This is a genomic window from Halobaculum sp. EA56 (assembly GCF_051195075.1).
Classification (GTDB): Archaea; Halobacteriota; Halobacteria; order Halobacteriales; family Haloferacaceae; genus Halobaculum.
Window position 1 is genome coordinate 379,346 of record NZ_JBNTJX010000001.1, and the last position, 55,297, is coordinate 434,642.

At 72.3% G+C, this 55,297-nt stretch carries 54 protein-coding genes, 1 tRNA gene and 1 pseudogene (2 of these 56 cut by a window edge); 26 read left to right on the top strand and 30 right to left on the bottom strand.

Annotated features, from left to right (window positions below; genetic code table 11):
• From tmk to ACQUQ1_RS02030, 3 genes are all read right to left on the bottom strand, one after another.
• Nucleotides 1-528, bottom strand: the 5' portion of a protein-coding gene (tmk, locus tag ACQUQ1_RS02020; RefSeq protein WP_435062581.1) for a dTMP kinase. The gene continues 72 nt to the left of window position 1, outside the view; 528 of the gene's 600 nt are visible here — the first part of the coding sequence; the start codon lies at nucleotides 526-528; its stop codon lies off the left edge, out of view.
• Nucleotides 529-662: 134 nt separating this feature from the next.
• Entirely contained in the window at nucleotides 663-2,258 is a 1,596-nt protein-coding gene (locus tag ACQUQ1_RS02025; RefSeq protein ID WP_435062582.1) for a GAF domain-containing sensor histidine kinase, read from the bottom strand.
• A gap of 91 nt (nucleotides 2,259-2,349) precedes the next feature.
• The gene (locus ACQUQ1_RS02030) at nucleotides 2,350-2,565 is read right to left on the bottom strand and encodes a hypothetical protein (RefSeq protein ID WP_435062583.1); all 216 of its coding nucleotides are present in this window, start codon (nucleotides 2,563-2,565) and stop codon (nucleotides 2,350-2,352) included.
• A 439-nt stretch (nucleotides 2,566-3,004) separates the two neighbouring features.
• On the opposite strand from ACQUQ1_RS02030, the gene ACQUQ1_RS02035 reads away from it, so the two are divergent.
• From ACQUQ1_RS02035 to ACQUQ1_RS02050, 4 genes are all read left to right on the top strand, one after another.
• Nucleotides 3,005-6,160, top strand: a complete 3,156-nt coding sequence (locus tag ACQUQ1_RS02035) for an adenosylcobalamin-dependent ribonucleoside-diphosphate reductase (RefSeq protein ID WP_435062584.1) — start codon at nucleotides 3,005-3,007, stop codon at nucleotides 6,158-6,160.
• Nucleotides 6,161-6,271: 111 nt separating this feature from the next.
• A complete protein-coding gene (locus ACQUQ1_RS02040; protein WP_435062585.1) occupies nucleotides 6,272-7,171 on the top strand; it encodes an alpha/beta fold hydrolase in 900 nt (299 codons plus the stop codon).
• A gap of 199 nt (nucleotides 7,172-7,370) precedes the next feature.
• On the top strand, nucleotides 7,371-9,155 hold the full coding sequence (gene ilvD / locus ACQUQ1_RS02045; protein ID WP_435062586.1) for a dihydroxy-acid dehydratase: 1,785 nt from the start codon (nucleotides 7,371-7,373) through the stop codon (nucleotides 9,153-9,155).
• 109 nt (nucleotides 9,156-9,264) lie between these two features.
• Complete coding sequence (locus ACQUQ1_RS02050) at nucleotides 9,265-10,125, top strand: class I SAM-dependent methyltransferase (RefSeq protein ID WP_435062587.1); 861 nt, start codon at nucleotides 9,265-9,267, stop codon at nucleotides 10,123-10,125.
• A gap of 44 nt (nucleotides 10,126-10,169) precedes the next feature.
• On the opposite strand, the gene ACQUQ1_RS02055 is transcribed toward ACQUQ1_RS02050, so the two are convergent.
• The 13 genes from ACQUQ1_RS02055 to ACQUQ1_RS02115 form a co-directional block, all read right to left on the bottom strand.
• On the bottom strand, nucleotides 10,170-11,441 hold the full coding sequence (locus ACQUQ1_RS02055; RefSeq protein ID WP_435062588.1) for a lycopene cyclase domain-containing protein: 1,272 nt from the start codon (nucleotides 11,439-11,441) through the stop codon (nucleotides 10,170-10,172).
• A 62-nt stretch (nucleotides 11,442-11,503) separates the two neighbouring features.
• Entirely contained in the window at nucleotides 11,504-11,878 is a 375-nt protein-coding gene (locus ACQUQ1_RS02060; RefSeq protein ID WP_435062589.1) for a CBS domain-containing protein, read from the bottom strand.
• A gap of 159 nt (nucleotides 11,879-12,037) precedes the next feature.
• A tRNA-Pro gene (locus ACQUQ1_RS02065) sits at nucleotides 12,038-12,108 on the bottom strand.
• Nucleotides 12,109-12,185: 77 nt separating this feature from the next.
• Nucleotides 12,186-12,530 carry a hypothetical protein gene (locus ACQUQ1_RS02070; RefSeq protein ID WP_435062590.1) on the bottom strand — a complete coding sequence of 115 codons (345 nt, stop codon included), beginning with the start codon at nucleotides 12,528-12,530 and terminating at the stop codon, nucleotides 12,186-12,188.
• A gap of 68 nt (nucleotides 12,531-12,598) precedes the next feature.
• Nucleotides 12,599-13,735, bottom strand: a complete 1,137-nt coding sequence (locus ACQUQ1_RS02075; protein ID WP_435062591.1) for a succinylglutamate desuccinylase/aspartoacylase family protein — start codon at nucleotides 13,733-13,735, stop codon at nucleotides 12,599-12,601.
• Between the two features lie 100 nt (nucleotides 13,736-13,835).
• On the bottom strand, nucleotides 13,836-14,735 hold the full coding sequence (locus ACQUQ1_RS02080) for an RNA-guided pseudouridylation complex pseudouridine synthase subunit Cbf5 (RefSeq protein ID WP_435062592.1): 900 nt from the start codon (nucleotides 14,733-14,735) through the stop codon (nucleotides 13,836-13,838).
• Between the two features lie 8 nt (nucleotides 14,736-14,743).
• Nucleotides 14,744-15,322, bottom strand: a complete 579-nt coding sequence (cmk, locus tag ACQUQ1_RS02085; protein WP_435062593.1) for a (d)CMP kinase — start codon at nucleotides 15,320-15,322, stop codon at nucleotides 14,744-14,746.
• A 140-nt stretch (nucleotides 15,323-15,462) separates the two neighbouring features.
• Complete coding sequence (locus tag ACQUQ1_RS02090) at nucleotides 15,463-16,365, bottom strand: helix-turn-helix transcriptional regulator (RefSeq protein ID WP_435062594.1); 903 nt, start codon at nucleotides 16,363-16,365, stop codon at nucleotides 15,463-15,465.
• A gap of 540 nt (nucleotides 16,366-16,905) precedes the next feature.
• Nucleotides 16,906-17,529: a MogA/MoaB family molybdenum cofactor biosynthesis protein gene (locus tag ACQUQ1_RS02095; protein WP_435062595.1), complete on the bottom strand. Its 624-nt coding sequence runs from the start codon at nucleotides 17,527-17,529 to the stop codon at nucleotides 16,906-16,908.
• A 26-nt stretch (nucleotides 17,530-17,555) separates the two neighbouring features.
• Nucleotides 17,556-18,032 (bottom strand): hypothetical protein, encoded by a 477-nt coding sequence (locus tag ACQUQ1_RS02100; protein ID WP_435062596.1) that lies wholly within the window; start codon nucleotides 18,030-18,032, stop codon nucleotides 17,556-17,558.
• A gap of 89 nt (nucleotides 18,033-18,121) precedes the next feature.
• Entirely contained in the window at nucleotides 18,122-18,322 is a 201-nt protein-coding gene (locus ACQUQ1_RS02105) for a helix-turn-helix transcriptional regulator (RefSeq protein ID WP_435062597.1), read from the bottom strand.
• The gene (locus ACQUQ1_RS02110) at nucleotides 18,319-18,735 is read right to left on the bottom strand and encodes a DUF2178 domain-containing protein (RefSeq protein ID WP_435062598.1); all 417 of its coding nucleotides are present in this window, start codon (nucleotides 18,733-18,735) and stop codon (nucleotides 18,319-18,321) included. The genes ACQUQ1_RS02105 and ACQUQ1_RS02110 overlap by 4 nt, the downstream gene beginning before the upstream one ends.
• Complete coding sequence (locus ACQUQ1_RS02115; RefSeq protein ID WP_435062599.1) at nucleotides 18,732-19,133, bottom strand: hypothetical protein; 402 nt, start codon at nucleotides 19,131-19,133, stop codon at nucleotides 18,732-18,734. Before ACQUQ1_RS02115 ends, ACQUQ1_RS02110 begins: the two co-directional genes overlap by 4 nt.
• Before the next feature lie 144 nt (nucleotides 19,134-19,277).
• On the opposite strand from ACQUQ1_RS02115, the gene ACQUQ1_RS02120 reads away from it, so the two are divergent.
• From ACQUQ1_RS02120 to ACQUQ1_RS02135, 4 genes are all read left to right on the top strand, one after another.
• Nucleotides 19,278-20,318, top strand: coding sequence for a zinc-binding dehydrogenase (locus ACQUQ1_RS02120; RefSeq protein WP_435062600.1), 1,041 nt, complete (start codon nucleotides 19,278-19,280; stop codon nucleotides 20,316-20,318).
• Nucleotides 20,308-20,685: a hypothetical protein gene (locus ACQUQ1_RS02125; RefSeq protein WP_435062601.1), complete on the top strand. Its 378-nt coding sequence runs from the start codon at nucleotides 20,308-20,310 to the stop codon at nucleotides 20,683-20,685. Before ACQUQ1_RS02120 ends, ACQUQ1_RS02125 begins: the two co-directional genes overlap by 11 nt.
• 81 nt (nucleotides 20,686-20,766) lie before the next feature.
• On the top strand, nucleotides 20,767-21,129 hold the full coding sequence (locus tag ACQUQ1_RS02130) for a DUF7522 family protein (RefSeq protein ID WP_435062602.1): 363 nt from the start codon (nucleotides 20,767-20,769) through the stop codon (nucleotides 21,127-21,129).
• Nucleotides 21,130-21,178: 49 nt separating this feature from the next.
• Complete coding sequence (locus ACQUQ1_RS02135) at nucleotides 21,179-22,081, top strand: alpha/beta fold hydrolase (RefSeq protein ID WP_435062603.1); 903 nt, start codon at nucleotides 21,179-21,181, stop codon at nucleotides 22,079-22,081.
• Nucleotides 22,082-22,319: 238 nt separating this feature from the next.
• Here the strand turns inward: ACQUQ1_RS02135 and ACQUQ1_RS02140 are convergent.
• Nucleotides 22,320-23,996, bottom strand: a pseudogene (locus ACQUQ1_RS02140) (ABC1 kinase family protein); the annotation flags it as partial.
• 6 nt (nucleotides 23,997-24,002) lie between these two features.
• Nucleotides 24,003-24,359 carry an Hsp20/alpha crystallin family protein gene (locus tag ACQUQ1_RS02145; RefSeq protein ID WP_435062604.1) on the bottom strand — a complete coding sequence of 119 codons (357 nt, stop codon included), beginning with the start codon at nucleotides 24,357-24,359 and terminating at the stop codon, nucleotides 24,003-24,005.
• A 106-nt stretch (nucleotides 24,360-24,465) separates the two neighbouring features.
• Between ACQUQ1_RS02145 and ACQUQ1_RS02150 the strand changes: the two genes are divergently transcribed.
• From ACQUQ1_RS02150 to ACQUQ1_RS02165, 4 genes are all read left to right on the top strand, one after another.
• Nucleotides 24,466-24,750: a hypothetical protein gene (locus ACQUQ1_RS02150; protein ID WP_435062605.1), complete on the top strand. Its 285-nt coding sequence runs from the start codon at nucleotides 24,466-24,468 to the stop codon at nucleotides 24,748-24,750.
• A gap of 127 nt (nucleotides 24,751-24,877) precedes the next feature.
• On the top strand, nucleotides 24,878-26,134 hold the full coding sequence (locus tag ACQUQ1_RS02155; RefSeq protein ID WP_435062606.1) for a molybdopterin molybdotransferase MoeA: 1,257 nt from the start codon (nucleotides 24,878-24,880) through the stop codon (nucleotides 26,132-26,134).
• Nucleotides 26,131-28,071: a molybdopterin biosynthesis protein gene (locus tag ACQUQ1_RS02160; protein WP_435062607.1), complete on the top strand. Its 1,941-nt coding sequence runs from the start codon at nucleotides 26,131-26,133 to the stop codon at nucleotides 28,069-28,071. The genes ACQUQ1_RS02155 and ACQUQ1_RS02160 overlap by 4 nt, the downstream gene beginning before the upstream one ends.
• Before the next feature lie 79 nt (nucleotides 28,072-28,150).
• Complete coding sequence (locus ACQUQ1_RS02165) at nucleotides 28,151-28,795, top strand: hypothetical protein (protein ID WP_435062608.1); 645 nt, start codon at nucleotides 28,151-28,153, stop codon at nucleotides 28,793-28,795.
• A 68-nt stretch (nucleotides 28,796-28,863) separates the two neighbouring features.
• Here ACQUQ1_RS02165 and ACQUQ1_RS02170 read toward each other — a convergent pair whose 3' ends face one another.
• Nucleotides 28,864-29,916: a PhoU domain-containing protein gene (locus tag ACQUQ1_RS02170; protein WP_435062609.1), complete on the bottom strand. Its 1,053-nt coding sequence runs from the start codon at nucleotides 29,914-29,916 to the stop codon at nucleotides 28,864-28,866.
• Between the two features lie 284 nt (nucleotides 29,917-30,200).
• Between ACQUQ1_RS02170 and ACQUQ1_RS02175 the strand changes: the two genes are divergently transcribed.
• From ACQUQ1_RS02175 to pstB, 4 genes are all read left to right on the top strand, one after another.
• Nucleotides 30,201-31,244, top strand: a complete 1,044-nt coding sequence (locus tag ACQUQ1_RS02175; RefSeq protein ID WP_435062610.1) for a PstS family phosphate ABC transporter substrate-binding protein — start codon at nucleotides 30,201-30,203, stop codon at nucleotides 31,242-31,244.
• Between the two features lie 82 nt (nucleotides 31,245-31,326).
• Entirely contained in the window at nucleotides 31,327-32,286 is a 960-nt protein-coding gene (gene pstC / locus ACQUQ1_RS02180; protein WP_435062611.1) for a phosphate ABC transporter permease subunit PstC, read from the top strand.
• Between the two features lies 1 nt (nucleotide 32,287).
• Nucleotides 32,288-33,943 (top strand): phosphate ABC transporter permease PstA, encoded by a 1,656-nt coding sequence (gene pstA, locus ACQUQ1_RS02185; protein WP_435062612.1) that lies wholly within the window; start codon nucleotides 32,288-32,290, stop codon nucleotides 33,941-33,943.
• 9 nt (nucleotides 33,944-33,952) lie between these two features.
• Entirely contained in the window at nucleotides 33,953-34,843 is an 891-nt protein-coding gene (gene pstB / locus ACQUQ1_RS02190; protein ID WP_435062613.1) for a phosphate ABC transporter ATP-binding protein PstB, read from the top strand.
• A 149-nt stretch (nucleotides 34,844-34,992) separates the two neighbouring features.
• Here the strand turns inward: pstB and ACQUQ1_RS02195 are convergent, their stop codons facing one another.
• Nucleotides 34,993-36,126: a hypothetical protein gene (locus tag ACQUQ1_RS02195; RefSeq protein ID WP_435062614.1), complete on the bottom strand. Its 1,134-nt coding sequence runs from the start codon at nucleotides 36,124-36,126 to the stop codon at nucleotides 34,993-34,995.
• A gap of 54 nt (nucleotides 36,127-36,180) precedes the next feature.
• Nucleotides 36,181-36,342: a hypothetical protein gene (locus ACQUQ1_RS02200; protein WP_435062615.1), complete on the bottom strand. Its 162-nt coding sequence runs from the start codon at nucleotides 36,340-36,342 to the stop codon at nucleotides 36,181-36,183.
• 253 nt (nucleotides 36,343-36,595) lie between these two features.
• Between ACQUQ1_RS02200 and ACQUQ1_RS02205 the strand changes: the two genes are divergently transcribed.
• The 3 genes from ACQUQ1_RS02205 to ACQUQ1_RS02215 all read left to right on the top strand — a co-directional run bounded on the left by ACQUQ1_RS02205 (nucleotide 36,596) and on the right by ACQUQ1_RS02215 (nucleotide 39,915).
• Nucleotides 36,596-37,183, top strand: coding sequence for a hypothetical protein (locus ACQUQ1_RS02205; RefSeq protein ID WP_435062616.1), 588 nt, complete (start codon nucleotides 36,596-36,598; stop codon nucleotides 37,181-37,183).
• 138 nt (nucleotides 37,184-37,321) lie between these two features.
• Nucleotides 37,322-39,139 carry an ABC transporter ATP-binding protein gene (locus tag ACQUQ1_RS02210; protein ID WP_435062617.1) on the top strand — a complete coding sequence of 606 codons (1,818 nt, stop codon included), beginning with the start codon at nucleotides 37,322-37,324 and terminating at the stop codon, nucleotides 39,137-39,139.
• Nucleotides 39,136-39,915, top strand: coding sequence for an energy-coupling factor transporter transmembrane component T family protein (locus tag ACQUQ1_RS02215; RefSeq protein ID WP_435062618.1), 780 nt, complete (start codon nucleotides 39,136-39,138; stop codon nucleotides 39,913-39,915). Before ACQUQ1_RS02210 ends, ACQUQ1_RS02215 begins: the two co-directional genes overlap by 4 nt.
• Nucleotides 39,916-39,988: 73 nt before the next feature.
• Here the strand turns inward: ACQUQ1_RS02215 and ACQUQ1_RS02220 are convergent, their stop codons facing one another.
• Nucleotides 39,989-40,423 (bottom strand): hypothetical protein, encoded by a 435-nt coding sequence (locus ACQUQ1_RS02220; RefSeq protein ID WP_435062619.1) that lies wholly within the window; start codon nucleotides 40,421-40,423, stop codon nucleotides 39,989-39,991.
• A gap of 118 nt (nucleotides 40,424-40,541) precedes the next feature.
• Between ACQUQ1_RS02220 and ACQUQ1_RS02225 the strand changes: the two genes are divergently transcribed.
• Nucleotides 40,542-40,697, top strand: coding sequence for a hypothetical protein (locus ACQUQ1_RS02225; protein WP_435062620.1), 156 nt, complete (start codon nucleotides 40,542-40,544; stop codon nucleotides 40,695-40,697).
• A gap of 41 nt (nucleotides 40,698-40,738) precedes the next feature.
• A complete protein-coding gene (gene phoU, locus ACQUQ1_RS02230) occupies nucleotides 40,739-41,410 on the top strand; it encodes a phosphate signaling complex protein PhoU (protein WP_435062621.1) in 672 nt (223 codons plus the stop codon).
• A gap of 408 nt (nucleotides 41,411-41,818) precedes the next feature.
• Here the strand turns inward: phoU and ACQUQ1_RS02235 are convergent, their stop codons facing one another.
• Nucleotides 41,819-41,986: a hypothetical protein gene (locus tag ACQUQ1_RS02235; protein WP_435062622.1), complete on the bottom strand. Its 168-nt coding sequence runs from the start codon at nucleotides 41,984-41,986 to the stop codon at nucleotides 41,819-41,821.
• A 391-nt stretch (nucleotides 41,987-42,377) separates the two neighbouring features.
• Nucleotides 42,378-44,603 carry a CDC48 family AAA ATPase gene (locus ACQUQ1_RS02240; protein ID WP_435062623.1) on the bottom strand — a complete coding sequence of 742 codons (2,226 nt, stop codon included), beginning with the start codon at nucleotides 44,601-44,603 and terminating at the stop codon, nucleotides 42,378-42,380.
• A 335-nt stretch (nucleotides 44,604-44,938) separates the two neighbouring features.
• On the opposite strand from ACQUQ1_RS02240, the gene larC reads away from it, so the two are divergent.
• Complete coding sequence (gene larC, locus ACQUQ1_RS02245) at nucleotides 44,939-46,312, top strand: nickel pincer cofactor biosynthesis protein LarC (RefSeq protein WP_435062624.1); 1,374 nt, start codon at nucleotides 44,939-44,941, stop codon at nucleotides 46,310-46,312.
• Nucleotides 46,309-46,554, top strand: a complete 246-nt coding sequence (locus ACQUQ1_RS02250) for a hypothetical protein (RefSeq protein ID WP_435062625.1) — start codon at nucleotides 46,309-46,311, stop codon at nucleotides 46,552-46,554. Before larC ends, ACQUQ1_RS02250 begins: the two co-directional genes overlap by 4 nt.
• Nucleotides 46,555-46,605: 51 nt before the next feature.
• Here ACQUQ1_RS02250 and ACQUQ1_RS02255 read toward each other — a convergent pair whose 3' ends face one another.
• On the bottom strand, nucleotides 46,606-47,346 hold the full coding sequence (locus ACQUQ1_RS02255; RefSeq protein WP_435062626.1) for a hypothetical protein: 741 nt from the start codon (nucleotides 47,344-47,346) through the stop codon (nucleotides 46,606-46,608).
• Between the two features lie 179 nt (nucleotides 47,347-47,525).
• Here ACQUQ1_RS02255 and ACQUQ1_RS02260 point away from each other — a divergent pair, with 179 nt between their 5' ends.
• The 3 genes from ACQUQ1_RS02260 to ACQUQ1_RS02270 all read left to right on the top strand — a co-directional run bounded on the left by ACQUQ1_RS02260 (nucleotide 47,526) and on the right by ACQUQ1_RS02270 (nucleotide 51,243).
• Entirely contained in the window at nucleotides 47,526-49,919 is a 2,394-nt protein-coding gene (locus ACQUQ1_RS02260; protein WP_435062627.1) for a methyl-accepting chemotaxis protein, read from the top strand.
• Between the two features lie 128 nt (nucleotides 49,920-50,047).
• A complete protein-coding gene (radB, locus tag ACQUQ1_RS02265; RefSeq protein ID WP_435062628.1) occupies nucleotides 50,048-50,740 on the top strand; it encodes a DNA repair and recombination protein RadB in 693 nt (230 codons plus the stop codon).
• 125 nt (nucleotides 50,741-50,865) lie between these two features.
• Complete coding sequence (locus ACQUQ1_RS02270; protein ID WP_435062629.1) at nucleotides 50,866-51,243, top strand: 30S ribosomal protein S8e; 378 nt, start codon at nucleotides 50,866-50,868, stop codon at nucleotides 51,241-51,243.
• A 68-nt stretch (nucleotides 51,244-51,311) separates the two neighbouring features.
• On the opposite strand, the gene ACQUQ1_RS02275 is transcribed toward ACQUQ1_RS02270, so the two are convergent.
• The 5 genes from ACQUQ1_RS02275 to ACQUQ1_RS02295 form a co-directional block, all read right to left on the bottom strand.
• Entirely contained in the window at nucleotides 51,312-51,647 is a 336-nt protein-coding gene (locus ACQUQ1_RS02275) for a cupin domain-containing protein (RefSeq protein WP_435062630.1), read from the bottom strand.
• Nucleotides 51,648-52,021: 374 nt separating this feature from the next.
• On the bottom strand, nucleotides 52,022-52,894 hold the full coding sequence (locus ACQUQ1_RS02280) for a hypothetical protein (RefSeq protein WP_435062631.1): 873 nt from the start codon (nucleotides 52,892-52,894) through the stop codon (nucleotides 52,022-52,024).
• 177 nt (nucleotides 52,895-53,071) lie between these two features.
• On the bottom strand, nucleotides 53,072-53,407 hold the full coding sequence (locus tag ACQUQ1_RS02285) for a DUF7126 family protein (RefSeq protein ID WP_435062632.1): 336 nt from the start codon (nucleotides 53,405-53,407) through the stop codon (nucleotides 53,072-53,074).
• Nucleotides 53,408-53,765: 358 nt separating this feature from the next.
• Entirely contained in the window at nucleotides 53,766-54,683 is a 918-nt protein-coding gene (gene guaA / locus ACQUQ1_RS02290) for a glutamine-hydrolyzing GMP synthase (protein WP_435062633.1), read from the bottom strand.
• On the bottom strand, nucleotides 54,683-55,297 hold the 3' portion of the coding sequence (locus tag ACQUQ1_RS02295; protein ID WP_435062634.1) for a CTP synthase. 1,098 nt of this gene lie beyond the right edge of the window; the window shows 615 of its 1,713 coding nt (coding positions 1,099-1,713); its start codon lies off the right edge, out of view; the stop codon is at nucleotides 54,683-54,685. Before ACQUQ1_RS02295 ends, guaA begins: the two co-directional genes overlap by 1 nt.

A 55,297-nucleotide genomic window follows, 5' to 3' on the forward strand; every position in this document is an offset into this window, starting at 1 on the left:
GCGGGAGGCGTCGACGCGGACGAACCGCTCGGGCTCGGCGTCGATGAGGCGCTCGTAGTTCGACCGGACCTCCGCGAGGAACTCCGCGCGCTCGAACTTGTCGCTCGCGCCGGCCCGGGCGGCCGCCGTCTCGGGGTCCACGTCGAGGTAGACGGTCGCGTCCGGCTCGCGGGTGAACGCGCCGTGAACGCCGCGGATGTACTCCAGCGGGCGCTGGATGTCCGTGTCGGCGAGGCTGGCGGCCTGGTAGGCGTACCGCGAGTCCGTGTAGCGGTCGGAGACGACCAGGTCGCCGTCCGCGAGCGCGGGGCGCACCACCCGCGAGAGGTGGTCGGCGTGGTCGGCGGTGTAGAGGAACAGCTCCGCGAGCGGGTCGGCGTCGTCGGCGCCCCGCGACCGACGGGCGGCGTCGCCGTACCACGAGTCGGTCGGCTCGCGGGTGAACGTCGCGTCCGGGTAGGCGTGCCGGAGCGCCTCCCAGGCGGTGGTCTTCCCGCTCCCGTCGAGGCCTTCGAGCGTGAGGAGCATCGTTCTCGCTTCGACGTGTCGGGCCGGGGGCTTACGGCTTGCGTGTCGCCCGCGCGGGCCCCGCGGCGGGGGCCGTCGCCGGCGACGCGCCCGCACCGCCGGCGGCTCCCCGTCCCCCTCCCCCGCCCGCCCGCTCACGTCTCGACGACGAACCGGGCGCCGCCCAGGCGCTCGCCGTCCTCGATGCGGACGGACCAGCCGTGCGCCTCGGCGACGCGGGCGACGATGCCGAGGCCGAGGCCGGTGCCGTCGGCGCCCGAGTAGCCGACCCGGAACACCGCCCCGCGCTCGTCGGCGGGGACGCCCGGGCCGTCGTCCTCGACGGCGAAGCCGTCCGCGGTCCCGACCACGAGCACGCGCGGCGCGTCGCCGGCGTGCTCGACGGCGTTGCGGAAGAGGTTCTCCAGCAGCCGGGCGAGCAGCCCGCGGTCGGCCGTCACGTCGCCGTCGGCCTCCACGGTCAGCTCCGCCCCGCCCGTCTCGACGCCGCCCCACGCGGCCGTCGCGACCGCCTCGAGCGACACCGGCTCGGCGTCGTCGACGCGCTCGCCGACGGCGAGCGCGCGGGCGTCCTCGACGACGTCGGCGACGCGCCCGAGCGCCTCGCTCGCCGTCGCGAGGTCCGACGCCACGTCGGGGTCGTCGACCTTCTCGGCCGCGAGGTCGACCCGGCCCGCCGCGACGTTGAGCGGGTTCCGCAGGTCGTGAGAGACCACCTCCGCGAACTCCTCGAGGCGTTCGTCGCGGGCGGCGATGGTCGAGGCCTGCTCGCGAAGCCGTGTCGTCCGCTCGGCGCGGTCGAGCGCCGCGGCGGCGTTGTCCGCGAGGACGCGGGCGAGTTCCCGGCGCCGCCCGTCGAGGGTCATCCCCTCGGGGAGCGCGACCGAGAGCACGCCGTGGTCGCCCAGCGGGTAGCCCGAGCGCACCCCGAACGGCGGCGCGGACGGCCTCGTCCCGCTGTCGTCGATGTCCGTCTCGACGACCGGCTCGCCGCGGTCGAGCACCTCGCGGGCCAGCCGCTCGCCGGCCTCGCCGCCGCCCGTTCCGATGTCCTCGGCGGCGGCGTCGGAGACCGCGACCATCGGGATCCGGTCCCCGTCCGCGTCCTCGCGGAGCCGCGCGCCGCTGTACGGGATGTCGAGCACGTCGTCGGTCGCGTCGACGGCGGCGGCGGCGATCGCCTCGGGATCGTCGGCCGCCTGCATCGTCCGGGTCGCCTCGTGGAGGCCGCGGAGCCGCCGCCGGTCCGCGACGGCGTCGAGCGCGGCGGTCGTGTCGGACGCCAGCGTCCCCAGCAGGTAGCGGGTCCGGTCGTCGAAGCCGTCCGGGTCGAGCGTCGCCAGCGCCGCGACCCCGTGGACGCCCAGCGGGAGGTACAGCGCGTACGCGACCGACTCGGCGCCGGTCCCCGACTCCGGCTCCGCGACGTACTCGGGGTCGCCGGTCTCGAACGCGCGCCAGGCGGGGCTGCGGTCGTCGCCGCGGCGGTGGTCGTCCCAGTCGTCGAGGTGCGGCTCGGCGGCGTCCGTGGCGGCGACGACGCCGAGCGCGTCGCGCCGGGGGTCGTAGCCGCGGACGGCGGCCAGCTCGACCCCGAGCGTCCCCGCGCAGGTGTCGACGAACTCGGCGACGACGCCGTCGGTGTCGTCCGCGCGCGCCATCCGCCGGCTGGCCTCGCGGATCGCGAGGAGGGCCTCGTCCCGTGATCCGGCGGCCGGCGGACGAGCCATTGTGGTGTTCAGGGCGGTGAGGCGAATAAACTGCACTGTTCCCGACCGACGGGCGCCGTCGGGGACCGTGCGGCCCGGCGTCCGTCCCGGGTCACAGGAGGAACGTCGTGACGAACAGGAACACGCCGGCCCCGAGGGCGGCGATCAGCGCGACCTTCCAGGCGATGCTGAGCACGACCCGGCCGACCGTCAGGACGATCAGGAAGGCGACGAGCGCGAGGAACACCTTCCCGACCGTCGTGTCCAGCGGCCCGGGCAGCTGTAGCAGGGCTCCGGCGGCGACCGTCGCGGCGTACGCTGCGTCCATGCCCCCGCCTTCTCCGGCATCCAATAAACCCCTTGTCCCCGAACGCGGCCGGCGGGCGCCGGTCCGGCGGGGGATCGGCGCCGGGGAACGGTCGCGGACGCACGCTCGCGCCCGCCGCGCCCGCTCCGTACACTCCCACGCCGCTCCGTCCCTCGGTTCCGTGGTTCTCCCGTTCGAGTATCACTTTCACTCCGGTCTGAACACCCTTATACTGCCGCTCGTACAACGTGGTACCGTACCGAAACGGACGCGTTCGGGACCGAACCGATCAGCCACGCCTACATCAAGTGAGCTTGAATTAGAACAAGCCTACCGGAACCCACGCCGTTTATCAGCGTGGCTCCGGTACGGAACTTCCGTCCGATAGCACCATGGAATCCACACACGCCCACACCGAATTCCGTCGATCGACCGGCCCTGCCGGGGAGGGACGCGACGAATGAGTCGCGCGGACCTCGGCGCCGACGAACTGGAACTGCCGATCAAACGCACGGAGGGCGACACCCTCCGCGAGCGGCTCACCTCCAACGCCTACGACAACATCCTGCCCGCCCGCTACCTCCGCAAGGACGCGGACGGGAACCTCGTCGAGCAGCAGGAGGACCTCTTCGAGCGCGTCGGACGCAACGTCGCGCTCGCGGAGGCGGTGTACGAGGCCGACGAGCCCGTCACCGTCACGCCCGACCAGCTCAAGCCCGACCACCCCCGCCGCGACGAGCTCGCCGAGGAGGTGTTCGGGGCGGGCGTCGCCGCCGACGATGACGACGCCGAGACCGAGCTGACCGTCTACAACGTCAACAAGTTCGCCTACGAGACGGTCGTCCCCGAGCTCCCCGACGACGTGCGCGCGCACGTCGAGGAGACGGCCGAGGAGTTCCGGGAGCTGATGGAGCGGCTCTCGTTCATGCCGAACTCGCCGACGCTGATGAACGCCGGCGACGAGCTTCAGCAGCTCTCCGCCTGCTTCGTCGACTCCCCCGACGACGACATCGACGACATCCACCAGACGGCCAAGGAGGCCGCGCAGGTGTTCCAGTCCGGCGGCGGCATGGGCTACGCCTTCTGGAAGCTCCGGCCGTACGGCGACGCGGTCGGCTCGACGGGCGGCATCGCCTCCGGGCCGATCACGTTCATGCGGACGTTCGACCAGATGTGCGAGACGATCGCACAGGGCGGCGCGCGCCGCGGCGCCCAGATGGGCGTGATGCGCGTCTCGCACCCGGACGTCATCCAGTTCATCCACGCGAAGAACAAGGACGTCTCGCTGGCGAACACCCTCCGGCTGAACGACCCCGACGACTACACCCACACGAGCTTCCAGGAGGCGCTGGAGGAGGCGCGCGAGCTCATCGACGACGACGGCCGCGTCCCCAAGCACCTCCGCAACGCGGTGGAGGGCCACCTCTCGAACTTCAACATCTCCGTCGGCGTCACCGACGACTTCATGGAGGCGCTGCAGAACGGCGAGGAGTTCACCTTCACGAACCCCCGCACGGAGGAGCCCCACGTCGCCACCCCGCAGACGAAGGAGCTGTACGAGATGTTCGGCCTCGGCGAGCACGTCGAGGTCGGCGAGGTGCTGTCGGTGCCCGCCCAGGAGATCTGGGACCACATCGTCGAGGGCGCCCACGAGAACGGCGAGCCGGGCGTCATCTACCTCGAACGGGTGAACAAGCTCCACAGTTTCGACGTGGAGGAGCACCCCGACCACCGCATCCTCGCGACGAACCCCTGCGGCGAGCAGCCGCTGGAGGAGTACGAGGCCTGCAACCTCGGCCACATCAACCTCTCCACCCTCGCGGACCTGGACGCGCCCGACTGGCGCGTCTGGAGCGACGAACACGCCGACGAGTACGACTCCGAGGGCGCCGCCGTCGCGGCGTTCCTCGAGGAGGCGATCGACTGGGAGGAGTTCGACTACCGCATCGAGATGGGGACGCGCTTCCTCGAGAACGTCGTCACCATGTCGGACTTCCCCGTGCCGGAGATCGAGGAGAAGGTCCGCGACATGCGCAAGATCGGCCTCGGCGTGATGGGGCTGGCGCAGCTGTACATCCAGCTGGGCGTCCGCTACGGCTCCGAGACGGGCAACCTGATCGCCGAGGAGCTGATGACGCACATCAACCACGAGTCGAAGGCCGCCAGCCACGACCTGGCCGAGGAGCGCGGCGTCTTCAACGACTGGGAGGACTCGAAGTACGCCGATCCCGTCCGCTACGCGGACTGGTTCGAGCAGTACGTCGGCGAGGACCCCGAGGACTGGGCCGACGGCTACCCGATCCGCAACCACAACACGACGACCATCGCGCCGACCGGGACGACGTCGATGGTGGGCAACACGACGGGTGGCTGTGAGCCCATCTACAACGTCGCCTACTACAAGAACGTCTCCGACGACGTGCAGGGCGACGAGATGCTCGTCGAGTTCGACGACTACTTCCTGCGCACGCTGGAGGCGAACGACATCGACGTCGACGCCGTCAAGAAGGAGGCCCAGGAGCAGATGGCGGCCAACGAGTTCGACGGCGTCGACGGGCTGGAGACGGTGCCGGACGCCATCGGCGAGCTGTTCGTCGTCACGGGCGACCTCACCGCGAAGGACCACGCGGGCGTGCAGGTGGCCTGCCAGACGGGGGTCGACTCGGCCATCTCGAAGACGGTGAACGCGCCCAACGACTCCACGCTGGAGGACGCCCAGGAGGTCTTCGAGTACATCTACGAGCACGGCGGCAAGGGCGTCACCTACTACCGCGACGGCACCCGCTCGAAGCAGGTGCTCACCACGCGCGCGGACAACGCGGACTTCGCCGACGAGAGCGAGGCCGCAGAGACCATCGTCGAGCAGATCACCGAGGTGTTCGGCGGCATCGAGGGCTTCCTCGAGAACGAGGACGTCCGCGCCGCCCTCGACGCCGAGGTCGAGGACCTGCTGGAGGCCGCCGACGAGCGGACGGTCCACATCGACTACACGGAGAAGCGCGCCCGGCCGGACTCGCTGCGCGGGGTCACCCAGCTCATCGAGACCGGCTACGGGAAGATGTACATCACGATCAACGAGGACCCCGAGACGGGCGAGCCGTTCGAGCTGTTCGCCAACATCGGCCACTCCGGCGGCTTCACCAACTCCTTCACGGAGTCGCTGGCGAAGGTCATCTCGACGGCGCTGCGCTCGGGCGTCGACCCGCGCGAGATCGTCGACGAACTGCAGGGCACCCGCAGCCCGAAGATCGCCTGGGACAAGGGCGAGCAGATCCAGTCCATCCCGGACGCGATCGGCACGGCGATGCGCCGCTACCTCGACGACGAGGTGCAGAAGGGCTACCCCGAGCAGACGAGCCTCGACGAGGTCGGCGCCGGCGCCGACGCCGTCTCCGGCCCCGAGGCCGACGGCGGCGCCGCAGTCGACGCGAGCGCGGACGCGTCCGCGCCCGGGCCCGAGGACGCCGGCGGCGTCGAGGCGCAGGCGCAGTCGGACGCGGTGGACGAACTCATCGCGAACGGCGAGTCGCCCGAGTGCCCCGACTGCGGCAGCATGACGCTGTACTACTCGGAGGGCTGCAAGACCTGCGAGAGTTGCGGGTGGAGCGAGTGCTGAGCCGGAACTGAGTCGAACGCCGACCGACCCCGACCCCGACCGCGGGTTTCTCCTTCGCGCGACGCCGGAAACCGAGCGACGGTTATCCCCGCCGAGCGCGTAGGTCGGGGTATGCCCACCGTCGCCACGAACGACGTCGAGACGTACTACGAGCGCCGCGGCGACGGCCCGCCCGTGGTGTTCGTCCACGGGGCGATCGTCGACCACAGCCAGTGGGCGCCGCAGTTCGACGCCCTCGCCGACGACTACACCGTCGTCGCGTACGACGTGCGCGGCCACGGCCGCACCGGCGGCTCCGACCGCGGCGCCTACTCGGTCGACCTGTTCGCCGAGGATCTGGCGGCGCTGGTCGACGCGCTCGACCTCGACCGTCCGACGATCTGCGGGCTGTCGCTGGGGGGCTGTATCGCGATGACGTACGCCGCGCGGTACCCCGACCGCTGCTCGGGGCTCGTGCTCGCGGACACGTTCGGGCCGACGCCGCTCACGCTCGGCGAGCGGGTCCAGCGGCGGGCCCTCCGCCTCACGATCCCGTTCGTCCGCGTCCTCGGCTACCCCCGCGTCGAGCGCGCGATGGTGTGGCTCCAGCGGCGGATCTCGGGCGAGGGCGTCGCCGGCGACTACGGCCGGATCGAGGCGATCCGCGAGACGGGACCGCTCATGTCGACCGCGGAGTTCGCGAAGGTGATCCGCGCGCTGGCGTCGTTCGACCGGACGCGCGTCGACCTCGCGTCGATCGCGGCGCCGACGCTCGTGCTGTACGGCGAGCACGACGCGGGGTTCGTCCGCCGGCAGTCGGCGGCGCTCGGGGCGCTGATCCCGGGCGCCGAGGTCGCGGCCGTCCCCGGCGCGGGACACGCCGCGAACCTCGACGAGCCCGCGTTCGTCACCGAGCGCGTTCGCGGGCTCCTCGCCCGCGCGTTCCCCGACGGCGAGCGGTCGGACGCGACCGCGGACGGGGGCGCAGGCGGCTCCGAACCGTCCGCGGCCGACGGCGCCGGCGACGGCTGAGTCGCGCTCGGGCGGGCGCGGTCGCGGCCGCATCGCCGGGCCCTCGTCCCCCGGGGCTCCCGTCGCCGCCGCGGTTCGAGGTCGTCGCCGCCGGGGGCCGTCGTCGCTCCGCGGCCGCCGGGGTCCGATCACGTTCGGGGCCGACAGCAACATCTGTTCGTGTGCGGCAGTTTATGGGGGCGGGCACCGACTCCGAGGTATGAGCGAGCAACAGCGCCGCGACCGCGGCCGCGAGGCGGGCGCCGGCGACGACGCCGACGCGTTCGCGGGCGAGAAGGACGAGTCCCTCCGGAGCCGCGAGGTGACCGCGGGCGCCGAGCGCGCCCCGCACCGGGCGATGTTCCGGGCGATGGGGTACGACGATCGGGACCTGTCGTCCCCGATGGTCGGCATCCCGAACCCCGCCGCCGACATCACGCCGTGCAACGTCCACCTCGACGACGTGGCCGACGCCGCCCGCGAGGGCATCGAGGACGCCGAGGGGATGCCCATCGAGTTCGGGACCGTCACCATCTCCGACGCCATCTCGATGGGGACCGAGGGGATGAAGGCGAGCCTCATCTCGCGGGAGGTGATCGCCGACTCCGTCGAGCTCGTCTCCTTCGGCGAGCGCATGGACGCGCTGGTCACGGTCGCGGGCTGCGACAAGAACCTCCCCGGGATGCTGATGGCGTCCATCCGGACGGACCTCCCCTCCGTGTTCCTGTACGGCGGGTCGATCAGGCCCGGCGAGCACGAGGGCCGCGACATCACGGTCCAGAACGTCTTCGAGGGCGTGGGCACGTACGCCGAGGGGGAGATGAGCGCAGAGGAACTGGACGAGATGGAGCGCCACGCCTGCCCCGGCGCGGGGTCGTGCGGCGGGATGTTCACGGCGAACACGATGGCGAGCATCTCGGAGGCGCTCGGGATGGCGCCGCTGGGCTCGGCGTCCCCGATGGCCGAGTCGCCCGAGCGGTACGACACCGCGCGGCGGGCGGGCGAGCTCGCCCTGGAGTGCGTCCGCGAGGACCGTCGCCCCTCCGACATCGTCACGAAGGAGTCGTTCGAGAACGCCATCGCGGTGCAGGTGGCGATGGGCGGGTCGACCAACGCCGTGCTCCACCTGCTCGCGCTGGCGGCCGAGGCCGACATCGAACTGGAAATCACCGAGTTCGACGAGATCTCCCGGCGCACCCCGAAGATCGCGAACCTCCAGCCCGGCGGCACCCGCGTCATGCAGGACCTCGACGAAGTGGGCGGCGTCCCGGTGGTGATCCGCCGCCTGGTCGAGGGCGGGTACATGCACGGCGACGCGATGACGGTGACCGGGCGGACGATCGCCGAGGAGATCGACCACCTGGAGGCAGAGGGCCGCCTCCCCGCGGACGACGAGATCGAGGCGGACTTCCTCTACACCGTCGACGACCCGTACCAGGAGGAGGGGGCGATCAAGATCCTGACGGGGAACCTCGCGCCGGACGGCGCGGTGCTGAAGGTGACCGGCGACGACGCGTTCCACCACGAGGGCCCCGCCCGCGTGTTCGAGGCCGAGGAGGACGCCATGGAGTACGTCCAGTCCGGCGACATCGAATCCGGCGACGTACTCGTCATCCGCAACGAGGGACCCCGCGGCGGCCCGGGGATGCGCGAGATGCTCGGCGTCACCGCCGCCGTCGTCGGGGCGGGCCACGAGGACGACGTGGCCCTCCTCACCGACGGCCGCTTCTCGGGCGCGACGCGCGGGCCGATGGTCGGCCACGTCGCCCCCGAGGCCGTCGAGGGCGGCCCGATCGGCCTCGTCGAGGACGGCGACACGGTGACGGTGGACATCCCCGAACGTGACCTCTCGGTGGACGTGAGCGACGAGGAACTGGCGCGCCGCGCCGACGAGTACGAGCGCCCGGACCCGGCCTACGCGGGCGGGATCCTCGCGAAGTACGCCCGCGACTTCGGCAGCGCCGCCAACGGCGCCGTCACGAACCCGAAGGCGAAGCGGGACTGAGTCGGCGTTCCGTCCCGACGTCTCGCCCGGGCACGATCGGTATATCGACATACGGACAGAAATGACGTTCGCGGAACGGCCAAGTGCCGCGCCGGCGACACCGCGGCCCATGGACGACGGCGAACCCGGGATCGATGACGACGGCGCCCCGGACCCGAACCCTGACCTTTCGGCGCGGTTCGAGGCGAACCGCGAGCACTGGGAGCGGATGGTCGAGCCGGTGTCGGTCGACGACGGCACCGCCGAGATCGAGGCGTTCCTCGCCGGCGAGTCGGCGCTGCTCCCGGTCCAGCGCCGGGAGGCGGGCGACGTGGCCGGCGACCGCCTGCTGGACCTGCAGTGCTCGATCGGCACCCGGACGCTGTCGTGGGCGCGAATGGGGGCGACGGTGACCGGCGTGGACATCTCCGGCGAGAGCGTCCGGGTAGCCCGCGAGCTCGCGGCGGCGGCCGGCCTCGCCGACGACGCGACGTTCGTCCGCGCGAACGTGTACGACCTCCCCGGGGCGCTCCCCGACCCGCCGGACCGCGGGTACGACACCGTCGTCAGCACCTTCGGCGTGCTGTGCTGGCTGCCCGACCTGGACCGCTGGGCCGAGGTCGTCGCCGCGTCGCTGGCGCCGGGTGGGACGGTCTACCTCGCGGAGCACCACCCGATCGCGACCGCCCTCTCGGACGACCTGCGCGCCGGCGACGGCGGCATCTCGGTCGAGCGCCCGTACTTCTCGACGGACGAGCCGGTGACCGACGGCGACACCCACAAGTGGACCCACGGGCTGGGGGAGGTCCTGACGGCGCTCGTCGACGCCGGGATCGACCTCCGGTTCGTCCACGAACACCCCTTCTCGCCGCTGGAACGCGCCGAGTCGATGGTCGAGGACGACGAGGGCCGCTGGCGGTTCCCGGACCACGACCTCCCGCTGCTGGTGACGGTGCGGGGGACGCGGCGGGGGTCGGTCGCCGGCGAGTGAGACGGCGGCGCCCGCGTCCGCGCGTTCCGACGGACCGCCCCGCCTCACCGGTCGGTCGCGTCGGGGGCCGCGTCCGTCCCCGCGCCGCTGTCGGCGTCCGTCCCCGCGCCGCTGTCGGCGTCCGTCCCCGCGCCGCCGTCCGCGTTCGGCTCCCCCGTCCGCGCGTGCAGCGTCTCGTGTACGCCGAGCACCAGCGCCGGCACGACGAGCATGAACAGGTGTTCCTCCACGGGTATCCCGAGCACCTCGATCCCCGTGCGCATCGGGATCGAGAACACGCCCACCTCCAGGGTGTACCAGTCCCAGACGTACGCGACCGGGTACACCGCGGCGACGGTGACGGCGGCCCGGCGGAGCGCCGCCGGCCCCGCGCGGACGAGCAGCGCCAGCGCGACGGCGCCGAACGCGACCTCGGTCGCGAGGTAGGTGTACGGGCCCAGGACCGTGATGTCGGGGAGCGGGACGCCCGCGAGCGGCCGGAAGGAGACGGCGACGAGCAGGCCCGCGAGGAAGAGGTACGCCCCGCGCACGAGCAGCATCGTCGCGGTCGTGTCGTCCTTGCGTGCGGCGACGGCGGCGACGGCGCCGAACGCGAGGCTCGCGGCGGGCGCGCTCGGCGGGAGCACGCCCGTGACCGACAGCGGGACGACCGCGAACAGGCCCGCCGCGAGCGCCGCGATAGCGAGGCGCCGGGCGCGGCGGCGGCCGAGCGCGACCGCGACGGTCCGCTTGCCGATCGAGCGGTCGTACCCGTAGTCCTGGGCGTCGTCGATCACCTTCACGCCCGCGAGCGTGACGACGAAGACGGCCGAGAGCGCGAGGGGCGCGAGCGCGAGCGTCCCCGTCTGGGCCGCGTAGCCGCCGAGCAGACACAGCGCGATGCCGACCGGGTACCCCAGCGTCGTCGTCACGGGGTTGGTGTCGAACTGCGGGGCGTGGAGGTAGCCGATCGCCCACATCGGCGCCGCCAGCGCGACCGCGAGCGGCGTCGCGACCGCGACCAGGGCGCCGAGGCACGCGAGGAAGCCGAGGGTGGACCCGAGGAGGCCGAGGCGGCATCCGCGCTCGGTCATCGGGTGGTCGTCGTCCTCGCCGCGGCGGTGGAAGTCGACGTAGCCGTCCTTCACGTGGGCGGTGTAGACGGCGAAGAAGGCCGCCCCGGCGTACACGAGCGCGACGGCGGGGGCGAACCGGCCCGACAGCGCCGCCCCGAACAGCGCCGTCGCCACCGGCGGAAGCATGAACACGGGGTGGACCTGCGAGGCGTAGGCGCGCGCGACGGCCGCCGGGCCGCGCCCGTGGCGGGCGATGGCCATGTGGCGTGCTAGGCGGGAGCACTGTTAAACCCGCGCGTCGGTGCCGGGCGCCGGGTTCCGCGTTACGAGAGGTACGCGGTCACGTCCGTCGAGGAGATCATCCCGACGTAGTCGTCGTCGACGACCGGGAGGTGTTTGATCCCGTAGGTGGTCATCATCTGGGCGACCTCCTCCATGTAGAGGTCCGGCGTGACGGTCTCGACGTCGGTCGTCATCACGTCGGCGACCCGGAGCTCGGAGACGTCCCGGCCGTCGGCGACGGCGTCGAGCACGTCCGTGCTGGAGACGATGGCCCGGGGGGTGGTCGTCACGACGAGCGCGCTGATCTCCCCGTCGCGCATCCGCCGGGCCGCCTCCCGGACGGTCGCGTCCTTGGAGATGGTCTCGAGCGGCGTCGACATCACGTCCGCGACGGTGGCCCTGTCGGTGGAACTCATACCGGAGTGGTCGGCGGGGGACGGTATGGTGTTTTCCCCCGCGACGGGTCGGGACGGGCGACGCTCGCGACGGACGACGGCCTCAAACGCGTCTCCGCATCGGTGCCGCCGACCGTCGCCGACGGCCGCGGCTCCGGACGGAAGGCGTCGAAAGAGGAGTGGGACCGCCGAGATTCGAACTCAGGTCCTACGGACCCCATCCGCAGAGGATACCACTACCCTACGGTCCCGCACTCGGAGGAAAACGAGCGTCGGGGTTAAGCGCTTCGTTTCGCCGACCCGGTGTCGCCACGCGATCGCGGTGCGGTCACGTCCCGCGGCGCGGCGGCAGCCACACCGTCTCCTCCTCGGCGTCGTGGTCGTCGCCGCCGCCGATCCGCGGGACCGCGCGGGCCAGTCGCGCCACGAGCAGGAACCACGCGAGCGCGCCGGCGACGACGACCGCGGCGGTCGCGAGCAGCGACACGATCCCGGCCAGGAAGCCGTCGAACGCGTGCAACGGCGGGCCCACGGCGACGACGTACCAGGCGAACGCCGCCGGCGGCGCCAGCGCGACGACGGCGCCGACGAACCGCTTCGTCCAGGTGGCGAGCGCGGACCGGAGGGCGAGCGCGCCGGCGAGGGGCGCGAGGTCGCGGTCGGAGTCGGTCACGTCGGGGACACCTCGTGTCGACGTTACTCCCCCGTCGCCGATAGCCCTTGTGGCGGCACCGCCCCGGCTCACTCCCCGTCCGGCTCGCGCGGCACCACCAGGTCGCCGTCGTCGCGGACGGCCATGCTCGCGACGGCGCCGCCCTCGTAGACGGCCAGCCCCTCGGCGCGGCCGATCAGGTACCCGTCGTGGTCCGACTCGACCGTCTCGACCACCTCGCCGTGGGGGGTCACCACCTCGGCGACGGCCTCGCCGGCCTCGACGGCCTCGCCGACGGCGACGCGGTGGCGGACCAACCCCGCGGACTCGGCCCGCGGGCCCACGAAGCGTCGGACCGGGTACTCGACCGGCGCGTCCGGAGCGCTCGCGCCCGCCTCGTCGACGCCCTCGGGCGGCGCGTCGAGCAGGCCGAACTCGACGGCGGCGCCGACGACGCCCGCGACGCCGGCGCGGCGGGCGTCCTCCTCGACGACGCTGTGGCCGCCCAGCTCGGCCGTGACCGCGGGGATCCCCGCCGTGTTGAGCGCCGCGCCGGCGGTCGAGCGCTGGAGCGACTGCTCGGTGTACTCCTCGGCGGGGTACTCCGTGAGCACGGGCAGCCCGAGCGCCCCGGCCAGGCGGTCGAGGTCGGCGGCCAGGTCCTCCGCCTCCCCCTCGCTCCGCTCCTCGCCGTACAGCACGCGGTCGCGGATCGTGAACGGCATCGAGCCGACCTGCGCGGTGTGGCAGTCGACGAGCAGGTCCGCGGACGACTCGAGGGCCTCGAACAGCCTGGAGTCGATGCGCTCCTGCGTCTCGGGCGGGCGCGACGACTCCCGCTCCGTGTCCGGGAAGTACCGGTTCGGGTCGTCGTCGCCGTAGTAGGAGGTGCGCTCGCCGCGTCGCAGGCCCGCGGGGTTGACCACGGGGACGACCACGACCGCGCCCGCGAGGTCGGCACGGACGTCGGCCGCGACGGCGGCGACGTCCTGCGCGACGGCGACGCCGGTCGCCTCGTCGCCGTGGACGCCGCCGGTCACCCACAGCGTCGGCCCGTCGTCGGCGCCGTTCGCCACGGTCACCGGGAGGCGCTCGCTCCCGCCCGTCGGGAGCCCCGTCGCCTCGATCCACCCGTTCGCGCGCTCGCCGGGCGCCGCGCTCGCGGTGCCGACCGTCAGCGTCCCGTGGCTCCCGTCTGCTCCGTCGGTCCCGTCGGGTTCGTCCATGCGCGCCCCTGTGCGGCCGGGCGAAAAAACCCACGAGCACCGGCAGTCGGCGCGCCGGGGGCCGACCCCCCGGCGGCCGGCGCGGACGACCGTCCGCCGCTCAGACCAGCACGCGCTCCAGCGAGACGACCTCGCCGGACGCCGCCTCCGGGTCGCCGACGAGCCGACCGAGGCAGACGGCCGCGCCGTTCGGCGTGTAACACGCCAGCAGGTCGCCCTCGGCGGGGTCGCCGGCGCCGACCTGCCCGCGCGCGACGACCCCCGGCGCGTACACCGGGGCGCCGTTCGCCACCTCGCGGGCCGCGGAGGGGGCGATCGTGAGCGACGGCAGGCCGGTCATCGCCTCCTCGGCCGGGCGGAGCACCTCCCGGAGCAGCGACTCGTCCGGGCCGCCGTCGTCGGTGTCCCGTCCCTCCGCGAACGCGACGCCGTCGACGAGGTCGTGCAGGGTACGGAGGTCGCGGTCGTCGAACGGGTCCGTCGCCGTGCGCCGGAGGTGGCCCATGTGCCCGCCGGTCCCGAGCGCGAGGCCGACGTCGTGACACAGCTTCCGGACGTACGTGCCCGACTCGCACCGGATCCGGAGGAGCACCTGTCGTTCGGTCCGGTCGAGCACGTCCAGGTCGTACACCTCCCGGGTGCGCAGGCGACGCTTCACCGCGGACTTGCGGGGCGGCTTCTGGTACAGGTCGCCCTCGAACTCGGCGACGACGCGGTCGAGGTCGGTCGGGGCGGGGGCGTGGAGTTCGAGGACGGCGACGTACTCCTTGGCGCCCTCGAGGAACACCGGCGCGAGGCGGGTCGCGTCGCCGGTGAGCGTCGGGAGACAGCCGGTCACCTTCGGGTCGAGCGTGCCCGCGTGCGCCGCCCGGTCGACCCCGAGGACGTCGCGGACCCACGCGGCCACCTGGTGGGCGGAGGGGCCCGCGGGCTTGTCGAGGTTGACGACGCCGAAGGCGGCCAGGTCCTCGACTGTCCGGTCGTCGGGTGCCGGGCGCATGGGTTCGCTCAGAAGTCGTAGGAGACGCCCGTGACGGGCGCCTTCCCCTCGTCGGTGTCGGGGTCGTAGGAGTCGATGGCGGTCGTGAGCATTCCCAGCACGCCCTCGGGCGACCACCGCGCGGTGTTGTAGGAGATGTCGTAGATGGTGAGGTCCGCGATGTCGATGTCGTAGTACCCCTCGTAGCGCTTGGCCTCGCTGGCCTCGCGGCGCTCGGTCTCCTCGCGCACCTGCTCGACTGGCTTGTCCTCGCGCTCGGCGATGCGCTCGCAGCGGACGGCGAGCGGCGCGTCCAGCCAGATGCGGAGGTCGGCGTGGTCGCCTGCGAGCCACCCGGCGAGGCGCGACTCCAGCAGCACGTCGTCGCGCTCGACGGCGACCGTGCGCAGGCGCCGGTCGAGGTCGCGGTCGATCTGGTCGTCCTCCTCGGCGAGCTCGTTGAACTCGACGGGGGTCATGTCGCGCTCGGCGGCCAGCTCCCGGAAGATGTCGCCGCCGGAGACGTGCTCCAGGTCGAACGCCTCCGCGAGCGCGGCGGCGGTGGTGCTCTTCCCGCTGCCCGGCGGGCCGGAGACCGTTATCAACATATCCCTACTCGGCCGCTCGCGCTCAAAAAGGCGTCCATGTCGCCGGCGTGTGCGCCGGCGTGACGCGGTCCGGCGGCGGCGCGGCGTCGCCCTCGGCGGGTCGTCGCGACGGCCCGTCGTGGCGCCGTCGCCGGGACGACCTACTCGCCGGCCCCCCCGTCGCCCCTGTCGCCCCCGAGGTGTTCGTCGACCGCGTCGGCGGTGATCCGCTCGGCGCCCCGGCGCGCCTCGGCGTAGCGCTCGCGGGCCCACGACACCGCCCGGGCGGTGTCGTTGACGGCGACGCCGCCGACGCCCGTCTCCGTGTAGACGACCACGCCCGCCTCCGCGTCCGTACCGTCGCCGCCGCCCGCCCGGTCGCTGCCGCCCGCCCCGTCGCCGCCGTCAGCGGCCCCGCCGTCCTCCGCGCCGCCCTCGGCGATCCACACCCCGAACGGCACGTCGACGCGGGCCCGGTAGACCGCCGTGTCGCCGGCGGCGACCGACTCGCGGAGGCGCCTGCCGCGCACCTCCACGAGGTGGTCGAACACGTCCGGGGTGACCACAAGCTCCGGCACCGCGCCGCCGGCGGTCGCCGCGCGGTCGAACGTCTCCAGGTGACCGGCCAGCGCGACCGGCGCGATCCCCCGAACGGTCCCGGCGTCGCGGACCGACTCGAACAGCCGGTCGACGACGCGGTCGGGCGCGCTCGGGTCCGGCCGGCTGATCTCGGCGCCGGCGAGGAACCGGCGGTCGAGCGGCGCGTCCGGGTCCAGCGGCTCGAACAGCGGTCGGGCCCGCAGGACGCCGTCCAGCCGCCCGTGGTACTCGTCGTGGGCGGCCAGCGCCTCGCGGCCGACCCCGGTCGCCCGCAGTCCGCCGTCGACGCGCTCGACCAGGCCGGCGTCCGTGAGCTCCCTGACCCCGCGGTCGAGCGTCGTCCGCGGGATGTCGAGGCGCTCGACGAGCGCGCGCTTGCGCGCCGGCCCGTCACGCAGCGCCGCGAGCAGGTCGCGCCGCTTCGCCAGCACGTCCGCGACCGCCGCGGGATCCTCGGTTCCCATCGCCCGAACGTGCTGTCGGGTCGACCATTTAGCTTCCGCTCGCGGGCGCGTCACCGCGGCGCGGGAAGGTTCCCGGTCGGTGGAGTGATGAGGGCGACGGCGATACGTCGGGATGCCCCCCTGCCGTCCCCCGACGACGGCCCTCCACCGACCGTCGACGCCCGCGAACTCGGACTCCCGCCCGGCGTCGGCCCCTCTTCGGACTCTCCCGCCGCCGACCACGACCGTCCCGCTCCGGTCGCTCCGCTCGCGGCGCGCTCCGGCACCCGTTCACATCGAGGCCGCCAGTCGGCCGGCTTCGCACCGCTCGTCCTCGCTACTCATGCCGCGCTGTCTCTGTGAGCGGAGCAGCACGGGACCGATCCGCCGGCCCGCCGGGACGCTCGTTCGGGCTTCGCCCTCACTCTCGCCCCGCAATTTCTGGGCGGCTCGCCCGCAAGCTCGCCGCCGCTCGTCCGAGACGCTCGTTCGGTCGCGCTGCTCTGCTCACGGCTCACTGCGTTCGCCGTTCGCGCCGAGGCCTCCCTCCGGTCGGCCTCGCTACTCGCGTCTCGCTAGCCCCGCGAGGTGCCCCGCCTCCTCGACGACGATCTCCTCGCTCCCGAGGCGCGCGGCGTTCTCGCTCCCCGGGAGACAGAACACCGGGACGCCGCCGGCGACCCCCGCGGTCGCGCGCGTGCCGACGACCATCGTCCCGATCTCCTCGCGGCTCAGCGACCGGAACAGCTCCCCGAAGCCGGGAAGCTCCTTGTCGAACAGCGGCGTCACCGCCTCGACGGTCACGTCGTCGGGCGTCACGCCCGTGCCGCCGGTTGTCACGACGCAGTCCACGTCCTCGCGGTCGACGAGGCGGTCGACGGTGCCCTGGACGCCGTCGAAGTCGTCGGCGACGACCTCGCGGACGACCACCTCGTCGCCGGCGGCCTCGACGGCCGACTCGATGGCGTCGCCCGCGGTGTCGTCCTCGTGACCCCGCGAGGAGGAGACCGTCACGACCGCGTACCCGAGCGTGTCGAGGTCGTGCGCGTGGTGGTCGTCGTGGGAGTGGTCGTGGCCACCGTGGTCGTGACCGCCGTGACCGTCGTGGGAGTGGTCGCCGTCATCTCCGCCGTGGCCGTGGTCGTCGTGCCCGTGTCCGTCGTCGTGATCCGTACCGTCGCTCATACGCCCTGCTTTCGCCCGCGGGCGCTTCAACCCCGGGCACCCGACGCGTCCCGGACCTCGTCGGCGACGAGGCGAACCGCCACGGCGAGGCCGGCGAGCGCGAGGCCGACCAGCCCGCCGACGAGCAGGCCGACGCCGGCGACCCAGACCGCGACGGAGACCATCCCCGAGGTGAGGAAGGCCACACCCAGCGCGAGCGCGAGGCCGACGACCGCCGAGGCCGCGCCGCCCGCGAGGAGCCGGTACGTGTTCGATCGGTCGGCGAGCGGGCCGACCCTGAGCCGCCCCTCGCCGGGCGGGAGGCCGTAGCCGACGACGGTGACGACGCCGGCGACGGCCGTGCCGAGCAGGGCGAACGCGAAGGCGAACCCCGCGGGGACGCCGTCGCCGGCCTCCGGCGGCGGCTGGAGGCCGAGGACGAACGCCGCGACGGCCGCGTGGCCGGCGAGACCGGCGGCGACGGTCAGGACGCGGAGGGCGGCGAGGACGCCGGACCGGTTCATGACGGCCGTTCGATGCTTCGGGGCATGGCTCTTGTGGTCGCGGACGGGTCCCGCGGCGGGTCGCCTCGGCCCCGGCTCCCCGGCCGCACCTACCCCTCGGCGTCCGGGTGGAACAGGTCCTCGATCCGGCAGTCGAAGAAGTCCGCGAGCGCGAACGCGAGCTCCAGCGAGGGGTCGTACCGACCGCGCTCGATGCTGTTGATCGTCTGGCGGGTGACGCCCACCTCCTCGGCGAGGCCGGCCTGGCTCAGGCCGCGCTCCTCCCGGCGGGCGCGAACGTCGTTGTTCATCGGGTCCGCCTGAGCCAGCCGTACGCGAGCGCGAACACGACGAACAGCCCGACGTAGCCGTACAGCGCCCCCCAGACCAGCTCGGGCACGTCGTAGCGGCCGAGCCGCGTCGCGAGGCGGGCGGCCGACGCGCCGACCGGCAGGATCACGGCGAAGACGCCGAGCGTGAGCGCGCTCGCGTGGCGTTCGAGCGCCTCGTCGCGCTCGTCGAACAGCGTCACCGGGCTGAACCGCCAGACCGCCAGGAACCCGAGGACGCCGAGCCAGTACACCGCCTCGCCGGCGACGTGGTAGTCGAGGGACCGCAGCGCGAGCCCGGCGGCGACGCCGCCGAGCAGCGTCCCGGCCATCAGCAGGCGGTAGCGACGCCGCCTCGACACCGTCGGCGCGGTCGCGGTGCCGGAGCCGGTCATCGTCGCCTCCGGACGACCGCGATCGCGGCGACCCACACCAGGAAGAACGCCGCGACCGTCGTCGCCGCGCCGGCGGCGAACGCGTCCCAGGTGTAGTAGCCGAGACCGCTGGCGAGCACGAGGGCCGGGAACACGACCGCCGAGGTCAGGCCGAGCACCCGGACCGCGTAGCCGGAGGCGGTCGCGAGCACGTCCGTGTCCCGCTCGTCGAAGCGGACGCCGGCGACGCGGCGGTATCCAACCGCGGCGACGGCCAGGGCGGCGAACGCGCCGACCGCGGCGATCCGGAGGTCGAGGACCAGCAGGCCGACGTACGCGAGCGTCGCCGCCGCCCACAGCGCGACGTACGCGAGGCGGCTCCGTTCGGGGCTGTCGTGGGTAGCGTGTGTCGTCGTCATGGGTCGGGCCGCGAGCTGTAAAGCTCGCTTTACAGTAAAGCGTACTTTACACCCGATAATAAATCTACCGGCGCCCCCGCTCCCCCGGCCACTTCGCCGCGTGGGGAAGCGTTTACTCCCCCGGCGTGGCAGGTGGGAACACGCATGAAGGCAGTCCAGTTCTCGGAGCACGGCGACCGCGACGTGATCGACTACGGCGAGTTCCCGGACCCGGAGCCGGGCCGGGGAGAGGTGCTCGTGGACGTGAAGGCCGGGGCGCTCAACCACCTCGACATCTGGACGCGCAAGGGACTGCCGGGCATCGACCTCGAGATGCCGCACATTCCGGGATCCGACGCCGCGGGCGTCGTCCGCGACGTCGGCGAGGGCGTCACCCGGTTCGAGGAGGGCGACCACGTCGCCGTCTCGGCGGGCGTCTCCTGCGGGGAGTGTGAGTTCTGCCGACACGGCGAGGAGTCCCAGTGCGTGCGCTTCTCGATCATCGGCGAGCACCAGCGCGGCGTCCACTCGGAGCTGGCGGCGGTCCCGCAGGACAACCTCGTCCCCGTCCCCGACCACGTCGACTGGGAGGTCGCCGGCTCCGCGTCGCTGGTGTTCCAGACGGCCTGGCGGATGCTGCTCACGCAGGGGGAGCTGGGACCGAGCGAGTCCGTCCTCGTGCTCGGCGCCTCCGGCGGCGTCGGCCACGCGGCCGTCCAGATCGCGGACCACGTGGGCGCGGAGGTGTACGCGACCGCCTCCAGCGAGGAGAAGCTCAGGTACGCCGAGGAGTGCGGCGCCGACCACGTCATCAACTACGAGGAGACCGACTTCGCCGACGAGATCAGAGAGCACACCGGCCGCCGCGGCGTCGACATGGTGGTCGACCACATCGGCGCGGCGACGTGGCACGACTCGCTCAAGAGCCTCGCGAAGGGCGGCCGGGTCGTCACCTGCGGCGCGACCACCGGCGGGCGACCCGAAACCGACATCAACCGCATCTTCTGGAACCAGCTGAAGGTGATCGGCTCGACGATGGCGACGCCGGGCGAGGTGGACGACGTGCTCGAGCTCGTGTGGGACGGCACCTTCGAGCCGCGGATCCGCGAGACGCTCCCGATGAGCGAGGCGGCGCGCGCACACGAGATGATAGAGGACCGGGAAGGCTTTGGCAAGGTGGTGGTTAGACCCGACAGTGAGCTCTGAGGGATCGGGCGCGAACGCCGACGGCGTCGACGCGGACGGGACTCCCGGCGGCGACACCGCGGACCGAACGCGGGTCGTCAACACCGGCGACGGCTACGAGCGCGTCGCCGGCGCGGCCGACGACGGGGCGACCGACTCCCGCGGTGACGAGCCGGCGGCCGACGAGGGTCTCGGCCGAGCCGGATGGGTGCTCGTCGGCGTCGTCGTCCTCGCGTTCCTCGTGATCCCGGGCGCCATCTACCTGCGCCCGACCGCGCCGGGGGAGCTCGGCTTCGGCTTCCTGGCGGCGATGCTCGTGTTGCCGTTCCTCCCGGCGCTGCTGCTGGGTGTGACGGCCGTGTGGAGCCTCGCCGTCGGCCGGGAGTGAGACCGGGAGCCCGGCCCTCCCGGGCGGCCGGGCACCTCGGGTCGACATACTTTTAGCGAGCGATCCTGTCGTAGCGAACCGATGGACGACGCGCTCGTCGCCGACCTCCGCGAGGAGACGGCCGACGCGCTCCGCGCCGTGGGGACGTACGACCACGAGGGGTACCGCGTCCGGTACCTCCGCGAGGACGTCGAGACCGCCCTCGACGGGGACGACCTCGACGCGATCCGCGAGGCGGCCGTCCTCGACACGCTCGAACGCGACTACTACGAGCGGCTCTTCTCGACGGCCGGCGCGTTCGAGGCGACCGTCAGGCAGTTCGAGCGGGCGCTCGTCGTCGAGGTTCCCACCGGCGACGGGGAGGGCGTCCTCGCGAGCGTCGACCGCGACCTCGACGGCTCGATCCGCGCGGTGGTCGACCGCTGTCTGGCCGTCCGCGAGTGACCGCGCCGGCCGGGACGTTTTGACGGCCGGGCGCGTACGGGTACCCGACATGGCCACCACGCGCAGCGCGGCCCCGGAACCGGAGGACCTCCCCCCGGACGTGCCCGGGGAGTCGACCTTCGTCGAGGCGAACGGCCGCACGTTCCACGTCGTCGAGGCCGGCCCCGAACGCGGGGACCTCGTCCTGCTGCTCCACGGGTTCCCGGAGTTCTGGTACGGCTGGCACGAGCAGATCCGCCCGCTGATCAACGAGGGGTACCGGGTCGTCGTGCCCGACCAGCGCGGCTACAACCGCAGCGAGCGCCCCGGGAGCGTCCGCGACTACCGCATCGAGGCGCTGTCGGCGGACCTGACCGGGCTGATCGACGCGTACGGCCGCCAGGAGGCGGCGGTCGTCGGTCACGACTGGGGCGGCGTCGTCGGCTGGTGGACCGCGCTCCACGACCCCGACCGCCTCTCCGAGTTCGTCGCGGTCAACGCCCCCCACCCCACGGTGATCCGCCGGACGCTCGCGGGCGACCCGGCGCAGCTGCTCCGGTCGAGCTACGCGCTCTTCTTCCAAGTGCCGAAGGTCCCCGAGGCGGTGATCCGCGCGGCCAACTGGCGCCTTCCCGTTCGGATGATGCGCGAGTCGTCGATGCCGGGGACGTTCTCGACGGCGGACTTCGACCGCTACCGCGCGGCCTGGGGGCGGGACGGCGCGTTCACGGCGATGCTGAACTGGTACCGGGCGGCCGCCCGTCGGCGGCCGACGCCCGAGACCGACGAGGTGACGGTCCCGACCCGCCTGATCTGGGGGGTCCACGACCAGTTCCTCAAGCGCCGGATGGCCCACGACTCCCTCGACTACTGCGCCGACGGCCGGATCACGACGATCCAGGAGGCGACCCACTGGGTCCAGCACGAACAGCCGGTGAAGGTCGCCGACGCGGTCCTCGACGAGCTCTCCTGACGCCGCCGGCGTCGGGGTGGAGGGGGGCCCGACTCCGCTACGCGTCGCGCTCGTCCTCGACGCCGATGTCGACGCCGTCGCCGTCCCAGTCGCGGCGGTCGGCGGTCCGGTCGGCGCGGCGACGGTCGCCGCCGGCGTCCCCGCGGCCGTCGCCCCCGCCCGTCCCGTCGTCGGCCCGCTCCACCGCGCCGGGCATCATCGCGCCGGCGGCGCCGGGGCCCTCCTCGGCGTCGGTCGCCCGCCGTTCCTTGAGGTTCTGGCGGGTGAACTGGGGCTGCGCCGTGATCCCGCGCCGCTCCTTGGTGAACGAGCGGTACAGGAAGAACACCATCGGGAGGGTCGCGACGACGATGGCGACCGAGAGGTACACGTCGAGCACGCCTCCCCGGAACGAGTAGATGATCGCCGCCGACAGGCCGCCCACGGCCGTCAGCACGGAGTAGGCGATGCGCTGGGCCAGCCGGTCGAGGACGCGGTTCTCGTCCTCCAGCGTGACGTTCACCGCCAGGTTCCCCCGCTGGGCGGTGTCGAGCACGTCGTCGAGCTTCGGCGGGACGGTGAACAGCGCCCGCGCGGTCTCGCGCGTCTGGTCGGCCGCCTCGCCCGCGAGCCTGCGGGCGGTGTCCTCCAGGTACCCCTGCTCGGAGAGGTACTCGGTCGCCACCTCGATGAAGTCGAAGTCCGGGTCGAGCGTGACGCAGACGCCCTCGACCACGGTCGCGACCCGGAGGACCAGCGCCATGTTCTGCGGGAGCCGCAGCGGGAAGTCGTAGATGGTCGACTCGACCTGCTCGATCACCTGCTGGACGCGGTACTGCTCGATGTCCTCCCCGCGCACGTCGGCGATGGCCAGCTCCATCACGTCGGCCATCACCTCGCGGTCGGCCTCCGGCGAGAGCGTCCCCATCTCGACGAGCGCGTCGAGGATGCCGTCGATGTCCTGGTTGGCGACGGCGATGTAGAAGTCGATGATCTTCTCCTGGATGTACGGGTCGACCCGGCCGGACATGCCGAAGTCGTAGAAGATGATCCGCCCCTCGCGCGTCACCGAGAGGTTCCCCGGGTGGGGGTCGGCGTGGAAGACGCCGTCCTCGGCGATCATCTGGAGGTACACCCGCTGGAGCGTCGTCGCGAGCTCGGTCCGGTCGACGCCCATCGCGTCGAGCGCGGCGGTGTCGGATATCTTCGTACCCGGGATGTACTCCATCGTGAGCACGCGCGGTCCCGAGGCCGCCGCGACCGGCTCGGGGATGATCACGTCCTCGTTGTCCTCGAAGTTCGCGCGGATCTCCCGCAGGATCCGCTGCTCGCGGGCGTAGTCCATCTCCTGGTGGATCGTCTTGTCGAACTCCTCGGCGAGGTTCTCCAGCGAGAACGCCTGCCCCTGGCCGACGAACCGGGTCAGGAACGGGAGCGACCACTTGATGACGCGGAGGTCGGCCTCGACGAGGGTCTCGATGCCCGGGCGGCGGACCTTCACGGCCACCTCCCGGCCCTCGTAGGTGGCGACGTACACCTGTCCCAGGCTGGCGCCGGAGATGGGGTCGGTGTCGAACTCGTCGAACACCTCCTCGACCGGCCCGAGTTCGTCCTCCAGCACGACCTTCGACTCGGCCCACGGCGCCGGCGGCACGTCGTCCTGCAGCGACGACAGCACCTCGATGTACGCCGACGGCACCACGTCCGGCCGCGTCGAGAGGATCTGCCCGAGCTTGATGAACGTCGGCCCGAGCGTGAGCAGGGTGTCGAGCAGCACGTCCGCCCGGCGGCGCTGTTCCTCGCGGGTGACGTCCCGGGAGCCGCCGACGATCAGGTACCGCCGGCGGTCGCGGGCGTACGCGATCAACAGCGGGAGGAACCGATAGAGGACGACCGGGAACCGCCGGTAGGCGCGCAGTGAGACCAGCGTCACCACCCCGGGTTACGCGTCCGTGACCGGGATGGTGTGTTCGGGCGCGGCCGCGCGCTTCGGGAGCCGGACCTCCAGCACGCCGCGGTCCATCTCCGCCTCGGCGTTCTCGTGGGTCGCGTCCGGCGGCAGCGGGATCTCGGCGTCGAGGAACAGCGGCCGGTCCTCCTCGACGTAGCTGTACTCGCCGTCGGCCGCCTTCTCGCGGCGGGCCTCGATGTGGAGCCGGCCCCGTTCGAGGCGGACGTCGGTGGTCCCGGCGACGGCCCCCGGGAGGTCGACGACCAGGAGGTACGCGTCGTCGCTCTCCAGCAGGTCGGCGAACACCGGCTCGGGGAGGTCCCGGAGCGCCTCGCGTAGCTTCGACATGGACGGTGCAAGGGGCGGCGCGTCGAAAAAGGCCGCGGTGGCGGCCCCGTCGCGTGCGTGCGACTCTCTCCCAAGGTTTTTGCGTGCGCGGCCGGTGCCGTCGCACGTGACCGAGACAGGGAACGAGACCGAGGAGCGCGGGGTCGACCCCGGCCGGGACGGCGCCGCCGACCGCGCCGACTCCGGCGGATCCGACGGGGGCGCCGCCGTTCCCGTGCGCGTCGAGCCGGACGCCGCGGTGGTGTCGGTCGGGGCCCGCGTTCCCCCGGACCGTCCGGAGGAGACGCCCGTCGCGCTCCGGCCCGCGGCGGCGGCGCGGACGCTCGCCCGTCGCCTCCGGGGGGCGGTCGCCGACCTGGCGCGCGGCGGGCGGACGCGGTCCGGCGAGTAGGCCGGCCGTCCCGGACGGGGCCGGACGCGCCCGGTCGGGCTCGCCCGCGTCGGGTCCCCTCCCCGCCCGCGGCGACGCCGGCGCCGACTGCCGCCCCTTTTTGCCGCGCGAGCGCGAGGGATCCGGTATGAGTCACGACCGCACACGCTCCGGGTTCAAGGAGCGGACCCGCGTCGCCGACGCGCGCGAGCGCCTCCTGTCGGCGGTCGCGCCGCACGGCCGGACGGAGACGGTCCCCCTGACCGACGCCGACGGCCGCGCCGTCGCCGGCACCGTCGAGTCGCCGACGCCCGTGCCGGGGTACGACCGCGCCGCGATGGACGGGTGGGCCGTCCGTGCCGAGGACACGTTCGGGGCCTCCGACCGTTCCCCGGCGGTGCTGTTCGCCGAGGAGGACGAGGTGGGCCCCGAGGGCGCCGTCCGCGTCCACACCGGGAGCGAACTGCCGCCCGGCGCCGACGCGGTGGTCATGGTCGAACAGGTGGACGAGGTCGGCGCCGAGGTCGAGGTGTTCGACGCCGTCGCCGAGGGCGAGAACGTCGGCCCGACCGGCGAGGACGTCGCCGAGGGACAGACCCTGTACGAGCCGCCCCACCGCCTGCGGCCCTCGGATCTCGGACTCCTGAAGTCCGTCGGAATGACCGAGGTCGAGGCGGCCGAGCGCCCCCGCGTGTCGGTGATCCCGACCGGCGAGGAGCTCGTGCAGGCGGACCCCGACCCCGGCGAGGTGATCGAGACGAACGGGCTCACCGTCTCCCGGCTGGCCGAGCGCTGGGGCGGCGACGCCACCTACCGGGACATCGTCACCGACGACGAGGACGCCCTGCGGGCGGCCGTCGAGCGCGACCTGGACCACGACGCCGTCGTCACCACCGGCGGCTCCTCGGTGGGCGAGCGCGACCTGATCCCCGAGGTGGTCGACGACCTCGGCGAGGTGGTCGTCCACGGCGTCGCCCTCAAGCCGGGCCATCCCGTCGCGCTCGGGGTCGTCGAGGAAACCCCCGTGATCATGCTCCCCGGCTACCCCGTCGCCTGCATCGTCAACGCCGTCCAGTTCCTCCGCCCCGTGATCCGGGAACTCGGCTCGCTCCCCCACGACCCGCACCCGACGCGGCGGGCGACGCTGACGCGGAAGGTGTCCTCCGAGCCCGGCGTGCGGACGTTCGCGCGGGTGACGCTGGAGGGGACCGGGGACGGTCCCGGGTCCGCCGAGACCGCCGACGGAGACGCCCCCGCCGCCGAGGCGACGCCGACCCGCGCGTCCGGGTCGGGGATGCTCTCGTCGGTCGCGCTGGCGGACGGGTGGGTCGTCGTCCCCGAGTCCCGGGAGGGGCTGGACGCCGGCGAGGCCGTCGACGTGGAGCTGTGGGAGGTGAGCGAATGAGCGACCGCAAGGAGTTCCGCGACCTCGCAGAGCCCGGGGAGGCCCACGAGGCCATCGCCTCCCTGGACCTGGCGTCCGACCCGGAGACGGTGCCGCTGCGGGAGGCGCGCGGCCGGGTGCTCGCCGAGCGGGTCGACGCCGACCTCGACGTGCCGGGGTTCGACCGCGCCTCGATGGACGGCTACGCGGTCCGCGCGCGCGACACCTTCGGCGCCGACGAGGCCGACCCCGAGACGCTGGAGCTGGTCGGCGCGGTCCACGCCGGCGCCGAGCCCGACGTGACCGTCGAGCCGGGCACCTGCGCGGAGATATCCACGGGCGCCGTGCTGCCCGACGGCGCCGACGCGGTCGTGATGGTGGAGCGGACGACGGAGGTGGCGGGACACGACGGCGACGCGGACGCGGTCGAGGTCCGCACCTCGGTCGCCCCCGGCGACCACGTGATGTTCGCGGGCGCCGACATCGCCGCCGGCGACCGGGCGCTCGGCCCCGGCACGGAGGTCACGCCCCGCGAGATCGGCCTGCTGTCGGCGCTCGGCGTCGACGAGGTGCCCGTCCGCGGGACGCCCACGGTCGGGATCGTCTCGACCGGCGACGAGCTCGTGCGCCCGGGCGGGGAGCTCCACAGCGAGCGCGGGCAGATCTACGACGTGAACAGCTACACCATCGCCGCGGGCGTCGAGGAGGCCGGCGGCGAGGCCCGGCTGTACCCCCACGCCGGCGACGACTACGACGAGATGGAGCGACTGCTCGTCGAGGCCAGCCAGGAGTGCGACCTCGTGCTCTCGTCGGGGTCCACCTCCGCCTCGGCCGTCGACGTGATCTACCGGGTGATCGAGGAGCGCGGCGAACTCCTCCTCCACGGCGTCTCGGTCAAGCCCGGCAAGCCGATGCTCGTGGGCCGGGTGGGCGACTCCGCGTACGTCGGACTCCCGGGGTACCCGGTGTCGGCGCTGACCATCTTCCGCACCTTCGTCGCCCCCGCGGTGCGGGAGGCGGCCGGCAAGCCCGAGCCGCGGACCGCCACGGCGACGGGCCGGATGGCCGTCGAGGAGCGATACTCGGAGGGACGGATGCGGCTCATGCCCGCGGGCCTCGTTCACGACGGCGACGGCGAGACGCTCGTGTACCCCGTCGACAAGGGCTCGGGCGCGACGACGAGCCTCGTGGAGGCCGACGGCGTCGTCGTCGTCGACCCCGACACCGAGTACCTCGCCGCCGGCGAGGACGTCGAGGTTCGGCTGTTCTCGCCGGACGTGCGCGCGCCGACGCTGCTGGCCGTCGGCGAGGACGACCCCGCGCTCTCGCGGCTGCTCGACCGGGTCGACCGCCCGCGCTACCTCCCGGTCGGCTCCCGCGAGGGACTGCGCCGCCTCCGCGACGGCGTCCCCGACGCCGCCGTCGTCGCCGACGACCCCGGCCGCGACCCGGTCGCCGCGCCGGACCCGACCGCCGACGACGAGCCGGTGCCGGCCGAGACGCTCGGCGAGTGGACCCGCGAGTGGGGGCTGATCGTTCCGGCCGGCAACCCCGACGACGTGACGGGGCTGTCGGACCTCGTGGACCGGGACCTCCGGTTCGTCAACCGCGACTCCGACGCCGGGCTCCGGACGACGCTCGCGAACGCGCTGGCCGACCTGGCCGACGAGCGCGGGACGACCCGCCGGGAGGTCACCGAGGCGGTCGACGGCTTCGACCGGGCGGTTCGCGCCCACGAGTCGCCCGCGCGGCGCGTGCTCGCGGGCGACGCCGACGTCGGCCTTGGACTGCGCGCGACCGCCGAGCGGCTGGGGACCGGCTTCGTCCCCCTCGGCACGCAGCCGGTGCGGATCCACGTCAACCCCGCGCGCGTCGACAAGCCCGGCGTACGGCGGCTCCGGGAGGCCGTCGCCGAGGGCGACGACGTGTTCGCTGCGCTGGCGGGCTACGGGCGCTGACCCCGGTCGCCGCCCGGGCCGCCCCGGCGACGCCGTTGGCCTGCGGCTAACAATACGCCGACAGAGCGGTGTGGGGGGTGTGGCGACACGCGAACCCGGGGCCGGCGCGTCGCGCTCCCGCCTGTCCGGAGCCGTCCGGCTGTCGACGCTCGTCGTCGCCTTCACCGGCGTCGAGACGGTCGCGCTCGTGGTCTGGCTCGCCCTCGTCCGGGACGCCCCCGCGGCGTCGGCGGGCGCGGCCGCCGGCCTCGGCGTGCTCGCCGTCGGCCTGTTCGTCGAACACTACCTCACGAACCGCGCCGTCAACGGGGCGGGGGCGTCGTTCCCCGTCGGCCGGGTGGCGCTGTTCAGCGGCTCCGAGGCCGGCCTGTGGGCGCTGTGGCTCGTGATCGCCGAGCGCGTCGCCGGGCCGGGCGGGTTCCTCGCCGCCGGGGTCGTCCTCGCGGCCCTGCTGGTCCCCCAGCACACCGTCGAGGACAACGTCCTCAGGGGCGCGGGGCTGTTCTCCTCGCTGGTCGACGCGCGCACGGTCGGCTTCAGCGTCATCGAGTCGGCGGGGGCGACCGTCTGGCTCGTGTTCGTGCTCCGTCCCGATGCGGTCGCCCCGCTCCTCCGGGATCTGGGCGTCGTCGGCGTCGGTCCGGCGGCCGCCGGGATCGCGGTGCTCGCGGCGTCGCTCCTGGTCGAACACGTCGTCGGCGTGTCGTTCTCTCGTCGACGCTAGGTGCCGGGCGGCGCGGCGACGCCGGGGCCGACGGTGGGACGGTCACCCCGCCGGGCCGTTCGGCTCCGCTACGGCGTCGGCGCGGCCTTCTGGAGGGCGGTCTCGGCGATGTTGCCGCCGTAGTCGGCCGACCGGGACACCGAGTCGACGATGAGCCCGAGCAGCTGCGCGCGGGCGGGGTCCAGCTCCCGGAGCAGCTCGTCGATCTCGCGGGCGCGCTGGTCGACGCCGAGCACCGCGCCGCGCGCCTCGTTCGCCAGCCGCGTCGCCTCCGCGCTGTCCTCGGCGAACAGCGCCTCCATCGCCCGGTCGACGACCTCCCGGGCGTCCTCGTCGAGCGTCTGGAGCGCCTCGATCAGCTCGTCCGGGAGGGTCGCGTCCCCGCCGTCGGTCGCGGCCTCGCCGGCGTCGACGATCGCCTCGTCGTCGAGCAGCTCGTGGGTCAGGTGGGCGATCTTCGTCGCGTGGTCGGCGACGCGCTCCAGCTGGCGGGCGCTGGAGTGGTAGTCGAAGCACACCTCCCGCGAGAGGCCGATGTCCTCGGCGGCCTTCGGGGTCCGGAGGGTCGCCCGGAAGATGCGCGAGACGACCATGTACAGACGGTCCACGTCGTCGTCTCGGTGGATCACGTCCAGCGCCATGTCCTCGTCGCTCGTGGCGAGGGCGTCGATCGCGTCCTCCAGCATCGAGACGGCGATGAGGCGCATCCGGGTGACGGCGTTGTGGATCGACAGCTCCGAGGAGTCGAGCAGGTCGCGGATGACGACCCGGTCGCGCGTCTCCTCGAGCACCTCCAGGCCCACGAGGCTCTGGACGGAGTCCCGGATGGTGCGGCGCTGGTCGTTGGTGATCCGGGCGGCCTCCAGCGCGATGATGTCGAACCCCGAGACGTACATCGTCATCACCGCGCGCGTGAGCTGATCGCCCTCCAGGTCGCCGACGTCGAGGGTCCCCTCGGTGCGCCCCTCCTCGCTCACCGGGGTGAGAAACAGCGAGTCCCCCTCGGGGTAGAACTCCACCTCGGTCCCCGCGCTCACGCCGTTCTCGGTGGCCCAGTCCTTCGGGATCGACACCGTGTACGTCGACCCGCCGGTCACCTGCACCTTCCGTGTCTCGACCATCGTCGGGGTCTCGGGACGACCGGCTGTTAAATCCACCGGTACTCTATATACTCGATTCGGATCGACGCCTCTGAGCGAGAATATCGAGCGGTATTGGAAGATATGTCCCGAAACTCGATAGAGCACTCGACTGTCAGTTGTCCTCAGAGAGGCCGATTGGCGTCGTATTTTCGGCGATTCGACGACCGGGCCGGATCCGTCGATCCATGTACACACGTTCTCACACTATATCTATATATTTCTCATAGTAGGGTACTTACCTATCTCCCGGCTCCGATCGAGTGATGACGGATCACTCCGAATCCGCGACGCGGCGTGCCTTCGTGACTGCTGCGGGAACGGCGGGCGTCCTCGGGCTGGCCGGCTGCACGAGCAACACCGACTCCGGCGGTTCCGGCGGCGGCTCGAACGGCGGGGGCTCGGGCGGCTCCGGAACCACCGACAGCGGCTCCCAGCAGCTCTCGGGGACGATCGACATCGCGGGTTCCTCGACGGTGTTCCCGCTGGCGACCGCCTTCGCGGAGATGTTCCAGAAACAGCACTCGAAGGTGAACATCAACGTCCAGTCGACGGGTTCGGGCGGCGGGTTCGCGAACTTCTTCTGCCCCGGCGAGACGGACTTCAACAACGCGTCGCGTCCGATCAAGGAGGAAGAGATGCAGCAGTGCGAGAAGAACGGTGTGGAGCCCGTCGAGCTGACGGTCGCGACGGACGCCCTGACGGTCATCGTCAACAACGACAACGACTGGGCGGAGTCGCTCACGGTCGAGCAGCTCAAGGAGATCTGGTCGGCCGACTCGCCGCCGACGACGTGGGCGGACGTCAACTCCGACTGGCCCGACGAGGAGATCGAGCTGTTCGGCCCCTCCGACGCCTCGGGGACGTACGACTACTTCCTCGAGGCGGTCATCGGCGAGGACGGTCCGGGCCACCGCCAGGACTACTCCGCGACCGAGCAGGACCGCACCATCATGCAGGGCGTCCAGGGTTCCGAGTACGCCATGGGCTACCTCGGGTTCGCCTACTACAGCCAGAACACCGACGCGGTGAAGGCGGTCGCCATCGACAACGGCGACGGCCCGGTCGAGCCGTCGCTGGAGACGGCGAAGTCCGGCGAGTACACCCCGCTGGCGCGCCCGCTGTTCACCTACCCGGCGAAGTCCTCGCTGGCGGAGGACCACGTCGCCGCCTTCGCCCGCTACTTCGTCGAGAACACGACTAACCGGGAGGTCGTCGCCAACGACGTCGGCTACGTCCCGCTCAGCGAGGACGAGAAGGCCGAGCAGATGGAGAAGCTGGAGGCCGCGATCGAGGAGGCCAACGCCTGAGCGCGAGCGCACCTCCTGTCACCGGCGCGACGGACGCACGAACGGAGAAATTTTTCACCACCCCGCACCACCCCAGAACTGAATGAGCACCGACGACATCGTGGACGACCTCACCCGGGACACCCAGAACGCTCCCGAAGAACTCGTGACGCGGTCGTTCTTCTTCCTGTGTGCGGTGCTCTCGATCGTCACGACCGTCAGCATCGTCGTCCTGTTGGTGACGGAGGCGGCGAAGTTCTTCACGCTCACCGCCCCGCTGATGGGCGTCGAGGGGCCGACGGCGTCGATCGTCGACTTCCTCACCGGGACCACCTGGGAGATCGGCAACCGGAAGTTCGGCGCGCTCGCGCTCGTCTCGGCCACGGTGATGATCACCATCGGCTCGGCGGTCATCGCGCTCCCGCTGGGAGTCGCGACGGCCATCTACCTCAGCGAGTACGCTGCCCCCCGCCACCGGGCGTTCCTGAAGCCCGCCCTGGAGGTGCTCGCGGGCATCCCGACGGTCGTGTACGGCTTCTTCGCGCTCGTCTACATCACGCCCGCCATCCAGACGGTGCTCCCGGAGACGGGGACGTTCAACCTCATGTCGGCGAGCATCGTCGTCGGCATCATGATCATCCCGATGGTCGCGTCGATCAGCGAGGACGCGATGTCGGCGGTGCCCGACGAACTCCGGCAGGCCGGCTACGGGATGGGCGCGACCAAGTTCGACGTCTCGACCGGCATCGTCGTCCCCGCGGCGCTGTCGGGCATCCTCTCGTCGTTCATCCTCGCGCTCTCGCGGGCGATCGGCGAGACGATGGCCGTCACCGTCGCCGCCGGGTCGCAGGCGCAGTTCCTCAACCCGCTCGACCCGACCGCCTACCAGGAGGGGGCGCTGCCGATGACGGCGGCGATGGTCCAGCTCCTGTTGGGGGACATCACCGGCGGCGGGCTCGCCTACCGGAGCCTGTTCGCCATCGGCCTGACGCTGTTCGTCATCACGCTCGCAATGAACGTCATCAGCGACCTGATCGCACAGCGGTACCGCGAGGAGTACTGAGATGGCGACCGACACAGAGACCGGCGAGATCGAGAGCTTCGGGGAGGTGAACAAGACCGTCGGGGCGGTCTTCAAGTACGTCCTGCTGGCGGCGACGCTGTTCGGGATCGTCGTCCTCGGGGCGCTGCTCGTGTACGTCGCCAACGACGCCATCCAGCCGCTGACCGCCGACCCGGGCTGGTACCTCACGTTCCTCCTCGCGCTCGTGCTCCCGACGCTCGGGGTCGGCACGTTCCTCTACCGCCGCGACACGGACGCGCTCCGCTTCGGCGCCATGACGGTCGGGATGACCGTCGTGACGCTCATGTTCGCCGGCGGCACCGGGATGATCTTCGTCGACATCCTCCCGCCGCTCGTCTTCCTCGCGTACGCGCTCGCGCTGGCGCTCCCGTCCGCGGCGGTTCTCGCGCTGCAGCGCCGGTCGCGGGAGGTCCCGTTCCTCACGCGGGCCGGCGTGACCACCCTGGCGTTCTACGTCGCGCTGTTCGGCCTGCCCGGTCCGGTCGGCGCGGCCGTCGGGCTCCCGACCGTGGTCCCGGGCGTCCCGGGGCTGGTCCAGTCCGCGCCGGTGATCCCGCTGGACTGGATGTCGCTCGCGGCGTCGCTGGGGCTCCTCGTCGCCGCGGTCGTCGGCGCGTACGCCGCCAGCCTCCGCGACCGGCGGGCCGGCGCGGTCGCCGGCGCCGCCGCCCTCGCCGCGATCGCGGGCGCCGGCGCGCTCGGCCCCGCGGTCGGGGTCACCCCCGTGCCGGCGGTCGTGCTCGCGTCGGTCGCGGGCGTCCCGACGGTCGCGTACGCCGCCGGCGGCGCGGTCTCTCGCCCCCGCGACCGGGTCGGGCTCCTCTTCCCGGCGGTCGCCATCGGCGGCGCACTCCTCGGGGCGGCCGCCGTCGACGCGTTCGGCTTCGCGGGGCCGCGGTCGTGGGTCGACTGGCAGTTCCTCACGAGCGCGCACAGCCGTAACGCCGTCGACGCCGGGCTCTACCCCGCCATCGGCGGGTCGATCCTGCTGATGGTCACGGTCGCGGTCCTGTCGTTCCCGCTGGGCGTCGGCGCGGCGGTGTACCTCGAGGAGTACGCCCCGGACAACCGCTTCACCCGCTTCATCGACGTGAACATCTCCAACCTCGCGGGCGTCCCCTCGGTGGTGTACGGCCTGCTCGGGCTCGGGGTGTTCGTCACGTACCTCGGGCGGCCGACCGGAACCGTCCTCATCGGCGGGGCGACGCTGGCGCTGCTCATCCTCCCGATCGTGATCATCTCCTCGCGGGAGGCGATCCGGAGCGTCCCCAACGAGATGCGGGAGGCCTCCTACGGGATGGGGGCGACCAAGTGGCAGACCGTCCGGAAGGTCGTGCTGCCGCGGGCGTTCCCCGGGATCCTCACCGGGACGATCCTCGCGCTCGGCCGGGCGATCGGCGAGACTGCGCCGCTCATCATGATCGGGGCGCCGAGCGTCCTGTTCTCGTTGCCGACCGAGCTCTCCTCGAAGGTGAGCGCGATGCCGCTGCAGGTGTTCGCGTGGTCGAGCCTGTTCGCGAGCGAGGACTTCTACACCAAGGCCGTCCCCGCGGGCGTCGTGGTGCTCGTGAGCGTCCTCCTCGCGATGAACTCGATCGCGATCGTCCTGCGAAACAAGTATCAGAGCGAGCAGTAACCACCAAGCATGACAGACGGACACGGACCCACCGACGACGAGATAGAGCCCGACGGGGGAGAAGCGACGACGGAGGACCCGTCGACGGAGATGTCCATTCAGACGGACGTCAGCGAGAGCGTGAGCGCCAGCGACTACGAGCGCGAGGCCGACACGTTGGTCGAGGCGCGCGACGTGAGCGTCTACTACAACGACACGCGCGCGCTCAACGACATCACGATAGAGATCCCGGAGAAGCGCGTCACCGCGATGATCGGGCCCTCCGGCTGCGGCAAGTCGACGTTCCTCCGGTGCATCAACCGGATGAACGACATGATCGACGCCGCCCGCGTGGAGGGGGACCTCCTCCTGCGGGGAAAGAACGTCTACGACGACGACGTGGACCCGGTCGCGCTCCGCCGGCGCGTCGGGATGGTGTTCCAGAAGCCGAACCCGTTCCCCAAGTCCATCTACGACAACGTCGCCTACGGCCTGGAGATACAGGGCAAGGAGGGCGACTACGACGCGATCGTCGAGGAGTCGCTCAAGCGCGCGGCGCTGTGGGACGAGGTGAAGGACCAGCTCTACGAGTCCGGGCTGGACCTCTCGGGTGGCCAACAGCAGCGCCTCTGTATCGCCCGGGCGATCGCGCCGGACCCCGAGGTCATCCTGATGGACGAGCCCGCCTCGGCGCTGGACCCAGTGGCGACCTCGAAGATCGAGGACCTCATCGACGACCTCGCCGAGGAGTACACGGTCGTCATCGTCACCCACAACATGCAGCAGGCCGCACGCATCTCCGACAAGACGGCGGTGTTCCTCACCGGCGGCGAGCTGGTCGAGTTCGACGACACCGACAAGGTGTTCGAGAACCCCGACTCCCAGCGCGTCGAGGACTACATCACCGGGAAGTTCGGATAACGCCGCCGGGCGCGCTCCGGTCCCTCGCGGTCCGCCGTCGGTTCCCCGTCGTCCGGTTCGGAACGCGGTCCGTCGCTCCGCTCCGCCGTCCGTTCTCGCCGCCTCCTCCCGTCACCCCCTTTTCGTCCGTCCCCGCCAGTTCCCGCCCGTCAGCGACGGTGTCCGACCCACCCGACCGTCGACGGGGAGTCCCCCTCGACGGCCCGGGACCCGACCTCGATTCCGCCGTCGTCCCCGAGGCGAACTACGAGCGGCCCGCGGGCGGGACAGCGCGCGAGCGACCGTCGGACCTCCTCCTCCTCCTCCGTCCCCGCCTCGTCCGCGAGGCGAGCCGTGACGGTGAACGCGCCGGCGGGCGGAACGGTCGTCCGCACCCGGACGGTCGCGTTCGCCGCCGGGTAGACGGTCCGGTCGAGGACCCGCTCCCCGTCGGCGCGGACGGCCACGTCGACGGCGGCGTCGGCGTCGGTCGCGTTCTCGACGAGCAGGTCGCGGACCAGGAGGTCACACACCAGCCGCGGCGACCCCCCGAGCAGGCAGTACAGCGGGCCGTCCTCGAAGGGGCGCCAGCCGCGGCGGTCGTCTCCCCCGCCCGCCTCGACGGAGACGGCGACCCGACCACGCGGCACCGACAGCGGGAGCGGGACGCGGGACCCGGCCGGCACGCGGAGGTCGACGCCCGCGGCGCCGTCGCCGTCCGAGGCGGCGACCCGGAGGCGTCCCCCGTCGCCGGGCGCGTCGACGACGAGTACGGCCGCCGCGGCGACGGTCGACGGCGCGAGGAGGCCGCCGGTCGACCCCCGGACGAACGAGCGGGCCGCCGACGGCGGGTACACGTCGCGGACGCTCACCCCGCCGTCGAGGTCGACCCCCAGGTCGTCGCCGCCGGGTCCGGGCGCCCACTCGGCGGTCCGCTGGCGGCCGTCGGCGGTGCGCACGGACACGGTGTAGGTGCGCGCGGCGCCGAACACGCCGGCGACGATCCGCCTGTCGGCTGCCGGCACCCGGAACGTGCGCTCCAGCACCTCCGTCCCGCTGTCCTCCACCCGGAGGGTGATCCACTCGCCCCTGACGAGGCGGTTCGAGACGACGACCGACCGCGGCCGGTCGAGGCTGTCGGCGTCGCCGGCGCCGTAGGCCGTCGGCTCGGGCGTCGGCGTGGGCGAGGCCGTCGGCGTCTCCCGGAGCGCGGGGTTCACGGTGCGGCCGCCGCTCCCGCCGTCGGCCGAGGAGCAACCGGCGAGCGCCGCCGCCCCCGCGAGCAGGAGTGACCGGCGGAACACGGCCCCGAGTAGGAGCCCGGTCGTGATAACGTCGCGGTCGGTCGGCGCGGGCGGTCAGGTCTCCCCGTGGTCCCGTCGGGGTGCCGCGTCCGCGTCGTCCTCGATCGCGCCCTCCACCCGGCCCGCGGCGGCGACGAGCCACCCGAGGAGGGCGTCGATCAGCCACAGGGCGACGGCGCCGCCGAGCGCGAGCGCGAGCAGGGTCGTGAGATCCACGGTCGGTTCCCCGTAGCGCGGCGACCGGCCTGAACGTTGATATGAGCCCTCCGGACCGCTCGGTAGCGCTCCCGTCCCCGCGTCACTCGCGATCGGCGGCCGGCCGGGCGGCCTCCGTCGGTCGGTCGGACGCTCTCCGTCGATACGTACCGGTATATATCGAACAGATCGCTATTGCTCGCCCGGTACCGGTCGTACACGGACATACCTCTCATAGCAACGTCTTTTGAGGGATCGGACGACCCGATACGTGATGTCAGGCGCAACCACGAGTTCGGGATTCAGGAGCGACTTCGACTTCACGACGCTGATCACCCTCGCCGGGATGACGGCGGTGATCTTCCTCGGCGGCCTCTTCATCTCGGAGGCCGTCGGGGAGATCCCGCCGGACATCGACTTCAAGCCCTTCTTCATCGTGTACGCCATCATGTTCTTCGTCCCGTGGGGGACGCCGACCATCTCGGTCGCGGTCGGCGGCGGCCTCGGCGAGGCGATCGGCGACGTGATCGAGGGGTACGAGATCGACGACCCCTTCGGGCTGGCCGGCTACGTCGTCGGCTTCACCGTCGCCGGCTACATGATGAAGGACGCGAACGCCGACGACTACGTCACGCTGTCGCTGGCGGCGATCGTCGGCGCGTTCGTCCAGATCCTCATCGAGGGGCTCGGCATCATCGTCATCGAGGGCGAGGCCGTCTCGGTGTACGCGACGGTCGTCGCCGGCAACACCGTCACCCACGGCATCGTCCTGGGGCTCATCCCCCTCATCCCGACGGTCGCGGCCCTGGAGGGTCGCGTCGAGCGGTTCATGGGCGAGGCGGCGAAGACGACCGCCGACTGAGCACACCACACTCCCGAACCGAACAGCGCGAGCGACCACCCTCCGTCGTCCACCCATCACACGAGACCACCACCCGCCGTCGCCGCGGCCTTCTCCGCCTCACGCGGCCCCTTCGTTCACGTTCACACGCATTACCACATGATCCACGCAACGGACCTCAGACTACAGTACCCGACGAGAAGCGACCCGACCCTGCGGGGCGTCTCGTTCGACGTCGACGACGGCGAGACGCTCGGCGTCGTCGGCGCCGTCGAGTCAGGCAAGACCTCGCTCGCGATGGCGCTGGCCGGCTTCGCGCCCACGGTGACCGGCGGGACCCTCGACGGCGAGTTGACCGTCGCCGGCGCCGACCCCCGCGAGGACGACGACGACACCCGCCTCGGCATGGTGTTCGAGGACTACAGCTCCCAGCTGACGCAGGTGCACGTCGTCGACGAGGTGATGGTGCCGCTGCTCTCGCGGGGACTCGGTCGCGATGCCGCCCGAGAGCGCGCGAGCGAGCTCCTCGAGCGCGTCCGGCTGGCGGGGTACGAGGACCGACGGACGTGGGAGCTGTCGGGCGGGGAGCAACAGCGCGTCGCCATCGCGTCCGTCCTCGCGATGGACGCCGAGGCGATCGTGTTCGACACGGCCACCCGCGCGCTCGACCCGGCGGGACGAGAGGAGGTGTCGAACATCGTCTCCTCGCTGCGCGGGGAGAAGCCCCTGGTGTTGACCGCGACCGACCCCTCGGAGCTGGTCGGCCTGTGCGACCGCGTGCTCGTGTTGAATGACGGCGAGCGCGAGGCGTTCGGCCCGGCCGAGGAGATCCTCAGGGACGCGGACCTCCTCGACCGCGTCGGCGTGCGGCCGCCGACGCCGCTGCGGGCGGCGCGCCGGCTCGGCATGGACGCCTCGCCGATCACCGTCGGCGAGTTCTCGAACGCCGTCGCCGACGGCGCCCGGATGAGCCGGAGGCTGACGGACACGGGGACGAACGAGCTGTCGGTGGAGGGGGCGTCCGGGAGCGACACCGACCGGATCGACGGGCCGGAGGCGAACGAAGCGGAGCCGACGACGCCCGCGGTCGACGGCGGCGAGACGGCAGACGGGGGCGAGGAGCCGCTGTTGTCCGTCGAGGATCTCCGATTCAGCTACCGCGAGGAGCCCGCGATCGACGGGATCGACCTCTCGGTGGAGGCCGGCGAGGTCCACGCGCTGGTGGGCGGCAACGGCGCCGGCAAGAGCACGCTCGTGGAACTGATCGTCGGCCTGCTCGACCCCGACGAGGGGGAGATCCGGATCGACGGCGAGCCGACCGCGGGGCGGACGGCGGCGGCGGTCGGCGAGACGGTCGCGCTGTCGTTCCAGAACCCCGACGAACAGCTGAGCAAGCGGACCGTCGAGGAGGAGATCCGGTTCCCGCTGGAGGAGCGGCAGTACGACCGCGGCTGGCTCCCGTTCGGCGGCGAGCAGCGCTACGACGACTCCTACATCGAGGAGCGCGTCGAGGCAGCCCGCGAGCGGACCGGCCTCGGCGAGGACCTCCTCGACGAGGACCCGACGTTCCTCCCGCAGGGGTACCGCCGGCTCGCGGCGATCGCCTCGGCGATCGCGCCGGACCCGGACGTGGTGATCCTCGACGAACCGGCCGCCGGGCTCGACGCGGAGGGATACGACCTGATGGGGGAGGCGATCGCCCACCTCGCGGACGACGGGAAGGCCGTCGTGGTGATCGAACACGACATGGACTTCGTCAGCGAGGTCTCCGACCGGGTGACGCTGCTGAGCGACGGGCGGGTCGCCGCCCGCGGGCCGCCGTCGACGGTGTTCGACGCCTCCCGGTGGGACGACCTCCGGGCCGAGCACGTCAGGCCACCCCGGGCCGCCGAGCTCGCCGAGCGTCTCGACGTCCGCGCGTACACGCTCGACTCGCTCGTCGACCGCGCCGCCGGCGCGATGGAGGTGCACGAATGAGGTCAGTCCCCGTCGTCTACAACGACTACGACACGTTCCTCCACCGCCGCGACCCGCGGGTGAAGTTGCTCGCGTTCGCGGCGCTGGTGCTGTTCCTGTACGTCGCGCCGACGTGGCACTGGATGATCGCCATGTTCGGCATCGGCGTCGGGCTCGCGATCGTCGCGCGTGTCAACCCCAAGTGGCTGCTCGCGCTCGCCGCCCTCCAGATCCCGAACGTCCTGGGGTTCGTCGCCTTCCCGGCAATCGAGCGCGTGCTCGCGGGGAGGGGCGCCTTCGCGGGCGACTTCGGCTTCGGGCTGAAGCTGGCGTTCTCGTTCCCCGCCGCGCTGTTCGTCAGCGCGAGCCTGTTCACGTCGATGCGCGAGACGGAGATCACCGACGGCCTCCGGGGACTGGGCGTCCCGGAGTTCGTCTGCTTCACCTTCGAGTACGCGTTCCTGCTGCTGTACACGGTCTTCGCCGACATCCTCCGGATCGCCGACGGGCTCAAACTCAAGGGCGTCGCCATCGAGACCCGCAACCCGCTGAGGATGGCCCGGAACCTGCCGAAGCTGGGGGTTCCGGCGATCATCACGGTGTTCCGTCGCTCGACCACGATGATGGCGGTGCTCCGGATGCGGGGGTACCCGCTCGACGACCTCCAGGAGTCGCGCACGCCGTTCAAGTTCGACCTCGGCGACGCCGCGTTGCTGGCGTTCGCGGTCGGCGTGCTCGCCGTCACCGCGGGCGTCAACTTCGGACTCTGGCGGGTGCCCGTCCTGCCGGCGTCCTGACGCCGCTCGCCCTCTTCTCACCGGCGACGGGGTGCCCACGCTCCGCACCCCCCACCCGCGACGGCCGCCGAGCCTACGAGGCGTCGGTGTCCGCGGCGGCGGACTCGCCGTCCTCCACGTCCCCGGTGAGCGACCAGTCGTCCGGGAGGTACGCCGCGTGGAACAGCCGGTAGGCGATCAGCAGCCCGCCCGTCGCCGCCGCGAGCGCCCAGAACAGCCGCCCCTCCGCCGGGACCACCTCGCCGGGGACGGCGACGACGAGGAACGCGGACAGCAGGACCACGAACAGCGTCCAGCTCGCGGCGAGTCGCGTCCTGGCCGCCGGACTCAGCGGCGTCTCCCTGAGGCGGTCGATCCGGGCGACGGTGATGACCGCCATCGCGGCGACGACGAGCGAGACGCCGACCCACGTGACCGTCGTCAGCGAGGCGAACAGCCCGATCGCGACCCCCACTAGGCCGACCGTCCGTGCCGTCGAGACCCGTCGCAACAGCCGCTCGCGTTCCATTGCGGATCGCTCGCGCGACCGTACTGATAAGTGCTCCGGGGACCCGCCGGCGCCGGCCGTTCTCGCGCACGATACCCGCTCCGTCAGACTCATACGTCTATGTACGTGAACTGATCCCATGATCGAGGCCGCTTCCTCCCCGATGTTCGACGCCGCAGCCCCCGTGATGGTCGCTTTCCTCGTGTTCGCCGGACTCGCCTTCGGCGACCGCGTCGTGGAGGTGATCTCGTCGATGGACGCCGACGAGTCGCTCACCGACTGGGAGTCACAGTAGCAACACAAACCCTTACCACTGCCGCCACGGGACTCGTGGGTATGCCACGGAAACAGTATCAGGAGCGCCTCGACGAGCTCCGCGAGGACGTCCTCTACATGAGCGAGATCGTCGCCGAGCGGCTCCGGATGGGGATGGACGCGCTCGACGTGAAGGACGAGGAGCTCGCCCGCCGCGTCATCGAGGAGGACGCCGAGGTGAACCAGCTCTACCTCGAACTCGAACAGGACTGCGTCGACCTGCTGGCCCTCCAGCAGCCCGTCGCGGGCGACCTCCGGTTCATCGCGGCGTCGTTCAAGATCATCACCGACCTCGAACGCATCGGCGACCTCGCGACCAACCTCGGCGAGTACACCCTCCGGGCCGAACGCGACGTGTTCCCCGACGTCGACGTCCAGCGCATCGGCGAGGCGACCCTCGACATGCTCGACGACGCCATGACCGCCTACGCCGAGGAGGACGCCGACGCCTGCTACGGGGTCTCGGAGGCGGACGACGACGTCGACCGACTGTGTGAGGACGCGAGCGCGGCGGTCATGCGGGAACTCCTCGAACGCGAGGGGGTCACCGAGGCCGACATCGACGACATGATGGCGGACGTCTCCCGGCTCCTGCTCACGATCCGCGACCTCGAACGCGTCGGCGACCACGCGGTCAACATCGCCGCCCGGACGCTGTACATGGTCGAGAACGACGACGAGCTTATCTACTAACGAACCTCTTTTCGCCTCGGGTTTCCTCGGCCGCCTCCGGCGGCCTGCGGGAACCGCTCGGCGAAAACCCGTTCATGCCAAAAGGCCGCTCGCTCGGACCTGCCGGCCCTCGCTCGCGGAACGATCGCTGGTGCGAACCGCAATCGCAGGCGGCCAACTAATCGTGGCTTGCGAGAATGTTGTCAGAACTCTATTTCGGGTAGCTTCCGGTGAAATAACCGCTCGATAAGGGCTGCAAAGCTATCGTTGGAAGTTATGTCGGATTGAGAGGGTGTTTAGATGACCGTGCTGAATACAGGGCGCGGATCGGTCACGTCAATACCGCTGAAACTGCGGGTGGAGACTCGCTAAGTGGGGGCCGTTTTCAGGAGAACTTATCGAGTATGTGAAAGGTACTTGTAACGCTATTTAGGTTCCATTTTTGATATACAGTGCGATGGCCATCACTACGAAGGCTACTGCGGGGAGGGCCATGTCGGGGAGTCCATCAACGAAATATGCGGCGAGACCTCCCGCAATGAGTCCTGCTACGAGTAGCGCCCCGCTCTTGAGTTGTGACTCCGTTTGCTCAATCATGGACGTATCGAATTGGTTCCGTGTATCTCCACAAAGATGTTTTCATCACGACGATCAGGGCCCAACGCTCCGTTTTGCTACAACAGCCATCAGTCAGTTCGTACACCTGTTTCGCGGTTGTTCCACAGTTCACGACGCAGAGCAAATAATAGCCGTTTGCCGACCAATCCTCTGTCTCTATCGCTGACCGCCTCTCCTTCCAGAGCGATCCCAAGTGGAACAAATTGCAGATCGGGACCGCAGGCATAGCATCCGCGAGCGGAGCGAGCGGTTCACCGGACCCGACCGAAGGGAGGGTCCGGCCTTTTGGCATGAACGGGTTTTCGCCGAGCGGTTCCCGCACCGCTCGCCGGAGGCGAGCGCGAGGAAACCCGAGGCGAAAAGAGGTTCGTTATTGGAAGCCGATCCGGCCGCCGCGGTCGGTGCGGAGGCTGTCGGTGCCGCCGCCCTTGAACTGCTCCTCGATGTCCTCGTAGTAGCTCAGGATGTCCTCGGAGATGGTCGGCCGGACCGACTCCATCGCCTCATCGAAGTGGCGCATCTGGACGGTCTCGGCCTCGTCGTCCTCGCGGAGCGCCTGGATGGCGGCCTCGCGGGCGATCGACTCCAGGTCGGAGCCGACGTAGCCGTCGGTGCGCTCGGCGAGCTCGCGGAGGCTCACGTCCGGGCTCAGCGGCGTGTCGTCGGTGTGGATCTTGAGGATCTGCTCGCGGCCCTCCTCGTCGGGCTGGCCGATCATCACGAGCCGGTCGAACCGCCCCGAGCGGATGAGCGCCGGGTCGATCATGTCCGGCCGGTTCGTCGCGCCGATCACCATCACGTTGCCCATCTCCTCGAGGCCGTCGAGCTCCGTCAGGAGCTGGTTGACGACGCGCTCGGAGACGTTGTTCCCCATCTCCTGCCCCCGACTGGGCGCGAGGCTGTCCAGCTCGTCGAAGAAGATCACGGTGGGGGCGACCTGCCGGGCCTTCCGGAACGTCTGCCGGATGGCCTTCTCGGACTCGCCGACCCACTTGCTGAGCAACTGCGGCCCCCGCACGGAGATGAAGTTCGCGTTCGTCTCGTTGGCGACGGCCTTCGCCATCAGCGTCTTCCCGGTGCCCGGCGGGCCGTACAGGAGCACGCCCTTCGGCGACTCGATGCCCATGCGCTCGAACTTCTCGGGGCTGGTGAGGGGCCACTCGACGGCCTCCTTCACCTGTTGCTGGGCGTCCTCGAGGCCGCCGACGTCCTCCCAGGTGATCTTCGGGAGCTCGACGAGCACCTCCCGCATCGCGGAGGGCTCCACCTCCGCGAGCGCGCCCTGGAAGTCGTTGCGCTTGACGATCATCCGGTCGATGAGGCTCGGCGGGATGTCCTCCTCGTCGAGGTCGATCTCGGGGAGGTAGCGCCGGAGCGCCTTCATCGCCGCCTCCTTCGTCAGGCTCTCGATGTCGGCGCCGACGAAGCCGTGCGTCTCGTCGGCCAGCCGGTCGAGGTCCACGTCGTCCGACAGCGGCATGCCGCGGGTGTGGATCTGGAGGATCTCCTTGCGGCCGACCTCGTCGGGGACGCCGATCTCGATCTCGCGGTCGAAGCGACCTGGCCGGCGGAGGGCGGGGTCGACGCTGTCGACGCGGTTCGTCGCAGCGATGACGATCACCTGCCCGCGCGTCTCCAGCCCGTCCATCATCGTCAGGAGCTGGGCGACGACCCGGCGCTCCACCTCGCCGGTGACGTCCTCGCGCTTGGGCGCGATGGAGTCCAGTTCGTCGATGAAGATGATGCTCGGGCTCTCGTCTTTCGCGTCCTCGAAGATCTCCCGGAGCTGTTGTTCGGACTCGCCGTAGTACTTCGAGATGATCTCCGGGCCCGCGATGGAGAAGAAGCTCGCGGAGGTCTCGTTGGCGACGGCCTTCGCCAGCAGGGTCTTCCCGGTGCCGGGCGGGCCGTGCAGGAGGACGCCCTGCGGCGGCTCGATCCCCAGCTTCTTGAAGATCTGGGGGTGCTTCATCGGCAGCTCGACCATCTCGCGGACGCGCTGGATCTCCGACTGGAGGCCGCCGATGTCCTCGTAGGTGATGCCGCCGCCGGTCTTCTCGAACCCGGAGATGGGCTCCTCGCGCAGTTCCACGTCGGTGTCCTCGGTGATGAGGCAGACGCCGTCGGGCTCGGTGTCGACGGCGATGAGCGGGATCGCCTGCCCCGGCGAGCGCATGAACGGGTGGTTCGTGCTCGACATCACCGGGACGATGTCGCGCTCGACGACCGGGCGCTTGAGGATCTGCCGTTTCACCATGCCGGCGGCGTCCGAGCCGAACTGGACGGACGCCTCCTCGGGCGGCGCCAGCGTCAGCGACTCCGCCTTCTTCGCCTCCGCCTTGCGGATGGTGACGCGCTCGCCGATGCCGACGTCGGCGTTCTGGCGGGTGAAGCCGTCGATGCGGACGGTGTCGGTGTTCCAGTCCTGCCGGTCGGCGCGCCACACCTTCGCGGCGGTGGTCTCGGCGCCCTCGATCTCGATGATGTCGCCCGGAGAGAGCTTCAGGTGGAGCAGCGTGTCCGGGTCGAGGCGAGCGATCCCTCTCCCGGAGTCGTTGGGGTATGCCTTCGCGACTTCGAGTTGGACTTCGTTCATGATGTGGTGACGGGGTGTGCTGGCCGGTACGTCCGTCCGGACGGCGGTTAAGCCCTCCGTTGCGCCCCGTGCGGCCGCGGCCGGAACCGCCGGCCGCGACGGCGACGGCGCAGGACGTGCTAGACTGTCCCACGCTACGGGGCCCGGCCTGAAAACACCACCGGCGACGGGGACGGACGAGGCCCCGACGGCGCGGCGACGCACGCCGGCCCCGCGGGGCGCGGCGCGTGTGACGCGCGGCTGACGCGGCGGCGCTGTCCGGCCGGCTCCCACGCCGACCGCCGACCGCGGCGCGTGGCGGTAGGGACTTCACCCCGCGCCGCGATCCCTCGCCCATGCGAACCATCGCCTTCGACGGCCGGATGGGCGCCGCCGGCGACATGCTCCTCGGCGCGCTCGTCGCGGCCGGGGCCGACCCCGGGGTCCTGTCGCCCGTCGAGGACGCGCTGCCCGTCCGCTACGAGTTCGAGGCCGCCGAGCGAAACGGCATCGCCGCGACGCGGGCGCACGTCCGCCACCGCGACGCCGAGGACGCCGGCGACGGGGACGGAGCGGACCGCGACCGCGACGAGGGGCACGACCACTCCCACGAGCATCCTCACGAGCACGACCACCACGACATCGAGCACGACAATGAGCACGGCCACGCACACGAGCACGACCACCACGGCCACGGCGCCGAGGGCCACGGCCCGCAGCGCACCTACGCCGAGGTGGTCGACCTGGTCGAGGGGATGGCCCTCCCCGAACCCGTCCGCGCGGACGCGCTCGCCGTCTTCGAGATCCTCGGGGAGGCGGAGTCGTCGGTCCACGGCACCGACCTGGAGTCGACTCACTTCCACGAGGTCGGCGCCGACGACGCGATCGCCGACGTGGTGGGCGCGTGCCTGCTGGTCGACGACCTCGACCCCGACCGCGTGGTGACGACGCCGCTGGCGACGGGCGGGGGCGAGGTGGAGTTCAGCCACGGCGTCTACCCGGTCCCGACGCCGGCGGTGATGGAGGTGGCCGAGCGCGCCGACTGGTCGCTTCGTGGCGGCCCGGTCGACGCCGAACTGCTCACGCCGACGGGCGCGGCGATCCTCGCGCACGTCGCCGACGGCGTCGAGCGACTCCCCTCGCTCCGGGTCGAGAACTCGGGCTACGGCGCCGGCGGGTGGACGTTCCCGGACCGGCCGAACGTCCTCCGCGCGGTCGTCGGCGACGCCGAGCGGTCGGGGCTCGCCCGCGACGAGGTGGCCGTCCTGGAGACGAACCTCGACGACGCCGCCCCGGAGGTGCTCGGCGGCCTGCAGGAGACGCTCGCCGACGCCGGCGCCCGCGACGTGTCGGTCCTCCCGACGACGATGAAGAAGTCGCGGCCCGGGCACCTCGTGAAGGTGATCTGCAAGCCCGAGGACGCCGACCGCGTCGCCCGCAGGCTCGCCGAGGAGACCGGCACGCTGGGGGTCCGCGAGGCGGGGGCGGCCCACCGCTGGATCGCCGAGCGCCGCTTCGAGACCGCCGACCTCGACCTCGCTGGCGGGACCTACGAGGTGCCCGTGAAGGTCGCCAGCGACGCCGACGGCGCGGTGTACGACGTGAGCGCCGAGTACGACGACGCGGCGGCGGCCGCCCGGGAGGCGGACCTGCCGGTCCGGGAGGTGCTCCGCCGGGCGGAGGCGGTCGTGCGCGGGCGACTGGAGGCGGCAGACGACGCGGGGGAATGACGGGGAACGGGGACCGCCGCGGCGGACGCGATGGCGACGGCGACGCCGACGCGACCGACGGCGGGAACGGCGACGAGGCCGGGGCGGACCGCTACGCCTGCGACAACTGCGGCGCCGAGTTCGCCGCCGGGGAGGCGACCCGGACGGAGACGATGGGCGACCTCGACGCCGACACGTGGCAGACGCTGTGCTGTCCGACCTGCGGCGCGCGGGTGAAGACGGTGTTCGTCGGGGACCGGTGACCCGCCCTCGGGGTCCGGGACCGCGGCCGCCGGCCCGGCGGGCCCGCCCGGCTACGACTCCCGGTGGTCGTCGACGGCCTCCGCGAGCGTGACCTCGCCGAGCGCGACCCGGCGGGCCGCCTCGTCGTCGATGGTGAGGTCGCCGTCCGACCGGTCGCGCGACTCGTTCTTTATCCGCTGGATCTCGCCCGCCGTCGGCTCTACCTCCCGCGTCTCCACCGGCTCGCCCTCCTGTCGGGCGATGTTGACGGCCGCGAGCACGTCGGCGACCCCCTTCCCGGCGACGCCGCGGCCGAGCGTCGGGGTGGTGCCGGACTCGTCGACGAGTTCGACGGCGACGTCCTCCAGCCCGTTGACGATCCGCGCGCTCCGGAGGCGGTCCCCGTCGCCGACGCGGACGAGCGCGTCGGGTTCGTCCTCCACCTCCGCGAGCACCGTCTCGACGGCCTCCGACAGCGGGACGTGGAACGCCGCGACCACGGTATCGCCCGAGAGGACGGCGATGCCGGGCCGCTCTCCGGGGTCGACGCCGACGACGAGCCGGTCGTCGCCGCCGCGGAGACCCCCGAGCGCCTCCTCGACGCCGGCGCGCACGTCCTCGGCGGTGGTGGTGACGTGCTCGACCGGCGCCTCGCGGTAGGAGACGCCGTCCTCGGGGGCGGAGACGACGACCTCGGCGCGCTCGGGGAGGTCGGCGCCCGGCTCGCGCGTGGTGAACGTCGCTCCCCGGTCGCGGAGCTCGGCGACCGCCGCGTGGTACAGGGCGAAGTCCTCCGTGACGACGACGATCACTGCCCCCGCGTAGGGCGCTCGGCGGTTTCACCGTGTCGCTCGACGCAGGCCCCTCGGGAGCCGGCCTCGCGGGGTCCCGCCCGCAAGTTCTGACGGCGACTCGGCGCTTATCCGGAACTTCTCGTCCGCGATAATCGCACGGGTACCGTTAAGCGTCACATCGGGAAAGTCGCGACGACATGGCGGAACAGCCCGGGCCGAGCCTGGGGGCGAGGCTCGTCCCAGACGTCATCAGACGCGGCATCGTGCGGAAGTTCGCGACGGTCCTGCTCGTGTTGGTGCTCGCCACCGGCGCGGTCGGGGCGTACGCCGTGACCGAGACGACGGCGGACCTCCGGGAGGACGTCCGGACCGAACTGGAGACCGTGACGGCCTCGGAGGCGGGCGAACTCTCCGAATGGCTCGGCGAGCGCCGGACGGCCGTCCGGATGATCTCCGAGTACCAGGACGTCCGCGAGGGGAACACGGCGAAGCTCAGGCCGGTGTTCGTCTCGGAGCTCCGCGCGCTCCCGGGCGACGTCCACGCGCTCCACTACGTCGACACGGAGAACGGGACGGTGCTCGCCTCCAGCGACCCCGAGGCGGAGGGCGAGTCGGTCGCGAGCGCGGCGCTCGCGTGGGCGCCGGCGCTGGCGCCCGCCTCCGCCGACCGGACGGCCACCTCGTCGGTGTACCGGACCAACGAGGGGCCGATGCTCGGCTTCGTCAGCCCCGTCCCCTCCGCCCCGACGCGGGCGGTGGTGCTCGTCGCGGACGTCAGCCACATCGCCGAGGGGTTCCAGACCCCCGTCGAGGGCGGCTTCGTCCGTGTCGTCGACAGCAACGGGGTGGTGGCGATGTCCGGCGACACGGAGGCGATCGGCCAGTCGTACCTCGGCGCGACCGGCGAGTCGTTCCGGCGCGCGCTCGACGGCAACGAGGTCGTCACCGAGGACGCGGCCGTGGAGGACGCGCTCGACCGCGACCTCGTCGTCTCCTACGCCCGCGTCCCGGGCACCGAGTGGGTGATGGCCGTCCACGTGCCCGCCGACGGCGCGTACGCGCTCGCGGGCGCCGTCCGGACCAACATCCTCCTGCTCATCGCCACCGCGCTCGGCGGGTTCCTCCTCGCCGGCGTCCTCATCGCCAAGCCGACCGGCGACGCGCTCGACGACCTCAGCGACCGGGCGCGGGCGCTCGGCTCGGGCGACCTCGACGTGTCAGTCTCGACGAGCCGGATCGACGAGATCGGCACCCTCTACGGGGCCTTCGGCGACATGCGCGACGACCTCGACGAGCGGATCGAGCAGGCGCGAACCGAGCGCGAGCGCGCGAGCGAGGCGAAGGCCGAGGCGGAGGCGCTCGCGGGGACGCTGGAGCGCCGCGCCGGCGAGTACGGCGACGCGATGGCCCGCTGTGCCGACGGCGACCTCACCGTCAGGCTCGACGAGGACGCCGACAACGAGGCGCTGGCCGACATCGCCCGCGCGTTCAACCGGATGGTCGACGACCTGGAGGAGACCGTCGGTACCGTCCGCGCGTTCGCCGACGAGGCCGACGAGCGCTCGGCGGCGGTCGCCGCCGGCGCCGACCAGATCGAGGACGCGACCGCATCCGTGAGCGGCGCGATGACGGACGTGGCCGCCGCCAGCGACGAGCAGGCCGACCGACTGGAGGAGGTGACCGGCGAGATGAGCGGCCTCTCGGCGACCGTCGAGGAGATCGCCGCGACCGCCGCCGACGTCTCCGAGGAGTCCGACCGGGCGGCCGAGCGGGCCGAGGACGCCGGGGACGCGGCCGAGGACGCCCTGGAGGCGTTCGCGACGGTGGCCGACCGCACCGAGCGGACGGCGGCCGAGGTCGAGCAGGTCGCCGACGAGATGGAGGAGATCACCGAGGTGGTGGACCTCATCGACGGGATCGCCGAGCAGACGAACCTGCTCGCGCTCAACGCCTCGATCGAGGCCGCGCGCGCCGGGGAGGAGGGCGACGGCTTCGCGGTCGTCGCGGGCGAGGTGAAGACGCTCGCCGAGGAGACCGCGGAGGCGACCGACGAGATCGCCGGCCGCATCGACGACCTGCGGGAGGCCTCGCGGGCGGCGGCCGCGGACATGGACGCCACGGAGGCGGCCGTCGAGGACGGCGCCGCCGTCGTCGAGGACGCCCTCGACGCCGTCGAGACGGTCCGCGACCGCATCGAGGACGCCAGCGACGGCGTCGGCAACATCGACACCGCCACCGACGACCAGGCCGCGACCACCGAGGAGGTGGTCGCCATGGCCGAGGAGGTCGCCGAGATCGGCGCCGAGACCAGCGAGGAGGTCGACGACGCGGCCGCCGCCGCCGAGGAGCAGTCCGCCGCCGTCGCCGAGGTGAGCGACTCCGCGGAGACGCTCTCCGAGCGCGTCGAGGAGCTCCGCGCGCTCGTGGAGCGCTTCGAGGTCGACGACGTCGAGGGTGACGCGGGAGCCGCCGCCGAGGCCGGAGCCGACACGGACGTGGACTCCGACGCCGGCGCGTCGACCCCGACGGCCGACGGCGTCGCCATGACCGACGGCGACGGCTTCGAGTTCGGCCCGGATCGACGCGACTGACACGCCACGTCGCGGCGACTCCCCACCGACGACGCGCCGGCGACGCGTCGATATCGCGCCGGCGACGCCGGCGACCCCGGCGGCGGACACTCGGGAGGTTTTTGCGTGGTGACGACCCAGCACCGTCCGTGTCCGAGTTCCTCACGACCGGCAGTGACGCCGTCGACGACCTCCTGGGCGGCGGCATCGAGCGGGGCGTCGTCACCCAGCTGTACGGCCCGCCGGCGTCGGGGAAGACGAACCTCGCGCTGACGGCCGCCGTCGAGGTCGCCGCCGACGGGGGCTCCGTCCTCTACATCGACACCGAGGACCTCTCGATGACGCGCTTTCGCGACATCGCGGAGGCCCGGTCCGACGAGCCCGTGGAGGCGGTCGCCGGCCGGCTCGTCGTCAGCGAGGCGATGAGCTTCGAGGAGCAGGGCGAGGCCGTGAAGGACGCCGCCGAGCTCGCCGACGGCGTCGACCTGATCGTCCTCGACTCCGCGACCGGGTTCTACCGCCTGGAGCGCACCGAGGACTCCCGCGGCGGCGAGTCCGTCCGCGAGGTGGCCCGCCACGTCACGCACCTGCTGTCGCTGGCGCGGAAACACGACCTCGCGGCCCTGATCACGAACCAGGTGTTCACCGACCCCGACGCCGACCGCGACCGCCCGCTCGGCGGCAACACCCTGGAACACTGGACGGGCGTCGTCCTGCGGCTGGAGCGCTTCCGCGGCGGGAACCGCCGGGCGACGCTGGAGAAGCACCGCTCGCAGGCCGCGGGCGGGTCCGCCCGCTTCCGCATCACCGACGCCGGCGTCGAGGACGCCGACGAGCCCTGAGTTCCTCACGGCCTCGCCGGCCGGCGGCCGTCCCCGCCCGAACGCCGACGCCCGCGCGGACGGCCGCGAGGGGGCGTGAGGTTCGATTCGAGCGATTCAAGTAGCCGCACGGGGTTTTCCCTCGCATGAAGGACCAGAGCGGACGCAGGAAGCGAAAGCGGACCGGCGGCCTCCGACGCCCCTCCAGCAACAAGAAGCGGCACGAGCTCGGCCGCGAACCCGCCGAGACGACCGTGGGCGAGCCGCGCTTCCGCGTCATCGACTCGCGCGGCACCAACGAGAAGGTCCGCGCGCTCTCGACGAACGTCGCGCAGGTGGCCACGGGCGAGGAGACCGTCGAGGCCGAGATCGAGGACGTGACCGAGAACCCCTCGAACGTGAACTACGTCCGCCGGAACATCATCACGAAGGGCGCCGTCATCGCCACCAGCGAGGGCGAGGCCCGCGTCACCTCCCGGCCCGGACAGACCGGCCAGGTCAACGCCGTCCTGCTGGACGAGTAACGTCGCCTCCGGCTTCTCCGTTCTCTCCGCCGGCGTAGGTAGCGAGGCGTCCGTCCGACGCGGCCGCCTCAGCCGCCTCCCGGCAGCGGACAGAGGCTCGCGGTGAACGCGGCGACCCCGTCCGTCTCGTTCCTCGCGCCGTGCACGTCGCCGCGCTCGTGGAGGACCACGCCCGGCGCGGCGACCGCCTCGGACTCGCCGTCGCGCACGACCGTCACCTCGCCGTCGAGGACGTGGAAGACGTTCGTGCTGTCGGCGTGTTCGTGCGGGTCGAGTTCGGCGCCGGGGCCGAGCGCGAACAGCTTCACGAGCACGTCGTCCGCGACCACGAGCTCCGCCGTCTCCACCTCGCCCTCGGCGGGATCCAGCCCGGCGAGCGCGTCGGCGTACAGGTCGAGTGCCATGGACGCTACTGCGCGCCGTGTGGCAAAAGCGATGTGGAGGACGGATCGGTGGACTCCCCCGCGGGCCGGCCGCGCGGCCGGTCCGGTTCGCCGCCCCGTGAGAACCGGTGGAGGGCTGTCGTCCGTCGCACGCCCCGGCCGAGGCCGGAGCGCGTGACGGCCGTCCGCAGTCGCGTGCCTCTCGTCCGCGTGTCCGGGGGCACGGAGACCCCCAGTCGCGCGTGTCAGTCGCGGCGTCCGGCGCCGGTCGCCGGGGGAGTCGGGCGGCGGCCGGTCCCCGAGGGAACCGGCCGGCCCGCCCGGTCGCCGCGTGTGTGGCGGACCGTGTCCGCGTCGGTTCGGGTGCCGCGTCGGCGCGACCGGCGAGCTATCGCTTACCGGTCGCCGGCGTTGCCGTTCCCGTTGTCGTTGCCGCGGGCCTCGTCGTCGCCGTCATCGTCGTCATCGTCCTCGTCGTCGTCGTCGGACTCGTTCTCCTCGTCGTCGTCGCTGTCGGGGCCGACGTCCTCGGGCGGGCCGCGGTCGTCGGTCTCGTTCTCCTCCTCGTCGTCGCCGTCAGGGCCGACGTCCTCCGGGGGGCCGCGCTCGTCGTCGTCGGTCTCGTTCTCCTCGTCGCTGTCGGGGCCGACGTCCTCGGGCGGGCCGCGGTCGTCGGACTCGTTCTCCGCTCCGTCGCCGGCGACCGAGCTGACGGCCTCGCCGAGCGTCTCGGCGTCGGAGTCACCCGCGAGGAAGGCGTTGATGGCGTCGATGACCGCCTTCGCGTTGTCGGAGGCCTCCTCGGGCAGCGCGACAGGCGGGCCGCGCCGGTCGCTCTCGTTCTCCTCGGTCTCGTTCTCGTCCTCCTCGTCGACCTCGGACTCGAACTCGGCCTCCTCGACGGTCACCGAGCCGTTCTCGAGCGCGAGCTCGACCTCGCCGGTGACGTTCTCGCCGGTCAGGTCGAGTTCGACCTCCTCGGTCGCGGAGGCGTTCACGTCGAACGCCACCGAGCCGTCGGCGTCGGTGGTGCCGACGGGCTCGCCGTCGCGGACGACGGACAGGCCGTCGACGCCGCTGCCGTTCGCGGTCACGGCGAGCGTCACCGTCCCGTTGTCGTAGGCGGCGGCGACCTCGTAGTCCTCGACGGAGGCGTCCGTCGCGGCGGTCGTCGCGGTCGCTGTTCCGGTACTCGTCGCGGCTGCGCCCGCGCCGGCGCTCACGAGGAGCGAGGCGAGGGCGACCGCGAGCAGTTTCGTGGCGTCCATCACGCCTCACCCCTGGACCCCGTACATAAAGAAGGGGCTTCACGGCGAACGCGAATTCCGGAGTTTGAAGCGCTGTAAAACCGAATTAACCCCGATTAAGCCGAGCGAGCGTGACGCGCCGCGGCGGCTCGGGAGGGCCGCGCGGGCGGGACCGGCTCCCCGCCGGGGTCGGCCGGCTCACGCGGCGGCGACGAGCTCGTCGGCGACGACCTCGGCCGACAGCAGTTCCGGGTCGACCGCCAGGTCGGTCTGGCCGCGCGCGAACTCCGGGAGCGTCTCCGCGGCGTAGACGACCGCGCGCACGTCGGGGTTGCGCTCCTTCGCGACGACGATGCCGGTCGCCTCCTCCGGGTCGGTGAGCACGAACAGCGCGGCCTCGTCGATGCCGGCGTCGGCCAGCGTGCCGGCGGTGACGACGCCGTCGATGCGGGAGACGGAGACGCCGAGCGACTCGAGCTCGTCGCCGAGGTCCTCGCGGTCGGGGCCGGCGACGACGGCGGAGATGTCGGTCATTGTCGGTGTGAGTCGGGTGAACGGGATAAGCTTCGTGTCTCGGGGATCCGTCGTCGGGTTGTCGTTCGGATCCGCGATGAAATCGGTACCGACGACACGAATACCGGCCCGGAAGCCCCCGCGGTTCTCGACTTGCGCGCCCCGCGCTGCGCTCCTCGGCCTTCGGCCTGCGGTGCTTGCGGGGTCGTGCTTCGCCGAGAACCGCGGTCACTTCCATTCCCACCCGGAGAACGGACGGGCTGAGCGTCGCGGCCATCCGCACGGTGTGCACGAACCGTGCCATGGCTTTCGAGGACAGCGACCGGCCGACGACAGCGACCCGTCGGAACCGACGAACTGACTCGAAACGGCGACTCGATTATTCGTATTCGATCGTCGCGGGCGGCTTGTGCGTCACGTCGTACACCACCCGGGCGACGTCGTCGTTCTCGCCGGTGATTCGCGACTGGATCCGCTGGAGCGTCTCCCACGGGAGGTTCTGCGCCCGGGCGGTCATGCCGTCGCGGCTCTCCACCGACCGGACGGAGACGACCCAGCCGTGGACGCGGTTGTCGCCCTTCACGCCGGTCGCCTTCCCGATGACGGCCGCGAACGCCTGCCAGGGGTCGTGCTCCTCGACCTCCTCCTCGACGACGTGGGTGGCGTCGCGCGCGACCTCCAGTTTCTCCTCGGTCACCTCGCCGATGATGCGCACGGCGAGGCCGGGACCGGGGAACGGCATGCGCTCGGAGATCACGGCCTCCAGGTCGAGCGCGCGGGCGACCTCCCGAACCTCGTCCTTGTAGAGGTCGCGCACCGGCTCGACGATGCCCTCGAAGTCCACCACGTCGGGGAGGCCCCCGACGTTGTGGTGGGACTTGATGTTCCCCTCGCTCTCGATGCGGTCGGGGTAGATGGTCCCCTGCACGAGGTACTCGGCGTCCGTCTCCCGCGCCTCGCGCTCGAACTCCCTGATGAACTGCTCGCCGATGACGTGGCGCTTCTCCTCGGGATCGGTGACGCCGGCGAGGGCGTCGAGGAAGCGGTCCTGCGCCTCCACGACCTCCAGCGACTCCATGAACGCGAACGTCTCGCGGATCTGGTCGGTCTCCCCCTTGCGCATCAGCCCCGTGTCGACGTACACCGGGGTGAGCTGCTCGCCGATGGCGCGGTACGCCAGCGCCGCCGCCACCGAGGAGTCGACGCCGCCCGAGAGGGCGATGATCGCGTTCGCGCCGCCCACCTCCTCGCGGATCTCGGCGGTCGCCTCCTCGATGAACGACTCGACGTCCACCATCAGGCGGTCACCTCCCCGTCGGCGACGGCGTCGCGGTCGTCCGGCTCGTCCTCGCTTTCGCCTTCGTCCCCGTCGCCGGTCGCCCCGCGCGGGTCCGCCTCCGCCAGCACCGCCTCCAGCAGGCCGACGAACGGCGGGGAGGCGCGGTCGGGGCGCGAGCGGAACTCGGGGTGGAACTGCGTGCCGACGAAGTACGGGTGGTCGTCGCGCTCGAGGATCTCCATGCGCGGTCCCGCGTGCCCCGAGAACACGAGCCCCTCGGTCTGCAGGTCCTCGATGTAGTCGGGGTTCACCTCGTAGCGGTGGCGGTGCCGCTCGGTGCAGGAGGTGTCGCCGTAGACCCGCTCGGCGAGCGTCCCCGGCTCGATGCTCGTCTCGTGGGCGCCCAGGCGCATCGTGCCGCCCATGTCCTCCTCGTCGTGCTGGTCGGGCAGGAGGTCGATGACGGGGTACGGCGTCTCCGGCTCGAACTCCGCGGAATCCGCGTCGTCCCAGCCGAGGACGTTGCGCGCGTGCTCGACGACGGCCATCTGGAAGCCCAGACACAGCCCGAGGAAGGGGACGTCGTGCTCGCGGGCGTACCGCACCGCCTCGACCTTCCCCTCGGTGCCGCG

Coding starts and splice junctions, on each gene's coding strand:
- ACQUQ1_RS02025 (WP_435062582.1), bottom strand. CDS start 2,258: ATGGCTCGTCCGCCGGCCGCCGGATCACGGGACGAGGCCCTCCTCGCG.
- ACQUQ1_RS02030 (WP_435062583.1), bottom strand. CDS start 2,565: ATGGACGCAGCGTACGCCGCGACGGTCGCCGCCGGAGCCCTGCTACAG.
- ACQUQ1_RS02035 (WP_435062584.1), top strand. CDS start 3,005: ATGAGTCGCGCGGACCTCGGCGCCGACGAACTGGAACTGCCGATCAAA.
- ACQUQ1_RS02040 (WP_435062585.1), top strand. CDS start 6,272: ATGCCCACCGTCGCCACGAACGACGTCGAGACGTACTACGAGCGCCGC.
- ilvD (WP_435062586.1), top strand. CDS start 7,371: ATGAGCGAGCAACAGCGCCGCGACCGCGGCCGCGAGGCGGGCGCCGGC.
- ACQUQ1_RS02050 (WP_435062587.1), top strand. CDS start 9,265: ATGGACGACGGCGAACCCGGGATCGATGACGACGGCGCCCCGGACCCG.
- ACQUQ1_RS02055 (WP_435062588.1), bottom strand. CDS start 11,441: ATGGCCATCGCCCGCCACGGGCGCGGCCCGGCGGCCGTCGCGCGCGCC.
- ACQUQ1_RS02060 (WP_435062589.1), bottom strand. CDS start 11,878: ATGAGTTCCACCGACAGGGCCACCGTCGCGGACGTGATGTCGACGCCG.
- ACQUQ1_RS02075 (WP_435062591.1), bottom strand. CDS start 13,735: ATGGACGAACCCGACGGGACCGACGGAGCAGACGGGAGCCACGGGACG.
- ACQUQ1_RS02080 (WP_435062592.1), bottom strand. CDS start 14,735: ATGCGCCCGGCACCCGACGACCGGACAGTCGAGGACCTGGCCGCCTTC.
- cmk (WP_435062593.1), bottom strand. CDS start 15,322: ATGTTGATAACGGTCTCCGGCCCGCCGGGCAGCGGGAAGAGCACCACC.
- ACQUQ1_RS02090 (WP_435062594.1), bottom strand. CDS start 16,365: ATGGGAACCGAGGATCCCGCGGCGGTCGCGGACGTGCTGGCGAAGCGG.
- ACQUQ1_RS02095 (WP_435062595.1), bottom strand. CDS start 17,529: ATGAGCGACGGTACGGATCACGACGACGGACACGGGCACGACGACCAC.
- ACQUQ1_RS02100 (WP_435062596.1), bottom strand. CDS start 18,032: ATGAACCGGTCCGGCGTCCTCGCCGCCCTCCGCGTCCTGACCGTCGCC.
- ACQUQ1_RS02105 (WP_435062597.1), bottom strand. CDS start 18,322: ATGAACAACGACGTTCGCGCCCGCCGGGAGGAGCGCGGCCTGAGCCAG.
- ACQUQ1_RS02110 (WP_435062598.1), bottom strand. CDS start 18,735: ATGACCGGCTCCGGCACCGCGACCGCGCCGACGGTGTCGAGGCGGCGT.
- ACQUQ1_RS02115 (WP_435062599.1), bottom strand. CDS start 19,133: ATGACGACGACACACGCTACCCACGACAGCCCCGAACGGAGCCGCCTC.
- ACQUQ1_RS02120 (WP_435062600.1), top strand. CDS start 19,278: ATGAAGGCAGTCCAGTTCTCGGAGCACGGCGACCGCGACGTGATCGAC.
- ACQUQ1_RS02130 (WP_435062602.1), top strand. CDS start 20,767: ATGGACGACGCGCTCGTCGCCGACCTCCGCGAGGAGACGGCCGACGCG.
- ACQUQ1_RS02135 (WP_435062603.1), top strand. CDS start 21,179: ATGGCCACCACGCGCAGCGCGGCCCCGGAACCGGAGGACCTCCCCCCG.
- ACQUQ1_RS02145 (WP_435062604.1), bottom strand. CDS start 24,359: ATGTCGAAGCTACGCGAGGCGCTCCGGGACCTCCCCGAGCCGGTGTTC.
- ACQUQ1_RS02155 (WP_435062606.1), top strand. CDS start 24,878: ATGAGTCACGACCGCACACGCTCCGGGTTCAAGGAGCGGACCCGCGTC.
- ACQUQ1_RS02160 (WP_435062607.1), top strand. CDS start 26,131: ATGAGCGACCGCAAGGAGTTCCGCGACCTCGCAGAGCCCGGGGAGGCC.
- ACQUQ1_RS02170 (WP_435062609.1), bottom strand. CDS start 29,916: ATGGTCGAGACACGGAAGGTGCAGGTGACCGGCGGGTCGACGTACACG.
- ACQUQ1_RS02175 (WP_435062610.1), top strand. CDS start 30,201: ATGACGGATCACTCCGAATCCGCGACGCGGCGTGCCTTCGTGACTGCT.
- pstC (WP_435062611.1), top strand. CDS start 31,327: ATGAGCACCGACGACATCGTGGACGACCTCACCCGGGACACCCAGAAC.
- pstA (WP_435062612.1), top strand. CDS start 32,288: ATGGCGACCGACACAGAGACCGGCGAGATCGAGAGCTTCGGGGAGGTG.
- pstB (WP_435062613.1), top strand. CDS start 33,953: ATGACAGACGGACACGGACCCACCGACGACGAGATAGAGCCCGACGGG.
- ACQUQ1_RS02205 (WP_435062616.1), top strand. CDS start 36,596: ATGTCAGGCGCAACCACGAGTTCGGGATTCAGGAGCGACTTCGACTTC.
- ACQUQ1_RS02210 (WP_435062617.1), top strand. CDS start 37,322: ATGATCCACGCAACGGACCTCAGACTACAGTACCCGACGAGAAGCGAC.
- ACQUQ1_RS02215 (WP_435062618.1), top strand. CDS start 39,136: ATGAGGTCAGTCCCCGTCGTCTACAACGACTACGACACGTTCCTCCAC.
- ACQUQ1_RS02220 (WP_435062619.1), bottom strand. CDS start 40,423: ATGGAACGCGAGCGGCTGTTGCGACGGGTCTCGACGGCACGGACGGTC.
- ACQUQ1_RS02225 (WP_435062620.1), top strand. CDS start 40,542: ATGATCGAGGCCGCTTCCTCCCCGATGTTCGACGCCGCAGCCCCCGTG.
- phoU (WP_435062621.1), top strand. CDS start 40,739: ATGCCACGGAAACAGTATCAGGAGCGCCTCGACGAGCTCCGCGAGGAC.
- ACQUQ1_RS02235 (WP_435062622.1), bottom strand. CDS start 41,986: ATGATTGAGCAAACGGAGTCACAACTCAAGAGCGGGGCGCTACTCGTA.
- ACQUQ1_RS02240 (WP_435062623.1), bottom strand. CDS start 44,603: ATGAACGAAGTCCAACTCGAAGTCGCGAAGGCATACCCCAACGACTCC.
- larC (WP_435062624.1), top strand. CDS start 44,939: ATGCGAACCATCGCCTTCGACGGCCGGATGGGCGCCGCCGGCGACATG.
- ACQUQ1_RS02250 (WP_435062625.1), top strand. CDS start 46,309: ATGACGGGGAACGGGGACCGCCGCGGCGGACGCGATGGCGACGGCGAC.
- ACQUQ1_RS02260 (WP_435062627.1), top strand. CDS start 47,526: ATGGCGGAACAGCCCGGGCCGAGCCTGGGGGCGAGGCTCGTCCCAGAC.
- ACQUQ1_RS02270 (WP_435062629.1), top strand. CDS start 50,866: ATGAAGGACCAGAGCGGACGCAGGAAGCGAAAGCGGACCGGCGGCCTC.
- ACQUQ1_RS02275 (WP_435062630.1), bottom strand. CDS start 51,647: ATGGCACTCGACCTGTACGCCGACGCGCTCGCCGGGCTGGATCCCGCC.
- ACQUQ1_RS02280 (WP_435062631.1), bottom strand. CDS start 52,894: ATGGACGCCACGAAACTGCTCGCGGTCGCCCTCGCCTCGCTCCTCGTG.
- ACQUQ1_RS02285 (WP_435062632.1), bottom strand. CDS start 53,407: ATGACCGACATCTCCGCCGTCGTCGCCGGCCCCGACCGCGAGGACCTC.
- guaA (WP_435062633.1), bottom strand. CDS start 54,683: ATGGTGGACGTCGAGTCGTTCATCGAGGAGGCGACCGCCGAGATCCGC.